The sequence below is a fragment of the Sphingomonas sp. 77B genome (genome assembly GCF_056497825.1).
Genome location: NZ_JBWMBY010000001.1, coordinates 2157766 through 2213788 on the forward strand (window position 1 = coordinate 2157766; position 56023 = coordinate 2213788).

Here is a 56023-nt window from a genome sequence, read left to right on the forward strand (position 1 = left end):
CATCCTCTTGCACCATCCCGCCGTCGTCGTGATGCGCCCGCCCTATAATGGCGAGCGGCCCGAGGCGCATGCCCGCGTCCTGGCGGAGATGGCGCAGGGCTATCGGCTGGCCGCACAACTGCCGATGGGCAACGAGACGATCCGCGTCTATAAATCCACGCGATGAAACGCCTTCTCGCCTCCATCCATGACGTGTCCCCCCGTTTCGAGGGGGCGGTCGATGCGCTGTTTGACCGGCTGTCGGGTCATCTCGGCGGGCCGCGCCTGGCCATGCTGGTCATTCCCGATCACTGGAACAGCGCCCCCATCGCGCCGGGCACGCCCTTTGCCACGCGCCTGCGGGGCTGGGCGGATATGGGGATCGAGATGTTCGTCCATGGCTGGTCGCATAAGGACGACATGGTCCACACCGATCAGAAGACCGCGCTGAAGGCCAAGCACATGACCGCGGGCGAAGGCGAGTTCGTCGGCTTGGACCGCGCCGAAGCCTTGCGCCGAATGCAGCGCGGCACCGCCTTGATCGAGGATATCATCGGCCGCCGCGCGACCGGCTTCATCGCGCCCGCCTGGCTCTATTCGGACGAGGCGCGCCTGGCGCTGGGCGATGCGGGCTTCGGGCTGGCCGAGGATCATTTCCGCGTGTGGACGCCCATGGACGGCAAGATCATCGCACGCGGTCCCGTCGTCACCTGGGCCAGCCGGTCGCGCGGTCGCCAGCTCAGTTCGCTCGCCGCCGCCGCCGTACTGCGCCACGGCCTGCGCCCGACCCCGGTCGCCCGAGTCGCGGTGCATCCGGGCGACAATAGCGTGCCCGCTCTGCTCGACAGCATCGACAAGACCTATGCGCGACTGGCGAAGACGCACACGCCGTCGCGCTACGCGGATTTGCTCGCCGCCTGAATCAGCGCGCGGCGAGGGTATGGAGGTAGCGTTGCCGTGCCTCCGACCCACGCGGATAGCGGGCCAGCGTCTTCACCTCGCTGCGCGAGAGCCGGAAGCGGGAATAACCCTTGTCCGCCAGGCAGCGCTCGACATCGCCGAGCTGGATCGCATGAAGTCGGCGCTTTTGTCGGTCGGGCTGGGTCCGCAGGATCGAATTGATCCAATCGCTGGCACCGCCGCCGCTGTTCAGGTTGTTGTCGGCCGCCGTGAAGCCCGTGATGAACCGCTTTGCGGGTTCGTCCTGTGACACGTCACGGAAATAGCCGATCTTGGCGCATTCGACCGAATCGGCGCGATACTGGTCGAAGGCGATGCCGGGCTTGCCCCAGCTTTCGATCGGGGGACGGTCGGCCGCCTCGGCGGCGACCGAAGATGCCAGCATGATGCCCATCACGACTGCGAAGCCACGACTCATCAACCGTCTCCCATGACATTTTTGTCATGATGACAGACCCTCGGGGGCTGGGAAAGCTCCGTTCCGACTTAGGCGACGGCCTGCAACTGCGCGCCCTCGTCGAGCAATTGCTGATAGCGTGCGATCAGCGCCTCGGCATGGTCGCGGTCGCTGAACACCTTGCCCGCCGCCACGCGCGCGGCGTTGCGCAGGACGCGCTGGTCGCGTGCCAGCAGCCGCTCGATCGCCTCGGCACAGGCCGCCCCGTCGCGGGCGCGGAAGGTTTCGGCGAACAGCGGGTTCGCGACTTCGGCACAGCCGCCATAATCGGGCACCACCAGCGGCAGGCCGGAGGCCAACGCCTCGGACGCCACCAGCCCGAACGTCTCGGTCTCGCAGCCATGGACCAGCGCGTCGCAGCTCGCCATGATCCGCGCCAGGCGCGGGCGGTCATAGACCGGGCGGAACAGGCGGATATGCGGGCTCCCTGCGATCCGCTTCTCCAGCGTCCGGCTGGCGACGCCGCCGCCGATCAGGATCAGGCCGACCGGCCGGGTCGAGGCCACGCGCTCGACCGCGTCGATGACCATCGGCCAGCGCTTTTCGGGATGATGCCGCCCCAGCCCCAGCAGCAGATGCGCGTCCTCCGGCAGCGCACACTGCGCCAGCAGCGCGGCGCGCAGCCGTTCGTCGCGGTGGTCGGGCGAGAAGAAATGCCGCTCGATGCCCAGCGGAATCCCCTCGTCCACCCGCACGCCGCGCTTGCCCAGACGCTTCACCAGCGCCGGGCCGTTGGACAGCACCAGGTCGTAATGGTCGAGGAAGCGGTTCATGTAGCGGCTGTACCAGCTGAACCAGTCCTCCACCCGCTCCTGCGCGACGATGCCGTCCAGCCAGCGAACCGGATAGGTGCCGACATTGTCGTTATGCATGAAGAAGACCTTCTTCGCGCGCCCCTGCCAGCTGGCGACGAACCAGGCCGGCTTGGCGGGCGAAGACACCTCGACGATGTCGGGGTCCAGCTCGTCGAGCAGCTGGCAGACCGGCGCGGAGTCCCAGAACATGCCGTAATTGGTGTCCAGTATCAGGCGCGGCGCCTTCACATAGATGATCTTGCCGCCGCCGGGACGCTCCTCGACCCGGTCCTCGGTGCCGGGGGCGAGCACGATCAGCTCATGGCCCATCTCGGCCAGAATCGACATCTTGCGGTCGATATAGGTCCGCACGCCCCCGCCGGTGGGGGAGTAGAATTCGTTGACGTCGACGATGCGCATCGCCCGTTCCTTACTCCACCGGGCCGAAACCACCCAGCCCCCGCAGATATTGGGCACGGATGGTCGTCGTCGCCACCCCGTTGGGCACGTCGATCAGCGCGGAGGCGAGCGGCGGCTTGCGGCGACCCAGCTTGGTATTGGCCGGGAAGCCCGCGCCGTCGCTCCAGAAGTTGAACTTGTTCTTGCCGTCGCGGTCATGGGTGAAGAGCAGCGCATAGCGGCCGGGATGCGGCACGCGGATGCACATCTCGACCCGCGCGCCCGTTGCGGGGGTCGGCACCTGGACGCGGCGGAACGTCTTGCCCGCGCGCACCAGCACGCCGTCGTCCTGAAGGAAATCCTCCTCGTTCGCTGGATAGAGTTCCAGCTTGAGGTTGCCCTTTCGGTCCTTCAGCCCTTCGATCCGCGCCAGGATGGCAGGACCGCCGCCGCCGGTGCAGGCCGCCGCATCGCTGCCCAGCACCTGCGCGCCCGCCGCCTGCGGCACCGTCGCCAGTGCGACCATCGCCGCCGTCATCATCGTCATCACGCGAGTCATGCGCGTACCTTCCGAACCAGTGCCGTCAGACCGAACCCTGCGATCAGCACGACATGGACCAACAGGGTCAGCGCCGCGGTGAAGGCGATCAGCTCGCTCAGTTCCTGATCCTGCCCGATCAACAGGATCGCGAAATTGGCGAAAAGAAGGTCCTTGTTGGGCACCAGCGGCAGACGCGAAACGAGCAGCCGCGCCGCCGACAGGAACAGCCACATGCCCAGCGACACGCTCGGCATGCCGTAATGCCATGCCAGCGCGACCAGCAGCGAATTGGCGATCAGGCGGACGCAATGGACCATGAAGACCCACCACAGGGTCTTGCGGTCGAGCGAGAAGACCCGCCGCGAAAAGATCAGGAAGGGCAGCGAGGTCGCCATGACGATCGCGATCGATCCCCAGACCAGCCGTAACTGCTCCGCCGTCAACAGCTCGCGCCCGACCGGCAGGGCGAGGCAGATCATCAGCAGGGTGATCGCATTGCCCGCGATGGCCGACAGGATGCCGACATCCTTCACCGCGCCGAAGGGGGCGGCGACCATCTTCGCATTGGCCCGCGCCCAGGCGTAGAAATAGGCCTCGCCCGAGTAGCTGAACGCCACTTCGTTCGCGATCCGCTTGCGGATCAGCGCCGCCATGCCGCTGATCGGAATGCCCCACAGCCGCCGGAAGATGATGTAGTCGCCGATCGGCAGCGCCATGTAGAGGCCGAAGAAGACGACGTAGAACAGCGGGTTGGTCGGCACCGAATGGCTGAGACCGACCAGGCCGCGACCCAGCAGCTCATGCCCCAGCCCGACGATCATGGCCGCGGTCAGCAGCCCGCCGATGATGGCCGGCCAACGGTTCTTGACCGTCTTCAACGGCTCCAGCGCGGCCATATCGCGCGCCACCGGGCCATGGTCGCCGCCCGCTCCGGGCAACGGGCCGACAGGCAGGACCTGCTGCGGGGTCATGGGATCATCTCGTTCATTCTGCACGTTATGGAGATTCCTCGGCGGCGTTCGCCGGCGGCGCCCGCTAACCTCAACACTGCTTTCTCGCACCTGAATAAGAATTCATCCTCTGTCGCGCGATTGTGTCCACCTTAGGGCTGAACCTGACATAATTGCGCGACAACCGGCGATTAGCGCTCCCATATCGACACGCCTTTTCTGCCGGAGCCTATGCCCGCCGATCACATCCTGACCTATGCCCTGGCGATGCGCGGCGGTGTCGAGGCGGCGCTGGGGCGCATGTTGCCGGGGTGGCTCGACCGGGGACGGCGGGTCACGCTGATCCTGGGCGACGAGGGCGGGCAGTTCCAAGGCGGCGTGCCCCTGGGCGTTGAGACGGTGACGCTGGGGCATCAGCGCTATGGCGGGCTGTGCAGCGCCTTGCCCGCGATCATCGCCCGGGCGCGGCCTGACATCGTCTTCTGTCCGGGCAATCATTATACCGCCATGGCAGCATGGACATGGGCGCGGCTGGCGGGATCCTGTCCGCCGATCGTGGCCAAGATGTCCAATGCCGTCGATCGCGGCGACCAGGCGCCTTTGATCGCCTGGGGCCAACGGCAATGGCTGGCGGGGCACCGCCTGTTTCTGGATGCGCTGGTCGCGATGACGCCCGCGACCGCGCGCGAGGCGCAAGGCGCGACCGGACTGTCGGTCGCGGTCATCCCCAATCCACCGACGCGGCTCGATCCCGCTACGGTGCCGCGCGCCACGACGCCGGGCCGCCGCATCCTGGGCGTCGGGCGACTGGAGCCGCAGAAGCGCTGGGACCGGCTGATTACCGCGATGACCCATCTGCCCGAGGATATCGGCCTGACCATCCTGGGCGAGGGCAGTCTGCGCCCGGCGCTCACCGCGCAAATCGAGATACTGGGTCTGTCGCACCGGGTCTCCCTGCCCGGCCATAGCGCCGATGCCCCCGCCGCGATGGCGGCGGCGCAGGTGGTGGCGCTTCCCTCCGACTATGAGGGCGTACCCGGCGTATTGCGCGAGGCTCTGGCGGTCGGCACGCCCGTCGTCGCCACGGATTCGAGCCCCGCGGTGCATGAGATCGTGGCCCATCGCGCGCTGGGCACGATCGTGCCGCGCGAGGATCTGGGCGCGCTGGTCGCGGCGCTGCGTCACTGGCTCGATCCCGTGGCGCTGCGGCCCGAGCCGGTGCCGCAACCGGGGCAGGATTCGGCCGACCGCTATCTGGCGCTGTTCGATTCGATCGTCGCGGCCCGCGCGCGTCGCGGGATCGGTGCGACAGGACCACTGGAACCCGCGCTGGTCTGGTAGGACGGGCGGGGCCTACGAGGCCTCCGACTCGGCGCGCACCGCATCGTCGTCCTGCTCCGCCTCACGCTCGGAGCGGCGTTGCAGCGCGGACTTAGCCATCGCGGTCATCGGATCGGCCAGCGCCAGCCCGAGGATGCCGAACAGCGCGCTCGCCATGATCTGGGTCGACAGGGTCAGTGCGGGCGGCAGGTCGACCGTCCGCTTGGCGACCATCGGCACCACGACATAGCCGTCGAAGGTCTGCACGATCAGATAGGTGCCGATCGCCCAGAAGCCCGCATCCTGCCCTGCCGAAAAGCCGACCGCGATCATCAGCGTGCCGGTGATGATCGCACCGATATTGGGGATGAAGGCCAGGATACCGGCGATGATGCCCAGCAGCAGCGCCATCGGCACGCCCCCGATCATCAGCGCGATGCCGGTCAGCACCCCCTCCACCGCCATGCCCAGCAGACGCCCGGCGAGCAGGCGGCGCAACGTGAACATGACGCGGCCCTGCGTGATCGCAAACTCCGCGCGGGCGGCGCGCGGCACGAACCATTGCAGGCCGCGCGCATAACCTTCGGGGTCCATCGCCAGGAACAGGCCGATGATGAGGATCATGAACATCGTCGTGACCGCGCCCACCGCGGTCCCGACCCAGGAGGTCAGCTTGCCGATCGACCCGACCGACTGCTTCAACAGGCCGTTGATGTCCGACGTGCCAGGCATCAGCCCCTGCGACGACAGCCAGCCGGTGACCTTGCCCGCCTGCGTCTCCAGCGTGGAGCGAAGCTGGGTCACCTGCTGCGTCATCTCGACGCCGGTCAGGTAGAAGGTGCTGAGCAGGAAGGCGACCACCGCCAGCACGACGATCAGCAACCGCCAGCCGCGCCCGATCGGCAACACCCGGCCGAGCAGTCGCACCCCGCCGTCGAGCAGCGTGGCGAATACCAGTCCGGCGAAAATCACCAGCAGCGGCTGGACCAGCAGGACCGTGACCGCCATCGCCGCGATCAGCCCCAGCCAGATCGCCGCCCGGGTCAGCTCCCGCCGGACAAAGCCTTCGCGGAATTCGACAGGCGCCGGGCGGTCGGTCAGCGGGGCCGGATCGCTCATTGGCTCTTGCCGTCCGCCACCTTGACGGTGGTCGGATGCAGCGACAGGCCCGCCCGGCCCGAACGCAGCGAGCTCCACCAGGTCAGCGGGTTGAGCGTCGTGTCACCATCCAGGCTGAAGGTCACGAACTCGGCACGGCCGCCGATATTCTCATACGGCACCGGCCCGCCCAGCCCCAGCTCGGCCAGCGAGAAGCGGCTGTCGGCCGAGCGATCGCGGTTGTCGCCCATCAGGAAGACATGGTCGGCCGGAATCCTGATCGGCCCGTAATTGTCACCCGGGCTCCAGCCCAGTTCGACCGTATCGTAGCGGCGGCCATTGGGCAGCGTCTCGGTCACGATCGGCAGGTGGCAGACCCATTGGCCACCGGCGGTGCGGACGCGCGCCTGGTCGCCATAGTCGGTACACGGGCTGTTCGTGTCGATCGGAATGTCGATATAGTGGATCGGCCCGCGCTGCACCGGCTTGCCATTCAGGATCACCACGCCATCGCGCACCTGCAGCGTATCACCCGGCAGGCCGATCACCCGCTTGATATAGTCGTTATGCGTGCCCGGCGGCGTCACGATCACGACATCGCCGCGCTTGGGCAGCGAGCCGAACAACCGGCCATGGATGAAGGGCAACTGATAGCTCCAGCTCGCCTCGGGCTGACGCAGGACCACCGATTTGAAGATCGCGATCGGATTGGGAATGGTCGGCGAGACATAGGACCAGCCATAGGCGAACTTGCTGACGACCAGCCGATCGCCGACGCGCAGGCCCGGCAGCATCGATTCGGACGGGATGTAGAAGGGCTTGGCGATGAAACTGTGGAAGCCCAGCACGATCAGCAACAGCCAGAACAGCCCCTTGACCTCGGACCACCAGTCGGTGCCCTTCTTCTTGGCCGGAGTCTGTGGTGGCGTCTGGGTCGGCGGCGGTGCGCTCACCCTCGGGTCGGCGGGTGAGCCTGGGTTCGTGTCCAACACCGCGTCCTTCATGCGGAAACTTCCGGTCGTGCCTCGATCACGACAAAGGCCTGCGCCCAGGGGTGATCGTCGGTCATGGTCAAGTGAATATGGGCGACGTGGCCCGCCGGGGTCATCGCGTCAAGCCGTTCGCGCGCGCCGCCGGTCAATGACAGGGTCGGCGCACCGCCGGGCAGGTTCACCACACCGATGTCGCGCATGAACACGCCTTGCGCAAAGCCGGTGCCGATCGCCTTGGAAAAGGCTTCCTTGGCGGCGAAGCGCTTGGCGTAGGTGCCCGCGCGGGTGAAGGGACGCCTGGCCGCCTTGGCCTGCTCGATATCGGTGAAACAGCGCGCCTCGAACCGGCCGCCATGCCGATCCAGCGCGGCCTGAATCCGCTCGATATTGCAGAGGTCCGAGCCGAGACCGATAATCACGAAATCCTCCCCGGCACGGGGAGGGGGACCAGCCGCAGGCTGGTGGAGGGGGAGTTCGCCAAAGGACACCCGTGGTGGAGAGCCCCCTCCACCACCGCTGCGCGGCGGTCCCCCTCCCCGTTCCGGGGAGGATTCACCGCGCCAGGTCCATCGCGGCGCGCATCTTGCGCACCACTTCGGGCAGGCCGACAAACACCGCGTCCGCAATCAGGAAATGCCCGATGTTCAGCTCGCGCACCTGCGGGATCGCCGCGATCGGTGCGACATTGTCATAGGTCAGGCCATGCCCGGCATGAACCTCGATCCCGTTCTTCGCCGCCAGCGCCGCGGCGTCCGACAGGCGGCGCAGTTCCACGCTGCGCGCCTCGCCGTCCAACTCGGCATAACGCCCGGTGTGCAACTCCACGACCGGCACCCGCAGGTGCAGCGCCGCCTCGATCTGGCGAGGATCGGGCTCGATGAACAACGAGACGCGGATGCCCGCCTCACCGAGCTTCGCCACCATGGGGGCCAGCCATTCGCGCTGTCCGGCGGCGTCGAGGCCGCCCTCGGTCGTCCGCTCCTCGCGCTTTTCCGGCACGATGCACGCGGCGTGAGGGCGATGCTTCAGCGCGATGGCGAGCATCTCCTCGGTCGCGGCCATCTCCAGGTTGAGCGGCACGGTCAGCTCGGCCGACAGCCGCGCGATATCGTCGTCGGTGATGTGCCGCCGATCCTCGCGCAGATGTGCGGTAATGCCGTCCGCGCCCGCTTGCGCCGCGATCAGCGCCGCCTTGACCGGATCGGGATAGCCCGCGCCGCGCGCATTCCGCACGGTCGCGACATGGTCGATATTGACGCCCAGGCGCAAATGCTCGGTCATGCCGCCGCGCGGCTCCCCGGCTTGATCGCGGGGATCGCCGCCAGTTCGGGCGGCAGATCGTCGGCGGCGTAGCTTGGCACGTCGAGTCGGATCAGCGGGAAGAAAGGCACGCCCAGATCGGCGGTGCCGTTCGAGCGATCGACCAGCGAGGCCGCCGCGATCGTCTCGCCACCCTCGCGCGCGATGGCGGCGATCGCCTCGCGGCTGGACAGGCCGGTCGTGACCACGTCTTCCATCATCAGCACCTTCTGCCCCTTCTCCAGGCGGAAGCCGCGGCGCAGGTGGAAGGTTCCCTCGGGCCGCTCCAGGAACATGCCGGGCACACCCAGCGCACGGGCCATTTCATGGCCGACGATGACGCCGCCCATCGCCGGGGCGACGACGGCGCCGATCTGCGCCTTGATGTCGGCCGGGATCTTCGCCGCCACCGCCTCGCAGAGCCGCGCCGCGCGGGCCGGGTCCATCAGGACGCGCGCGCATTGCAAGTAACGCGGGCTGCGCAGGCCGGAGGAGAGGATGAAATGCCCTTCGAGCAGCGCCTCGGCGGCGCGGAACTCGGCAAGGACGTCTTCATCGGTCATGGGGCAACTCCGGCATCGATCAGATGACCCGGCCTCATAGGATCGCCCCGCCCCCCGCGCAATCTGGCATGTGACGCTCTAGGGTTGAGGGGGCGAAGTCCCGTGCTATAGTCCCCCTAACAAAAACGACATGACGCCCCGCCCGAGGACCGTCGGACGACCGACGGACAGGCGAGGGAGATGGGAGACGAGAGCGGGATGAGCGAGGTCAAGCGCGTGTCCGGACCCCGGAGGATGAGGATGCCCAAACGCATGAAGGCGATCGCGATCGCCGCCGGGATGGGATGCGCCGCGCTGTCGGGTGTCGCCTTCGCGACTCCGGCCGCGCCCCCCGCGACTCCGACCGCCGCGCCCGCGCCGCAGGCCGCCGCCGAGGGGGCGGGCGTCTCCAACACCGCCCCGACTAGCGACGCGGCCCCCGCGACCGCCGCGCCGACCAGCCCGCTACTGGCGCAGGACGGCGCGCCCGCGACGACGATCGACCCCAATGTCGGCCTGCCGATCGACGGCCGCATCGGGCTCCAGCCGCAGGTGACGAAAAACGGCGAGTTCGCGCATTGGATGCACAATGACGTGCTGGTGCCGGTCATCACCGTGATCTGCGTGCTCGTCCTGCTGCTGCTCGCCTGGGTCGTGTTCCGCTATCGCCGCGCCGCCAATCCGGTGCCGTCCAAGACCAGCCACAACACGCTGGTCGAGGTGCTGTGGACGCTGGGGCCCGTCGTGGTCCTCGTCCTGATCGCCATCCCCTCGATCGGGCTGCTCCAGGCGCAGTTCAAACCTGCCCCCGCCGGGGCCGTCACGCTGAAGGCGATCGGCAACCAATGGTATTGGACCTATCAATATCCGGATCATGGCGGGATCGAGATCACCGCCAACATGCTGAAGGAAAAGGATCAGGTCGCGCCGGGTGAGCGGGCGCGCACCGATGCGGACGGGCCGCGCCTGCTGGCGGTGGACAATCGCATCGTCCTGCCCGTCGGCGTGCCGATCCGCCTCATCACCACGTCGAACGACGTCATCCACAGCTGGGCGATCCCGGCCTTCTGGATGAAGCTGGACGCCGTGCCCGGCCGATTGAACGAGACGAGCTTCACCATCGAGAAGCCGGGCCTGTATTTCGGCCAGTGTTCGGAATTGTGCGGTGCGCGCCATGCCTTCATGCCGATCGCGGTGCAGGCGGTGCCCCCGGCACAGTTCGCCGCCTGGGTCGCGGCCAAGGGCGGCAAGATGCCGGGTTCGGCGGCGCCGTCCGCCGCGGTCATCCCGCAGCCGGGCGCGGTCGGCTCCGCCGTCATGCGCGAGGAGGCCAAGGACGCCCGGACGATCGTTGGCCCCGACAACAGCAACGAGCCCGCCCTGCGCCCGGTCACGGACGCGGATGCGAGCCTCCTCACGACGCAGGGCGCGACCGGCAATCCGGCCGGCGCTGGCAATGCGGGACAATAAGCCATGACCGACACCGCACTTCACCCCGGATCGGCATTCGTCGGTCATGAGGATCACCACCACGCGCACCATGACGCCGATCACAAGCCCGGCTTCTTCGCGCGCTGGTTCCTGTCGACCAACCACAAGGACATCGGCACCCTCTATCTGATCTTCGCGATCGTCGCGGGGATCATCGGCGGCGCGATCTCGGGCCTGATGCGTGCCGAGCTGCGCGAGCCAGGCATCCAGTATCTGGGCATCTGGGCGGGCATGCTGCACGGCGGCGCGCAGAGCCTCGACCAGTCGCTGCACCTGTGGAACGTGCTCATCACCGCGCACGGCCTCATCATGGTGTTCTTCATGGTGATGCCCGCGATGATCGGCGGGTTTGGCAACTGGTTCGTGCCGATCATGATCGGCGCGCCCGACATGGCGTTCCCGCGCATGAACAACGTGTCCTTCTGGCTGCTGATCCCGGCCTTCACGCTGCTGCTCGCCTCGCCCTTTTTCGGGTCGGGCGCGGGTGTCGGCTGGACGGCATACGCACCGCTGTCGACCTTCGGCGAGCCGGGGCCATCGGTGGATATGGCGATCCTGTCACTCCACCTGGCGGGCGCCTCGTCGATCCTGGGCGCGATCAACTTCATCACCACCATCTTCAACATGCGCGCGCCGGGCATGACCCTGCACAAGATGCCGCTGTTCGTCTGGTCGGTGCTGGTCACCGCCTTCCTGCTGCTGCTGTCGCTGCCGGTTCTGGCCGCCGCCATCACCATGCTGCTGACCGATCGTAACTTCGGCACGACCTTCTTCGACCCCGCCGGGGGCGGCGACCCGATCCTGTACCAGCATCTGTTCTGGTTCTTCGGTCACCCCGAAGTGTACATCATGATCCTGCCGGGCTTCGGCATCGTCAGCCAGATCATCGCGACGTTCAGCCGCAAGCCCGTCTTCGGCTATCTGGGCATGGCATACGCCATGGTCGCGATCGGCGTGGTCGGCTTCGTCGTGTGGGCGCACCACATGTTCGCCACCGGCCTGAGCGTGAACACCAAGATGTATTTCACCGCCGCGACGATGATTATCGCGGTCCCCACCGGCATCAAGATCTTCTCGTGGATCGCGACGATGTGGGGCGGCTCGCTGACCTTCAAGACGCCGATGGTCTGGGCGATCGGCTTCATCTTCATGTTCACCGTCGGCGGTGTGACCGGCGTCGTGCTCGCGAACGGCGGCATCGACGATTACATGCACGACACCTATTATGTCGTCGCGCACTTCCACTATGTCCTGTCGCTGGGTGCGGTGTTCGCGCTGTTCGCAGGCTTCTATTACTGGTTCCCGAAGATGTCGGGGAAGATGTACAACGAGTTCCTCGGCCAACTGCATTTCTGGGTGTTCTTCGTGGGCGTGAACCTGTTGTTCTTCCCGATGCACTTCCTGGGCCTGCAGGGCATGCCGCGTCGTTACCCGGACTATCCGGACGCGTTCGCGCTGTGGAACAAGGTCGCGACGCATGGCTATGAGATCATGGCCGCTGGCATGGCGATCTTCTTCATCAACCTGATCTGGTCGCTGATCGCGGGCAAACCGGCGGGGAACAACCCGTGGGGCGAAGGCGCGACGACGCTGGAATGGACGCTGTCCAGCCCGCCGCCCTATCACCAGTTCGAGACGCTGCCGCGTATCGACTGAGCTGCCCATCCCACCATTTGACGAAGGCCTCGAAATGGCGATTTCGGGGCCTTTTTCATTGCGCCAGCGTTACGATAGGACCACTTCGGCCAAATTGTTGTCTGGTCACGACGAACCGAGGGAACCTTTCATGTTTCGTTAGCCACGTTGGTTACATGCTGCCCCCATCGTCCGACAGGTGGCGGTTAGCGGGTGGAACATCCAATGATGGGGCGGGACATTCTGGCGGAGCCGGTGGCGGCGGCCGCCGAACACGAAGCGGGTGCGCCCGCCGTCACGACACGATCGGCCGGTTCGGCCCTGGGGACCGGCGGTGCGGTCCTTCCCCTGCTGGCCCTGGCCGCCTGCGGCGACGGCGGAGGCGGCGGCACGGCGAGCGCGGGCGGCAGCACCTCCGCGACACCGGCAGGCACGACCGCGCCGGTGGTCGTCGTCAACGCCGCCCCCACCCCCACCGAGGCCAGCCGTTTCCTGGCGCAGGCTACCATGGGCGCGACCCGCAGCACGATCGATGCGGTCGTCTCGCGCGGCTATGACGGCTGGCTGACCGACCAGTTCGCGATGCCGCGCGCGACCAGCCATTACGACTGGCTCTATGCCAATGGCTATGCGGGGGAGAGCAACCGCTTCGACATGAAGGGGCTGGATCCGACGCTGTGGCGACAGCTCATCGTCGAGCCGGACCAGTTGCGGCAGCGCGTCGGCATGGCGCTGCTCGACATCTTCGTCGTGGGCGTGGACGGCCTGATCTATTCGTGGCGCTCGTTCACGATGGCCTCCTATCTCGACATCCTGCTGGACAATGCCTTCGGCAATTATCGCCAGCTGATGGGCACGGTGACGACCAGCTTCGCGATGAGCACCTTCCTCACCTATTTCCAGAATCGCAAGGCCAACCCGACGACGGGCACCCAGCCCGACGAAAATTACGCCCGCGAATTGATGCAGTTGTTCACCATCGGCCTGTACCAGCTGAACATGGACGGCTCGCTGAAGATGAGCGGGGGGCAGCCGATCGAAACCTATAGCCAGGCCGACGTCTCCGGGCTGGCGCGCGTGTTTACCGGCCTGGTCCAACCCAATTTCCCCGATGCCCCACCGCGCTATCTCAATCCGATGGTCATCAACGCCGGGATGAACGAGACGGGCCCGTCCAGCTTTCTCGGCACGACCGTCAGCGGTGGCGGCATGGCGGCGATCGATGCCGCGCTCGATACGATTTTTGCGCATCCCAACGTGCCGCCCTTCGTGTCGAAGCAGCTGATCCAGCGGCTGGTGACCAGCAACCCCTCCCCCGCCTATATCAACCGCGTCGCCAGCAAGTTCGCGGACAATGGCCAGGGCGTGCGTGGCGACCTGAAGGCCGTGATCCGTGCGATCCTGCTCGACAGCGAGGCGCGGACGCTGCCAGCCAGCGGTGCGGTCGGCAAGCTGCGCGAGCCGGTGATCCGCTTCACCAACTGGGCGCGTGCCTTCGGTGCGACCTCGCCCTCCAATGCCTGGGCGATCGGCGACACCAACGCCGCGACCCGGCTCAGCCAGACCAAGGGACGCAGCCCGTCGGTCTTCAACTTCTACCGCCCCGGCTACACGCCCGCGGGCACCAGCCTGGCGGGCAGCGGGCTGGTCGCGCCGGAGTTCCAGATCACCAACGAACAGACGGTGATCGGCTATGTGAACTTCATGTACGGCGTCATCGCCAACGGCATCGGCGACGTGAAGGCCGACTATACCGCGATCCTGGCGCTAGCCGCCGACTCCAAGGCGCTGGTCGACGAGATCAACCTGGTGCTGGCCGCCGGGCAATTGTCGAGCGCGACGCAAGCCGCGATCCGCAATGCGGTCGACAGCGTGTCGGCAACCGCGAGCGACGGTCCAATCAACCGGGTCGGCATCGCCATCCTGCTGACCATGGCCTCCCCCGATTATCTGAACCTGCGGTGATGAGCATGATGCAAGACCAGTCACGTCGCGCCTTCCTGAAGCGCACCGCCCTGCTCGGCATGGCCGGGACCGCCACCCCCTTCGTCTCCAGCCTGGCCGCGATCGGCGAGGCGGCGGCGGCCACCGCGTCCGATTACAAGGCGCTGGTCTGCGTGTTCCTGTATGGCGGCAACGACTATGCCAACACGCTGATCCCCTATGACGAGACCAGCTTTGCGGCCTATCGCACCGCGCGGCCCAATATCGCCTATCAGCGGGATGCGCTAGCGGGTAGCGTCCTGAATCCGGCGGTCGCCCTGCCGGGCGGTCGCACCTATGCCTTGTCGCCCGCCATGCCCGAGCTGCGCCAGCTGTTCGCGGCGGGCAAGATGGCGGTGGCGCTGAACGTCGGCACGCTGGTCGAGCCGACCACCAAGATCCAGTTCACCAACCGCACCGTCAAGCTGCCCCCCAAGCTGTTCAGCCATAACGACCAGCAGAGCTTCTTCCAGGCCTCCAACCCCGAGGGCGCGACCAGCGGCTGGGGCGGGCGGATCGGCGACGTGTTCCAGAACGGCAACGGCACGGCGGCGCTGACCTGCATCAACACCAGCGGCAACGCCATTTACCTGAGTGGGCGCACCGCGATCCAATATGCGGTCGGCACCGGCGGCCCGGTGGCCCTGCTCAACAACAGCAAGACGCTCTACGGTTCGTCCTCGGCGCTCGATGCGCTGCGCAGCGTGATGACCACCGAGTCGAGCTATGCGATGGCGACCGAACATGCCCGCATCAGCAAGCGCGCCTTCAACGTCCAGGCGCAGCTCAGCAGTGCACTGGCCGGAGCGCCGAGCGGCAATTTCCCGCTCTTTCCCTCGGGCAATACGCTGGCCGACCAATTGAAGATGGTCGCGCGGATGATCTCGGTCAGCCAAACGCTGGGGTTGAAGCGCCAGGTCTTCTTCGTGTCGATGGGCGGGTTCGACCTGCACGACAATCTGGTCGCGCAGCATCCCGGCCTGTTGTCCAAGGTGTCGGCGGCGATGAAGGCCTTTTACGACACCACCGCCGCCATGGGCGTCGCCAATCAGGTGACGAGCTTCACCGCCTCCGACTTCGGGCGGACCCTACAATCCAATGACGGCGGCGCGGATCATGGCTGGGGCAGCATGCACTTCGTCGTCGGCGGCGCGGTGCGGGGCCAGCGGCTTTACGGCAAGGCGCCGATCGTCGGCAGCAACACCAGCGACGATGTCGGCAGCGGCCGCCTGATCCCCACCATGTCGGTCGACCAATATGCCGCGACGCTGGCCAGCTGGTTCAGCATCGACTCGGGCGGCCTGCGTACCGTGCTGCCCAATATCGGCAACTATGACGCTTCGACCTGGAACCAGGGCTTCATGGGATAAGCCCAGGCACTTTGTGACAATATAACATATTAATTTCGATCAACTGTTCGATCAGCGCCGATCGGAAAACTTAACCCGCCGCTTCTCTGGTAGCGAACCATGCGCCCCCCAATATGGGCGGCCGCGTCCGTTCGTTCGCGTTATAGATTTCCAGAGGAGCTTCCATGCCCACTCCCGCCAAGGGCTATGCCGCCCAGTCGGCCGAAACGCCGCTCGCCCCCTTCTCTTTCGAACGTCGCGACCCGCAGGGCGACGATGTCGCGATCGACATCCTCTATTGCGGCGTCTGCCATTCCGACCTGCACACCGCGCGCGGCGAGTGGGCGGGCACGCAGTATCCGTGCGTGCCGGGCCATGAGATCGTCGGCCGCGTGACCGCCGTCGGCGGTGACGTGACGAAGTACAAGGTCGGCGATCTGGTCGGCGTCGGCTGCATGGTCGACAGTTGCGGCCACTGCCCGTCCTGCCATGACGGCGAAGAGCAATATTGCGAGACGACCGGCTTCGTCGGCACCTATAACGGCCCCGACCCCGTGTTGGGCGGCCACACCTTCGGCGGCTATTCCGACCATATCGTGGTCAAGGAAAGCTTCGTCCTGAAGATCAACCATGACGAGGCTGATCTGGCCGCCGTCGCGCCGCTGCTGTGTGCGGGCATCACCACCTATTCCCCCTTGCGCCACTGGAAGGTCGGGCCGGGCCAGAAGGTCGGCATCGTCGGCCTGGGCGGCCTGGGCCACATGGGCGTGAAGATCGCCGCCGCGATGGGCGCCGAGGTTTATGTCTTCTCGACCTCGCCGAACAAGGCCGAGGATGCCAAGCGGCTGGGTGCCAGGGACCTGATCGTGTCGAAGGACGCCGATCAGATGGCCGAACATGCCAACAGCTTCGACTTCATCCTGAACACGGTGGCCGCGCCGCATAACCTGGACGCGTTCCTGATGCTGTTGAAGCGCGACGGCACGATGACGCTGGTCGGCGTACCCGATTCGCCGCATCCGTCGCCCTCGGTCGGCAACCTCGTCTTCCGCCGCCGCTCGCTGGCGGGCTCGCTGATCGGCGGCATCGCCGAGACGCAGGAGATGCTGGACTTCTGTCACCAGCATGGCCTGACCGCCGACATCGAGATGATCGCGATGGACGAGGTCAACACCGCCTATGACCGGATGCAGAAGAGCGATGTGAAGTATCGCTTCGTCATCGACATGGCGACGTTGAAGCAGGACTGAGGCTGCTGAGTTCCACGCCCCTCCCGTAAACGGGAGGGGATGGGGGAGGGAACGCCACGAGCGACGGTCTCGGTGAGACTCCTAGCCCTCCCCCCGCCCCCTCCCGCCTGCGGGAGGGGGTGCGTTTTTTGGCGGGCGAGGTATCCTCCCAAGACAACCCCTTCGATTGCCCCCCTCCTCGCCAAGCCCTATATGCAGGATCTTCATGTCCAGCATTCCCTCCTCCGTCTTCGTTCCTGCCGATTGGCGCGACTTCCTGGCACTCACCAAGCCGCGGGTGATGACGCTGGTGGTGTTTACCGGCCTGTGCGGGATGCTGGCCGCCCCCGTGGGCGTCGATCCGGTGATCGGCTTCACCGCCATCCTGTGCATCGCGCTGGGTGCGGGCGCGGCGGGGGCGCTCAATCAATGGTATGAGGCCGATCTCGACGCGCTGATGAAGCGCACCGCCAAGCGGCCGCTGCCAGCAGGCCGCATGACCCGCGAATCGGCGCTGCATTTCGGCGTGGGGCTGGCCTGTTTCTCGGTCCTGCTGATGGGGCTGGCGGTCAATTATATCGCCGCCGGAATCCTGACCGTCTCGATCCTCTTCTACGTGCTGGTCTACACCGTCTGGCTGAAGCGTCGGACGCCGCAGAACATCGTCATCGGCGGCGCGGCAGGCGCCTTTCCGCCGCTGATCGGCTGGGCGGCAGCGACGGGTGAGATCGCGCTGCTCCCCTTCCTATTGTTCAGCCTGGTCTTCCTGTGGACGCCGCCGCACTTCTGGGCGCTCGCGCTGTTCGTGAAGACCGATTACGCCAATGCGGGCGTGCCGATGCTGCCCGTCGTCGCGGGCGAACGGGTGACGCGTGCGCAGATCGGGCTCTACACCATTCCGATGGCGATCGCCGCCGTCGCGCCCTGGCCACTCGGGCTGACGGGTTCGATCTATGGCGTGATCGCCAGCGCGGGCACGGCGCTGTTCGCCGCCTATGCCGCGATCGTCGCGTTTCGGCATACCCAGCCCGAAGACACGATGAAGCCCGAGAAGCGGCTGTTCAAATATTCGATTCTCTATCTTTTCCTTCTCTTTGGCGCGCTGGTGGTGGATCGTTGGGCATGACGCCTGACGATTCGAATCGGATTCGCGCCAAGCAGCGCGCCCGCGCCACCGCCATGGCATTGCTGCTCGGCTTTTTGGTGGTGCTGATCTTCTTCATCACCCTGTCGAAAATCCGGGCGGGCATGCACTGATGCGGATGACGCGCCAGGGTAGGACGGTCGCCCTCGCGCTGTTCGGCGTGGTGTTCATGACCGGCCTCGCCTTTGCCAGCGTGCCGCTCTACCGCATGTTCTGCCAGGTGACGGGCTATCAGGGCACGACCCAGCGCGGCAGTCAGGCGCCGGGCAGCGTCCACCGCCAGATCACGGTCAATTTCGACGCCAATGTCTCCTCGCGCCTCGCCTGGACCTTCAAGCCCGAGAACCCGCACGAAACCGTCGATATCGGCGCGCGCGACATGGTGTTCTTCACCGCCACCAACAACGCGAAAGTGCCGGTGACGGGCACCGCGACCTTCAACGTCACTCCCGACCAGGCGGGGCGCTATTTCACCAAGATCCAGTGTTTCTGCTTCACCCAGCAGACGCTGCAGCCCGGCGAAACCGCGCGGATGCCGGTGATCTTCTTCATCGACCCCAAGATCCTGAACGACCCCGACGCCAAGGACATCGAGACGATCACCCTGTCCTACACATTTTACCCGGTGGATTCGGCGAAGAAAGCGGGTTAGCCTGCCACCAAAATAGCAAAATCATAGGGACGGGATCATGGCTGGCGCGAAGAACCACGACTATCACATCCTGCCGCCGAGCCCCTGGCCGCTGGCCAGTTCGATGTCGGCGCTGCTGATGGCCTCGGGCGCGATCATGTGGATGCACAGCGTCCAGGGCGGTGGCTGGGCGTTCCTGGCGGGTCTGGCGGCGGTGCTGTTCTGCATGGGCAGCTGGTGGGCGGACGTGGTGCGCGAGGCGCATCATGGCGACCACACCCCCGTCGTTCAGCTCCATTTCCGATACGGCATGATCCTGTTCATCGCATCGGAAGTGATGTTCTTCGTCGGCTGGTTCTGGGCCTTTTTCGACTTTTCGCTGTTCCCGACCGCGATGAGCATCGTCGACGGCCAGGTCGAGCGCGCCGCCGAGGGCGCGACCGCGATCGTCACGCAATGGCCGCCCAAGGGGCTGGAGGTCATCGACGCCTTCAAGCTGCCGCTGCTCAACACACTGATCCTGCTGACCAGCGGCACCACCGTCACCTGGGCGCACCACGCGCTGATCCACAACCAGCGCGGCGGCGAGAAAAAGGGGCTTTGGGGTGCACTGGGCGTGGGCGACCGCGACGGCGTGCTCAAGGGCCTGTGGCTGACCGTGATCCTGGGCCTGATCTTCAGCGCGATCCAGGCCTATGAATATGTGCACGCGCCCTTCCCCTTTAAGGGCATCAACTATGGCGCGGCCTTCTTCATGGCGACCGGCTTTCACGGTTTTCATGTCATCGTCGGCACCATCTTCCTGATCGTCTGCCTGATCCGCGCCTATCGCGGCGACTTCACCCCGCGCCAGCATTTCGGGTTCGAGGCGGCGGCCTGGTACTGGCATTTCGTCGACGTGGTGTGGCTGTTCCTGTTCGTCACCATCTATGTCTGGGGTGGCTGGGGCGCGCCGGTCCATAGTGGCTGAGTCTACCCCGCCCACCATCGCGCAGGCGGCATTTCAGGGGCTGTGTCCGCGTTGCGGCCAGCCCCATTTGTTTGCCGGGCCGCTGTTTTCGCCCCAGGTGGTGACCTTCGCCGAGCGTTGCGCAGCCTGCGAGCTGGACTTCACCCAATTCAATGTCGGGGACGGCCCTGCCGCCTTCCTGACCCTGATCCTGGGCACGATCATCACCATCGCGGCGATCGCGGTCGAGCTGACGCTGCATCCGCCGCTCTGGCTGCAAATGGCGATCTGGTTGCCGCTGACCGCGATCGGCGTGGTGTATTCCCTGCGCATCGCCAAGGGCGCGCTGATGGCGGCCGAATATCGCAACGAGGCGCGCGAGGGCGCGGTCGTGCCGCGCGAGGATGACGGCGACGCATGAGGCGGGTACCGATCCTCCCCACGCTGATCGTCGGGCTGGCGGTCGCGGCGATGATCGCGCTGGGGCTCTGGCAGCTGCTCGACCGGCTGCCGCAGAAGGAAGCCTATCTGGCGCAGCTCGCCGCCAATCCGGCGCGCCCCGTCATCGCTTTTCCGCTGTACCCCGACGACAGCATGCTGTTCCGCCGCATGGTCGCCGATTGCCGCCCGCCCGTCGCCATCCGCCGCGCGGGCGCCGGGGCGGCGGGATTCCGCCTGATCGCCACCTGTCCGGTGCCGCGAGGGGCGATGCAGGTGCAATTGGGCACCACGCACGATCCGCGCGCGGTCAGCCATTGGCCGGGCGGTCGGGTGACCGGCTATGTTTCCCATGCGCCCGACGGTCGTTCGCTGCTCCAGTCGGCCTTCGACCATCGGCCGCAGCAGATGCTGCTGGTCGCCGACACCCCCGCGCCCGGCCTCGACGCGAATCCCCGCCCCGGGATCAGCGGGATACCCAACAACCATCTGGCCTACGCCATCCAATGGTTCCTGTTCGCCGCCATCGCCGCAATTATCTATGTTTTGGCGGTCATTCGGCGCAATCGAATGGTTGTGGTGACGGACGCACGCCGTTAAGCCGCAGCGCATCATGCGCTATCTCAGTACCCGTGGCTCCGCCCCCGTCCTCGATTTCCGGGGCGCGACCCTGGCCGGTCTCGCCAGCGATGGCGGGCTTTACGTGCCCGAAGCCTGGCCGACCCTGACCTTCGAGGAGATCGAGGGTCTGGCGGGCCTGTCCTATGCGCAGACGGCCGCGAAGATCATGACGCCGTTCGTCGGCGACAGCCTGAGCGCGGACGAACTCCAGGCACTGTGCGACACCGCCTATGGCCGTTTTTCGCACGCCGCCGTCACGCCGCTGGTCCAACTCGACCATGACCAGTGGCTGCTGGAGCTGTTCCACGGCCCCACGCTGGCGTTCAAGGACGTCGCGCTCCAGATGCTGGGCCTTTTGTTCGAGCGGTTCCTGCGCGGCACCGATACGAGGCTGACCATCGTCGGCGCGACCAGCGGCGACACCGGCTCGGCGGCGATCGATGCGGTGGCGGGGCGCGCCAATATCGACATCTTCATGCTCCACCCGGCGGGCCGCGTGACCGAAATCCAGCGCCGCCAGATGACGACGGTGCTCGCCCCCAACGTCCACAACATCGCGATCGAGGGGAATTTCGACGACGCCCAAGCGCTGGTGAAGGCGATGTTCAACGACCGCGCCTTTGCCGATCGCCACACCCTGTCGGCGGTCAATTCGATCAACTGGGCGCGATTGATGGCGCAGGTCGTCTATTATTTCTACGCCGCCGTCCGGCTCGGCGCGCCGGGCAAGCGTATCGCCTTCTCGGTGCCGACGGGCAATTTCGGCGACGTGTTCGCGGGCTATGTCGCGGCGCGTATGGGTCTGCCCATCGAGCGGCTGATCGTCGCGACCAACGTCAACGACATCCTCCATCGCGCTCTATCCTCGGGCGACTATTCCAAGGGTCAGGTGCAGGCGACCGCCACGCCGTCGATGGACATCCAGGTCAGCTCGAACTTCGAACGCCTGCTGTTCGATGCCAATGGCCGCGACGGCGTGGGCCTGGCGGCGCAGATGAAGGGGTTCGAGGGTTCGGGCGCGATGCGGCTGACCAATGCGCAAAGCCAGGCCATCGCGCCGCTCTTCACCAGCGCGCGCGTCGACGCCGATGACATGAGCCGCGCGATGCGCTGGGCGGCGGACGAGGCGGGACAGATCCTCGACCCGCATACCGGCATCGCCCTGTCCGCCGCACGCAAGAGCGGGCTGGACGTGCCGGTGGTGACGCTGGCCACCGCACACCCGGCCAAGTTCACCGACGCGGTCGAACGCGCAACCGGCAGCCGCCCCGCGCTGCCGCGCCGTGTCGGCGACCTGTTCGAGCGCGAGGAACGCTATACCACCCTACCCGCCACCTTCGACGCGGTGACGGCCTTTATCGATGGGCATGGTTTGCGCTAACGCGGCCCCATGAAACTCGAAACGATGATCGGCGAGCCCTGGGCGGATTACGGGCTGGTCGACTCCGGCCATGGTCGCAAGCTGGAACGCTATGGCCGGTTCCGCTTCATCCGCCCCGAACCGCAGGCGATGTGGGCCCCCGCCACCTCCGACTGGCGCGCGGCGGCCGAGTTCGTGCCCGGCTCGGACGAGGATGGCGGCGGCCGCTGGAATTTCAACGAGCCGGTGCCGCGCGACGGCTGGCCGCTGAAATGGAACGAGGTGCGCTTCACCGCGCAGAACACGCCGTTCCGCCATCTCGGCTTCTTCCCCGACATGGCCCCCGTCTGGAGCTGGATGCGCGAACAGGTCGACGGGCTGGCCGAGCCGGAGTGCATGAACCTGTTCGGCTATACCGGCGTCGGCACGCTCGCGATGGCGAGCGCGGGCGCCAAAATGGTCCATGTCGACGCCTCAAAAAAGTCGGTCGAGGCGGCGCGCGGCAATGCGATGCTGTCGGGCCTGGGCGATGCGCCGGTGCGCTGGATCATCGACGATGCCGCCAAGTTCGTCGCGCGCGAGGTGCGGCGCGGGCGGCGCTATGACGGCATATTGCTCGACCCGCCCAAGTACGGTCGCGGGCCGGAGGGTGAGGTCTGGCGGCTGGAGGAAGACCTGCCCGGCCTGATCGCCAATTGCCGCCAGCTGCTCGACGCCGACTCGCGCTTCCTGTTCCTGACGGTGTACGCGGTGCGCATGTCGGCGATGGCGATCGGCGAAATGATGCGCCAGGTCATGGCCGACCTGCCCGGCAAGGTGGAGTGCGGCGAACTGGGCGTGCGCGAAGAAGCACGGGGATTGACGCTGCCCACCGCCATCTGGGCGCGGTGGAGCCAGTAAGCAAAAACCTCCGTTCAGCCTGAGCGAAGTCGAAGGCCACGCCAGATCATAGCGGCGGGGCGTGTGCTTCGACTTCGCTCAGCATGAACGTAGCGGGGGTCGCGGGGCGGAAATGTCGATCAACGCCACCTCATAGTTCGCCACGGCTCCCCCCGTCTCGAACCGCCTGGCGATACGCCGCATCGCGCCCGGCGGGATCGGCCGATGGCCTTTCCGCGGTGTCCCCGCCCCGATCGCCCGAAGGGCGCGCATGAAGTCCGCCGCCGAGGCGTGCCGCTGTTCGAACGCCCGCGTCTCGACCGGCCAGCCCAGCGCCTCGACCGGCGGATAGAGCGGGCTCCCCGCCGCGAACCCTTCCGCCCGGTGTGCGTCATGCCACGCCGCGAAGGTCCCTTGGGTCAGCGTCGTCACCAATAGTCGCCCCCCCGGCGCGAGCAGCCCTGCCAGCCGCCGCAGGCCCGCCGCCAGATCGCCGAACCACTGCACCGCCAGGCTGCTGACGATCAGGTCGAACGCAGCCTCGCCCGGCAGGTCGGGACGCTCGCCATCCATCACCCGCCCGCGCACACCCGGATGCGCCGCCATCCCGCGCGCGAGCATGGCTGGCGCAATATCGGTCATCAGCCAGTCGGGTTGCGCCAGCCGAGGCAGGGTGGCGCCGGTCAGGAAACCCGTGCCGCAGCCCACCTCCAGCACGCGCGGGGCGGGCGGAGCGACCGCGACGATTCGATCGGCCAGCCAGTCGGCCACCTGCCGCTGGACCACCGCATGCACGTCATACGCCGCCGCGGCATCGAAGGCCCGCGCGATCCGCGCCGCGTCGGCCATCAGTCGCGCACCGACCGGATCGCCGCCGCCGCGAGTCCCGGCGCGCCTGCGACCAGCATCAACGAGACCGCCGCCAACAGCTTCAGCGCACCCATGTCGCCGCTTCCCGCCCCGAAGATCAGCAGCGGCAGGGCCAGCGGCAACAACAGCAACCCGGCAAGTCCCCCCGCCCCGCGCAAACCGGCGGTCAGTGCCCCCGTTGCCACCGCCAGCGCCGCCAGCCCCGGCGTGCCGAGCAGCAACCCCGCCTCGACCCGCACCAGCGCCGCCGCGTCCAGTCCGAACAGCCCGGCCGCAACTAGTGCCGCCAGCATCAGCGGCGGCGCGAAGGCGATCCAGTGCGCCACGATGCGCAGCGCCATGACCAGCGGCAGCGACAGGCCGTGGACGCGAATCTGGTCGAACCATCCCGATTCAACATCGGGCGCGACCAGCCGCTCGACCGGCAGCAGCGCGGCGAGCAATGCCGCCACCCAGATCGCCCCCGCGCCGACGCGCATCAGCACCGCGCGGTCGGGCCCGATGGCAAAGGGAAACAGCACCACCGCCAGCAGGAAAAAACCGCAGACCAGCCCCGCCCCGCCCCCGGCATAGCCGCGCCGCACGTCGCGCGCGATCAGGTTCAGCGCTGCGCTCACGCGGCCACGAAGCTATCGAGCGCCAGTGGCCGCGTATCGGCCAGCGCCAATGGCTGATGCGTGGTCAACAGAACCGCCCCGCCCGCCGCACGGTGGCGCGCGATGATCCGCTCCAGCATCGCGACGCCTTCGGTATCAAGCCCATTGCCCGGCTCGTCGAGCAGCCAGAGCGGCGCCTGCGACGCCAGCACGCGCGCCAGCCCCGCGCGGCGGCGCTGCCCGGTCGACAGCAGCCGTACCGGCACCTCAGCGAGCGTTGCCAGCCCCACCATCTCCAGCGCCGCCGCCACCCGCGCCGCCGCAACCGCCTGCCCGTCCAGTCGCGCCCAGAAGGACAGCGCCTCGCCCAGCCGCCGTTCGGCATCGAGCGCGAGGTCCTCGATCAGCAGGGCGATACGCCCCGACCGGGTGACGCAGCCCTCGAACGGAGCGATCAACCCGGCGGCCAGGCGCAACAGGCTCGACTTGCCGATGCCGTTGGGGCCGGTGACGATGACCGCCTCCCCCGCCGCCAGCGACAGCGACAATCGGGCAAAGAGCAGCCGCCCGCCGCGCACGCAGGCGACGTCGGACAGGTCCAGGATCACGCGACCGCGTCTTCCAGCGCGTGCATATCCGCGTCGGACAGGCCGAAATGATGGCCGATCTCATGGATCGTCACATGGACGACGAGATCGTCGAGCCGCACCCCCGTGTCGATCCATTCGTCCAGGATCGCCCGGCGATAGAGATGGATGCGGTCGGGCAAGCTGCCGGAATCCATCGAGCTTTTCTCGCCCACCGGCCGCCCGTGATACAGCCCGGTCAGGTCGAGCGGATGCTCGATCCCCAATGCCGCCAGCGTTTCGTCGTCGGCATAGTCCTCGACGATCAAGACGACATCACCCAGATGAACGCGGAATTCCTCCGGCAGGCGCGCGATCGCATCCCGCGCGATCGCCTCGATCACCTCGGGACCGGGTGCTTCACCAATCGCGTCTTGCCCGCTCATGGCCGCCGTCTTACCGCTGTGCCGGTCAAAAGAACAAGAGAAGCCAAGGGGACGATCATGGTGGAGCGGCTGAGCGAGCTGGACCGGGACGAGGCGCTGGACGGCCTGCCCGACTGGGACTGGGACGAGGGGCGCGATGCGATCAGCCGCCGTTTCGTTTTCGCCGACTTCAACGAGGCGTTCAGCTTCATGACCCGCGTCGCCCTGCTGGCGGAAAAGGCGGACCATCATCCCGAATGGTCCAATGTCTGGAACCGGGTCGACATCGTGCTGACCACCCATGACGCGGGCGGCCTGTCGCCACGCGACATCGACCTGGCCGAGGCGATCGACGCGCTTATAGACTAAAATCCTCCCCATCTTTGATGGGGAGGGGGACCGCGCTCGCAGGGCTTGGTGGAGGGGCATGGCCGCGACCGTCCGGCATCGCCCCTCCACCACCGCTTCGCGGCGGTCCCCCTCCCCAAGCACAGCTTGGGGAGGATTGGGGTTAGCCGACCGTCTGTTCGATCGCGCCGAAGATCGGATGGTGGCGGTCATCCTCCATCCAGATGCGAACGGTATCGCCCTTCTTCAGGAACGGCGTGACCGCCTGGCCGCCACGGATCGTCTCGATCATGCGCAGTTCCGCCAGGCAGCTATAGCCCACACCACCCTCGGCGACCGGCTTGCCCGGGCCGCCATCCGCATCGCGGTTGGACACGGTGCCAGACCCGATGATCGTCCCTGCCCCCAGCGCGCGGGTCTTGGCGGCATGCGCGACCAGCGTCCCGAAATCGAAGGTCATATCCTGCCCCGCATCCGCCCGACCGAAGGGCTGGCCGTTCAGGTCGACCTTCAGCACCCGGTGCAGCTTGCCGTCCCGCCACCAGTCGCCCAGCGACTCCGGCGTCACGAAGACGGGGGAGAAGGCCGAGGCGGGCTTGGACTGGAAAAAGCCGAAGCCCTTGGCCAGTTCGCCGGGGATCAGCCCGCGCAGCGACACATCGTTGGTCAGCCCCACCAGCCGGATCGCCGCCAGCGCCTCCTCACGGCTCGCGCCCATCGGCACATCGCCGGTGACGACGACGACCTCGCCCTCGAGATCGCAGCCCCAGCTTTCATCGGCCAGTGGAATGGCGTCGCGCGGCCCCAGGAACCCGTCCGAGCCGCCCTGATACATCAGCGGGTCATGCCAGAAGCTCTCGGGCAGTTCCGCCCCGCGCGCCTGACGGACCAGCGCGACGTGATTCACATAGGCCGAGCCGTCCGCCCATTGATAGGCGCGCGGCAGCGGCGAGGCGGCGTCATGTTCGTGGAAGCGCGCGCGCGGGATCGCCTCGTGATCCAGGTCGGTCGCCAGATTGGCGAGCGCGGGCCCATGCGTTTCCCAATCGTCGAGCGCGGCCTGCAGCGTCGGCACGATATGCCCCGCATCCGCATACCAGGCGAGGTCGCTCGACACGACGACCAGCTTGCCGTCGCGACCATGTTTGAGACTGGCGAGTTTCATGCAGGACTCCTCTTCGCTAACTGGTATCGGATGTAACCATCCGCCCGCGCTTGTCACGCATTGCAGGCGTGATCCTGCCCGAAACTTGACTTTTGGCAATGGCCAGCGCACATGCCCGCCCGTCGAGGCGTCCACTCGCAGCGTGAACGGACCATCTGGTCCCGGCTCCGCCCCGACCCTGTCTTCAGGCTTCCCTTGTCACGCGGGGTGTCATCAACCCCGGCCCGCGCTTGCGGCCTGTCGTGACTCGCGCGCCATGATTGAAAGTAATTCCATGTCCTTTTCCGAACTCGGCCTTGCCGAGCCGCTCGTCCGTGCGCTCGAAGCCAAGGGCTATTCCGAACCCACGCCGATCCAGCGCGATTCGATCCCGACGCTGCTGGAAGGCCGCGACCTGCTGGGCATCGCGCAGACCGGCACCGGCAAGACGGCGGCCTTCGTCCTCCCCTCGATCCAGCGTCTGGTCGAGGCGAACAAGCGCGTCCTGCCGACCCATTGCCGTATGCTCGTCCTTGCTCCCACGCGCGAACTGGCCAGCCAGATCGCCGAAAATGCCAAGGGCTATGCCAAATTCTCCAAGCTGGCGGTCGCGACCGTCTTCGGCGGCACCAGCCTGAACAAGAACCGGCAGGACCTGTCGCGCGGCGTCGACATTCTGGTCGCCACGCCGGGCCGCTTGATCGACCTGGTCGAGCAGGGTTTCCTGAACCTGTCGATGATCGAGATCCTGGTGCTGGACGAAGCCGACCAGATGCTCGACCTGGGCTTCATCCACGCGCTGCGCCGCATCGTGAAGATGATCCCGCGCAAGCGCCAGACGCTGTTCTTCTCGGCCACCATGCCCGCCGCGATCCGCGACCTGGCCGACAAGTTCCTCGACAATCCCGAAACCGTCACCGTGACCCCGGTCGCGACCACCGCCGAGCGCGTCGACCAGTCGGTGACCTTCGTCACGCAGCAGGAAAAGCAGGCGCTGCTGACCATCCTGCTCGCCGATCCCGCGATCGAGCTGGCGCTGGTCTTCACCCGCACCAAGCATGGCGCCGACCGCGTCGTGAAGCTGCTGGCGGGCAACGGCATCGCCGCCAACGCCATCCATGGCAACAAGAGCCAGGGCCAGCGCGAGCGCGCACTGGGCGAGTTCCGTTCGGGCCAGACCCGCGTGCTGGTGGCGACCGATATCGCCGCGCGCGGCATCGACATTCCGGGCGTCAGCCACGTCTTCAACTTCGAGCTGCCCAACGTCGCCGAGCAGTACGTCCACCGCATCGGCCGCACCGCGCGCGCCGGTCGCTCGGGTATGGCGATCGCCTTCTGCGCCGAGGATGAGCGGCCCTATCTGAAGGATATCGAGAAGCTGACGCGGCAGAAGATCACCGTCGTGCCGCTCCCCGCCGACTTCGTGAAGCGCGCCGAGACGATCAAGTCGCAACGGGTGAAGGCGATCGGTGCCGATCCCGCGCCGCGCGTCGACCGTCCGCGCGATCCGGCGCGTCCGCGCGCCACGCATCACCCCCGTGCGACGGACTCGCGGGCCCCGCAGGGTCGCCAGCCGCGCCGTCGTGGCGGCGGTGGCGGTGCGCCCGGTGGTGGCGGCGGCGGTCGTGGTCGCGGCGGCCAGGGCCGCCCCGGCGGCGGTGCCGGTCGCGGCGCGCAGGGCTGAGCCCCTTCTTAAGCCCCTCCCGCAGGCGGGAGGGGTTTGGGGAGGGCAAGAAGTCTCACAGAGACTTGCGCCTGCGGCCTGCCCTCCCCCATCCCCTCCCGTTTACGGGAGGGGCGTGCCAAGCCGCAGACGCTGGCACCATAAGCCCCTCTTCTGCGTTGAGCGCATAACGATTCCCGCGCATCAGGAGAGGTTGCCATGGATATTGCCCACACCCCCGCCGCCGAACGCATCGCGCGCGTGCTGTGCGGACAGCGGCTGAGCGCCAATGCGGGCGGCGATTCCGAGTCGGCCGCCAAGCTGGTCGACGCCCATTGGCGCGACCACATGTCCGATGCGCTGGCGGTGCTGCGGACCCTGCGCGAACCCGATCAGGCGATGGCCGATGCGGGCGACCCTGCGATCTGGGAAAAGATGGTGCGCGTCGCGGTCGAGGCCGCCAAGCCGCCAAAGGTCACGCTGTAAACCACGCCGGGGCCCGCCCCCTACACCGTCACCTGCTCGCCCAATTCCAGCACCTTGCCCGGCGGGATCCGCAGAAATTCGGTCGGGTCGCTGGCATTGCGCTGCAGGAACATGAACAGCCGGTCCTGCCACAGCGGCATGCCCTTTTCCGCTTCGGGTTTCAGGGTGTTGCGGCCGATGAAATAGCTGGTCTTCATCGGGTCCAGCCCGGTGGGCTTGCTGTCGAGGCCCAGATCGCGGGGCAGGTCGCGCGGCACGTCGGGCGACTCCATGAAGCCATAGGTCAGCGTGACGGTCGCGAAATTATCGTCCAGCCGCTCGACATGCGCACGCCGCTCCTGCGCCACATAGGGCCGGTCGGCGGTGCGGATCGTCATCACCAGATTCTGCGCGTGCAAAATCTTGTTGTGCTTCAGATTGTGGAGCAGCGCGCCCGGGGCCGAGGCGGGATTGGCGGTCAGGAACACCGCCGTCCCCGGCACCCGCTCGGGCGGGCGCTTGGCGAGCGCGGCGGCCAGATCGGCGAGCGGAATCGCCTGCCGCTTCTCGAAGGCCGACACGATCCCGCGCCCGCGTACCCAGGTATAGATGACGAGGCCGACGCCCGCGCCGACCAGCAGCGGCACCCAGCCTCCCTCAATCACGCGCAGGATATTGGCGCCGAAGAACACGAGGTCGAGCGACAGGAATGGCAGGATCGCCGCCAGCGCCAGCGGGCGCGACCAGCCCCAGCGGTGACGCACCACCAGATAGGCCAGGCACGTCGTCACCACCATCGTCCCCGTCACCGCGATGCCATAGGCGGCGGCCATCGCCGAGGACGTCTTGAACTGGATGACCAGCACCAGCACGCCGAACAGCAACAGCCAGTTGATCGCGGGCAGATAGATCTGCCCCTGGAAATCGGCCGAGGTCTGGCGCACCCGCAGCCGCGGCAGGAAGCCGAGCTGGATCGCCTGCTGGGTCAGCGAAAAGGCGCCGGTGATGACCGCCTGCGCCGCGATGACGGTGGCGAGGCCCGCCAGCACGATCAGCGCGGGGCGAAGCGGCTCGGGCGCCATCAGGAAGAACCAGTCCTGATTGGTGAAGGGCTGGCCGCTCGCCGTCGCCTGCTCGAGCGTGGACAGCGCAAAGGCGCCCTGCCCCAGATAGTTGAGTGCCAGCGCGGGCAGCACCAGCGAGAACCAGCCGATGCGGATCGGCAGCCGCCCGAAATGGCCCATATCGGCGGTCAGCGCCTCCGCGCCCGTGACGGTCAGGAACACCGCGCCCAGCACGAACAGCCCGACGACGCCGTGGCTGGCGAGGAAGCCGACGCCGTAACCCGGCCAGACGACCCGCGCGATCGAGGGTTCGTCGGCGATATGCCAGATGCCCAGCCCGCCGATGACCAGGAACCACAGGATACAGATGGGGCCGAACAGCTTCGACACCTGCGCCGTGCCGCGCGACTGGATGCAGAACAGCCCGACCAGGATGACGATCGTGCACATCCGGATGACGCTTTCGTCGAAGAACGACGCGGCCGAGGGAATGGTCCGCAATCCCTCCATCGCCGACAGCACCGACAGCGCCGGCGTGATGATCGCATCGCCGTAAAAGAGCGATGCCCCCGCCGCGCCCAGCACCAGCGCGATGCGCGAGCGCGCACCCGCCGCCCGCCGGGCGAGCGCGGCCAGCGCCAGCACGCCGCCTTCGCCCTGATTGTCGGCGCGCATCAGGAAGACGACATATTTGATCGTCACGACCAGGATCAGCGACCACAGCGCCAGGCTGAGCACGCCCAGGATCTCACTGGGGTCGATGCCATCGCCCGCCGATTGCGACAGGGCTTCGCGAAAGGCGTAGAGCGGGCTGGTCCCGATATCGCCGAACACCACGCCGATCGCGCCGATGGTCAGTGCGACGAGCGCCGGGTGACGGTGCACGCCTGCGTCCGCCGTCTCGGTCGATGAAGCCGAAAGGCCGGTCATCTCGCCCCTCATGTCGGTTGCCGTCCCCGTCATGCCCGCCGGAACCCCCTGTACCAAAAGGACGGCGCGCTTTACGCTTCTGCGCGCTCGACGCAAGGGCTTTCGGCGGCCGTCTGCAAACGCTTGATATTGCCCGGCGTCAAGCGCATGGACCGGAAATGGTTCCCTTTTCGTTCGGCGGTCATGCATTCCAGGCGCTGGCCGATGGTGCACTATACTGGCCCGCACGGGGGGCCTTGCTGGTCGCCGACCTCCATCTGGAGAAGGCCAGCTGGTTCGCGGGCGGCGGACAGATGCTGCCGCCCTATGACTCGCTGGCGACACTGACCGAACTGACCGCGATCGTGGCGCGGACGGGCGCGCGGGAGGTCTGGTGCCTGGGCGACAGCTTCCATGACGCGGATGGCTGCGACCGCCTGCTGCCGGACGCACGCGCGATGCTGCTGGCGCTGACCGGCGCGACCGACTGGACCTGGATCACCGGCAACCACGATCCCGTGTTGCGCGACCGCTGCGGCGGTGCGGTAACGGAGGAGGCCCTGGTCGACGGCCTGATCCTGCGCCACGAAGCCGATCCGGCCGAGACTCGCCCCGAACTGTCGGGGCATTTCCACCCCAAGCTGCGGCTGCGGGTGCGTGGCAAGCTGGTCGCGCGGCGGTGCTTCGTGGGCACGGCGAACAAGCTGATCCTGCCCGCCTTCGGGGCGCTGACCGGCGGGCTGGACGTGGACCATCCCGCGCTGCGCCAGGCGGTCGGCCGCCCCGCCGAGGCGCTGGTCCCGGTTCGCGACCGGATGCTGCGTTTCCCTGTCGCGGCGTAGCGATCCTCCCCGGTACGGGGAGGTGGCAGGGCGAAGCCCTGACGGAAGGGGGGGTTCCACACAAGACGCCCCTTGCGGCCCGCCCCCTCCACCAGCCTGCGGCTGGTCCCCCTCCCCGTGCCGGGGAGGATTTCACCGCCCCTCCGGCGGTTCGCGCTCCAAGACCCAATCCTGGCTGACGATGATGATCGAACGCACCGGCCGCCCGTCGGCGTCGCGGGACGGGTCGTAGCGATAGCGTTTCTCGATCAGGCTGCACGTCGTCTCGTCCAGCGCGCGGTTGCCGCTGCTCCGGGTCACGACACAGCCGCTGACCCGCCCGTCGACATTGACGAAATAGCGCACCGTCACGCTGCCGCTCACCCCCGCCTCGGCGGCTTCGCGGGGATAGTCGGAGTCCTTGATGCGGCCCTTGATCCGGCGCGGCGGCGTGTCGTCGCCATAACCGTCGCCGTCCCCCGATCCGCCGCTGCCCGTACCGTTGCCGATCCCGCCCGCCCCCGTGCCGGGGCCGGGCTTGTCCGACGCGCCCTGGCTCGCCTGTGAGCCCGTGCCCGCGACCGGCGCGGCGATCACCGGCGAGACGGGGGGCAGCACGACGACCGGCGGCGGCGCAACCACTTGCGTCGCCTGCGACCGGAGATTGGGCGGTGCGGCCGCGCCGCGCGGGCGCTGGGTCTGGACCCGCTTGGGCTGGATACGCGGCGGCGGGGGCGGCGCGGGTGGGCGGACGTCGAAACTGTCCAGCGCCTCGGCCGGAACCGGCAAGGTCGGCGCGAACCCCAGTCCGACGATCAGGGCATAGCCCATGCCCCCCACGATCAGCGCCGTGGGAATGCCTGCGCGCAGACGGTCGCGCCAATCGGGCCGGGCCAGCGTCATGATGGACAGGTGGGAAGCCCCGCCACGCCCCGCAAGCCGCTTATCCTCTGTCCCCCGCCCGCCGTCCGTGCCACAGGATCGTCATGCAACCCCGATCCGCGCCAGAAGGAGCCCGCGCATGACCCAATCCGATATCCTGATCGTGGGGTCGGGCGCGGCCGGGCTGACCGCGGCGCTGAACCTGGCCGACCGCTTCAAGGTCACGGTGCTGGCCAAGGGCAAGATGAACGAGGGCTCGACCGCCTGGGCGCAAGGGGGCATCGCCGCCGTCCTCGAACCCGGCGACACCTTCGAGAGCCATATCGAGGATACGATGGTGGCGGGCGCCGGCCTGAACGACCGCGCCACCGTCGAGTTCGTCGTCGAGAACGCCCCCGCCGCGATCGAGCGTCTCCAGAAGCTCGGCGTGCCCTTCGCGACCGAGGGCAATATGCTGCACCTCACGCGCGAGGGCGGGCATTCGCACCGCCGCATCGTGCATGTGGCGGACGCGACCGGCTGGGCGGTGCTCGACGCACTGCTGAAGGCGGCGGACGCGCATCCCAACATCACCATGGTCCCCGATCAGGTCGCGATCGACCTGGCGACCAGCCGCCACGAGATGCGCTATTCGGGGGCGGGGAATGTCTGGGGCATCTATGCGGTTGACCGGCGGACGGGCCGCGTCGTCCTCCACACCGCCCGCGCGACGATCCTGGCCACGGGGGGGGCGGGCCGGACCTATCAATTCTCCACCGCGCCCAAGGGGGCGACCGGCGACGGCATCGCCATGGCCTGGCGCGCGGGCGCGCGGGTGTCGAACATGGAGTTCATGCAGTTCCACCCGACCTGCCTCTACAACACCCAGGTCAAGAATTTCCTGATTACCGAGGCGGTTCGCGGTGAAGGCGGCCACCTGAAGATCCCCGAGACCGGCCACCGTTTCATGCCCGATCTCGACCCCCGCGCCGAACTCGCGCCGCGCGACATCGTGGCGCGCGCGATCGACCATGAGATCAAGCGGCTGGGCCTGGATTATGTCCATCTCGACATCAGCCACCAGCCGCCCGCCTTCATCCGCGAGCATTTCCCCAACATCCACGAAAAGCTGCTGAGCCTCGGCATCGACATGACGGTGCAGCCGATCCCGGTGGTGCCCGCCCAGCATTATACCTGCGGCGGCGTGATCGTGGACCGCGACGGGCGCACCGACCTGCCCGGCCTCTATGCGGCGGGCGAGGTGACGCAATCGGGGCTGCACGGCGCGAACCGCCTGGCTTCCAACTCGCTGCTCGAATGCTTCGTCTATGGCGAGGCCTGCGCCAACCATATCGCGCAGCATTGGGACGAGCTGCCCCCGCCGCCCGCCATCCGCGCCTGGGACGAAAGCCGCGTCACCGATTCGGACGAAGAGGTGGTCATCAAGCAGAACTGGACCGAAATCCGCCGCTTCATGTGGAATTATGTCGGCATCGTCCGCACCACCAAGCGGCTGGAACGCGCGCAGCACCGCATCCGCATGCTGACCGACGAGGTGAACGACTATTACGGCCATTTCCGCGTCACGCCCGACCTGATCGAGCTGCGCAACCTGCTCCAGACCGCCGAGCTGATCGTCAACTGCGCCCTCCACCGCAAGGAAAGCCGGGGGCTGCACTATACGCTCGATTACCCCAAGACGCTGGACAAGGCGGTGGACACGATCCTGATTCCGTAACCTTCAACTCATCCCCTGGAAGGATTCCTCTGCGAAACTTCCTCTCCACCATCCCGGCGAAGGCCGGGATCCAGTTTCGGGGTGACTGTAAGTTACTCTTATGGTTGCCCAACTGGACCCCGACCTCCGCCGGGGTGGTACATGGTTCCAGGCGACGTGCCGACTTTCGCAGAGGTATCCTGGAAGGGGAGGAGTAAGTAGGTTTCGCGTCTTGTCGCGCGCGTGCGGCCTTTCGTCGCAACCCTTTGCCACGGGGATTTCCCCCACTGGGTCAGCCCGTAAGGATGCCGATGTGTAGCGGGGTACAGCGGTGACGAAGCGAGTATCGAACGGCGGGCTGCGTTTATGGCCTGCCGGGTTTCTCCTCCTGGGGCTGGCAGGTTGCGGAGCCGATTCACGCCCCGGCGCGACCTCTCATGCCCCCAGTGTCGCCGATCCGCAGATTTCGGTGTCGATGCCGCTCCCGCCCCCCCGGCCCAGCCGGGCGCCCGCCGCACCGGCCGAGCTGGTTTCGACGATCAATCGCCTTTCCGCCGGGTTTGCGGGCAAGAAGGGCATTGCCGTGCGCGCGGTCGATGACGGCTGGACCGTCGAGGTCGGTGGCCGCCAGCGCCTGCCGCAGCAATCCGTGTCCAAGCTGTGGGTCGCGATCACCTTGCTCGACCTTCGCGACCGGGGCCGGGCGCGGTTGGACGAGCCGATCGTCGTGCGGCGCGAGGATCTGACCCTGTTTCACCAGCCGATCGCGATGCTGGTCAAGGGCGACGGATACCACACCACGGTCGGCGAGCTGCTGAACCGCGCGCTGACGATGAGCGACAATACCGCCAACGACCGGCTGCTGACCTATGTCGGCGGGCCACAGGCCGTGCGCGCGATGATCGCGAACAAGCGGCTGGGCGATATCCGCTTCGGTCCCGGTGAGCGATTGCTCCAGGCAAAGACCGCCGGACTGACCTGGCAACCGGCCTTCGCGATGGCGGGCGCGTTCCAGGCGGCGCGCAACCGGCTCGATCCGGCGGCGCGGACAGCGGCGCTCAATGCCTATGTCAACGATCCGCCCGATGGCGCGGCGCCCATCGCCATCGCCGATGCACTGGCCCGGCTGGCGCGTGGCGAGCTGTTGTCGGAAACCTCGACCCGCATCCTGATCGATACGATGGAGGCCTCGCGCACCGGCCATGCCCGCCTGCGCGCCGCCGTGCCCAGCGGCTGGACGATCGCGCACAAGACCGGCACCGGCCAGGATCTGGGCCGCCGCAATGCGGGCTTCAACGATGTCGGCCTGCTGACCGCCCCCGACGGCCGCCGCTTCGCCATCGCGGTGATGATCGGCGACACGACCGAGGATATCCGCAAGCGGCAACAGCTGATCCAGAATGTCGCGGCGGCGGTGGCCAATGCGGCGGGACCGCCGCGTGGGCCGGTGGCGGTGGCGAACTGATCGAGGTTTCTGGTCTAACGGTTTTCTACCTCCAGTTGCGGACATTGGCAAAAGCGGGCAGCGTTCTGCAATGGGTAGAACGGAACGTAGACAGTTGGGGCAGGTGGCGTGAGGTTCGCGGGCCTACTGATACTGCTCGCCTTCGGCTGCTGCCTGTTTTTGGGCGCTCGCTCGGGTCGAATGACCGTCAAGTGGTTCCCGGATGCGGAACGAGAAACCAATCCGGTATATTTCTGGTCTGTCGTGGCGCTTTACATGCTGTTCGTGGTGTTCGGCATTTGGATCCTAATGACACAAGATTGAACGTCGACTTTCCACCTCATTCTCTTCGCTAGACCAGCCCATCAGGCTGAGCGTGACCCATCCGCCACACGCCCCAAAAACCCTTAACATCAGGGGCTGTTTCCCCTCCCCCGCATCCGCTAAACCGCGCGCCTATGCCCCATCTCTATCTCGTCGACGGCTCCGGCTATATCTTTCGCGCCTATCACCGCCTGCCGCCGCTGACGAACAAGCATGGCGAGCCGGTAGGGGCGGTCTATGGCTATACGACCATGTTGTGGAAGCTGGTGGACGAGATCAACGCCGCCGACGGGCCGACCCACATGGCGGTGGTCCTCGACAAGTCGTCCAAGACCTTCCGCAACGAGATGTACGACCAGTATAAGGCGCACCGGCCCCCGCCCCCGCCCGATCTGGTGCCGCAATTCCCGATGATCCGCGACGCCACCCGCGCCTTCTCGCTGCCCTGCATCGAGGAAGAAGGGCTGGAGGCGGACGACCTGATCGCCTGCTATGCCCGCGCCGCGATGGCCGAGGGGTGGCAGGTCACGATCGTGTCGGGCGACAAGGACCTGATGCAGCTGGTCGAGGATGGCAGCCTCGACATGCTCGACACGATGAACAACCGGCGTCTGGGCGAGGCCTATGTCATCGAGAAGTTCGGCGTCGGGCCGAAGCAGCTGGGCGATGTGCTGGCGCTGATGGGCGACAGCGTCGACAACGTGCCGGGCGTGCCGGGCGTCGGCCCCAAAACCGCCTCCAAGCTGATCGTCGAGCATGGCGACCTGGAATCCGTCCTCGCCGCCGCGCCCGAGATGAAGAAGGGCAAGCTGCGCGACAATCTGATCGAACATGCCGAGAATGCCCGGCTGTCGAAGCGGCTGGTCACGCTGGAGTGCAACGCGCCCCTGCTCCAGCCGCTGGAGTCGCTGGCGCTGCACCCGACCATCCCGGATGGACCGTTGCGCGCCTTTCTGGAGCATCACGGTTTCCGCTCGCTGATCGCCAAGATGGGTCAGATCACCGACGACGCTGCGCCCGTCCCTGCCGCCGGAGAGCCCGCGCCCGCCGCGCCGATGGACGATGACGAGCCGTGCAATCTCGACGGCTATGTCACGGTGCAGGACCTGGCGACGCTCGACCAGTGGGTCGCAGACGCCCGTCATCAGGGCTTCGTCGCGATCGATACCGAGACCAGCTCGACCGACGCGACCCAGGCCGAACTGGTCGGGGTCAGCCTGTGCCTGGCGCCCAACAAGGCCTGCTACATCCCGTTGGGGCATGGCGGCACCGATCTGCTCTCGGAAGTGCCGGTGCAGATTCCGGTCGCGGCGGCCTTGGAACGGGTCAAGGCACTGTGCGAGGACCCGTCGGTCCTGAAGATCGGCCAGAACCTGAAATTCGACATGATCGTGCTGGGCGAACGCGGCATTGCCGTCGCGCCGCATGACGACACGATCGTCCTGAGCTTCGACCTCGATGCCGGCTTACACGGCCATGGCATGGACGAGCTGGCCGCGACGCATCTGTCGCACACCTGCCTAGCCTTCAAGGAGGTGGTCGGCACCGGCAAGAAGCAGCTTGGCTTCCACGAGGTCGATCTCAAGACCGCCACCCGCTACGCCGCCGAGGATGCCGACGTCACGCTGCGGCTATGGAAGCGGTTTAAGGCGCGGCTGCCCATGGAGCAGGCGACGCGCGTGTACGAGATGGTCGACCGCCCGCTCGTACCCGTCATCGCGGGCATGGAGCGGCGCGGGATCAAGGTCGATCGCGAGCGGCTGTCGCAGCTGTCGACCGAATTCGCCGGACAGATCGCCGCACTGGAGGGCGAAATCCACGCGCTGGCGGGCACCCCCTTCACCATCGGCAGCCCCAAGCAGCTGGGCGAGATCCTGTTCGACCGCCTCGGCCTGAAGGGCGGGCGCAAGGGCAAGTCGGGTGTTTACTCCACCGACGTGACCGAACTCGAACGCCTGGCCCGCGACGGCGGTGAGGCGGCGGAGATCGTGCGCAAGATCCTGGAATGGCGCCAGCTCTCCAAGCTGAAGAGCACCTATACCGACGCGCTCCAGGCGCAGATCAATCCGAAGACCGGCCGCGTCCATACCAGCTACAGCCTGACCGGCGCGCAGACCGGCCGCCTGTCCTCGACCGAGCCGAACCTTCAGAACATCCCGATCCGCACCGAGGTCGGTCGACAGCTGCGCGAGGCGTTCATCGCCGAGGACGGCCATGTCCTGATCGCCGCCGACTATTCGCAGATCGAGTTGCGCCTCGCCGCGCACATGGCGGACGTGCCCGCACTGCGTGACGCGTTCGCGAACGGCGACGACATCCACAGCCTGACCGCGATGGAGCTGTTCGGTGAGGTCAATCGCGACACGCGCGGGCGGGCCAAGACGATCAACTTCGCCATCCTCTACGGCATTTCGCGCTGGGGCCTCGCCGGCCGTCTCGACGTGTCGGCGGACGAGGCGCAAGCCATGATCGATCGCTATTTCGAGCGTTTCCCCGGCATCAACCGCTACATCGCGGAAACCCTGTCGAGCGTGCGCGAGAAAGGCTTCACCGAGACCTTGTTCGGCCGCAAGACGCATTTCCCGCGCATCGCCTCGCGCAACCAGGGCGAGCGCCAGGGCGCTGAGCGCGCCGCGATCAACGCGCCGATCCAGGGGACCAGCGCCGACATCATCAAGCGTGCCATGGTCCGCATGGAACCCGCGCTCGCCGCCGCGGGCCTCGGCCATGTGCGGATGCTGCTGCAGGTACACGACGAACTGGTGTTCGAGGCGCCCGAGGCCGATGCCGAGGCGGCGGGCAAGATCATCCGCGAAGTGATGGCGGGCGCGGCCGAACCGGCGGTGTCGCTGTCGGTGCCGCTGGGCGTCGAGATCGGGGTCGGCAAGAACTGGGGCGCGGCGCATTGATCCACACCCGCCGATACGCCAATCCTCCCCAAGCTCGGCTTGGGGAGGGGGACCATGGCGATAGCCATGGTGGAGGGGCATGCGCGTTCTTCGCAACCGGTGACACCCCTCCGTCAGGCCTCCGGCCTGCCACCTCCCCTTGCAGGGGAGGAATGGATGACGGTCGCTCGCCTCTGGGGCATAGCCCCCACTGATGCCCCAATCCCAGGACATCGATGCGCTCGCCAAGGGCGGGCGGACCAATATCGCGGGCTTCGTCCTGCGACTGGCGGCGCGCATCCCCTTCCTGTTCATCGCAGGGCGCATCTATGGCCCCGATCTGGTCGGGCGCTTCGCCATCGCGGTCGTCGTCGTCGAACTGGCGGCGCTGATCGCGACATTGGGTATGAAACGCGGGTTGGCGCAGGCACTGTCCTCGACCGACCGGCCGCATGTCCATATCGTCTGGGATGCGATGGCGCTGGCCTTCCTCGCCTCGGTCGCGGCGAGTGCGGTGCTGTGGAGTTTTCCCGAGCTTCTCTATCCCAACAGCGCGATCACCGGACTGGACCGATGGCTGCCCTGCATCATCGTCGCCATCGCCTGGTCGGACGTCAGCCTCGCCGCGCTGGCCTATCGCCACAACGTCAAGGCGACCGTCACCGCGCGGGCGGTGATCGAGCCGTGGACAATCTCGATCGCGGCCTGGGTCTTTTCCTTCCTCACGATCCGTGACGGCCTCGTCCTGTCCTATGTCGCATCGATGACGGCGGCGCTGATCGCCAGCCTGGTGCCGTTCCTGCGCAGCTATGGCCTGCCGCATGGCTGGAGCCCGCGCCTTGCCCGCGTCTTCGCGCTCGCCCGTGCCAATGCGCCGCTGGCGGGGGCGGATGCGCTGGAATGGGGCACGCGCAACGTCGACCGCTTCATCCTGGGCGTCATGTTCGAGCCGCGCGTGGTCGGCATCTATTACATGGCGCAGCAGGTCGCCTCGCTGCCGCAGAAGCTGAAGACCAGCTTCGACCCGATCCTGGGCCCCGTCATCACCCAGAGCCTGGCCAATGGCGACATGGGCGCGATCGCGCGGCAGGTGCGACAGGTCGCCTTCTGGATCATGGCGGCACAGGGGTGCCTGGCGCTGATGGGCTCGATTCCGGGCGAAGGCGTGATGGGCGTGGTCGGCCCGCAATTCGTCTCGGGCACCGCCGCGCTCGCCTTCCTGCTGTTCGCCGAGGTGCTGGCCTCGACCGGCGCGGTGTGCGAATCGGCGCTGGTCTATACCGCTCGGCACCGCAACCTGATGATCTCGATCGCGATGCTGGGCGTGCAGATCGCGCTCAGCTTCGCGCTCATCATCGGTATGCGGAAACTTGGCTGGCCCGAGACCTGGGCGGCGGCAGGGCCCGCCGTGGCGCTGGCGATGAGCGTGACCATGACCTCTGTCATCAAGGCGCGGGTGCTGTCGGGAATATTGAAGGCGCCGGTATCGCCCTTTCGCTGGCCTTTGGTCTGGGCCGCGGGCGCGGCGGTCGTGGTCGGGGGCGCGTTCACCTTGCTGCCCAAGAAGCTGGAATGGGCCGAACTGCTGTTCGGCGAGCCCGCGATCGCGGCGACCTATCTGCTGGTGCTGTGGCGCTGGGCCTTCGGGCCAGCCGATCGCGCGCTGTTCGGGAAGGCGCCGAACGTGGAGGAAGCCACGCTGCCCAATGCGGGCGGGATTACGCGGTAAATCCCAATCTTCGTTCGGCCTGAGCGAAGTCGAAGGCCACGGGATGACGCTTCGACTTCGCTCAGCGTGAACGGTTGGGGATTTGGTCGGGCAAAAGAAGGGCCCCTTCCCCCTATTCGGAAGTAGCCCTTCTTTGCGATCAATGCCGGAAGTGGCGCATGCCGGTGAACACCATCGCCAGGCCCGCCTCGTCGGCCGCCGCGATGACCTCGTCGTCGCGGATCGAGCCGCCTGGCTGGATCACCGCCGTCGCGCCTGCCTCGACCGCGGCGAGCAGGCCGTCGGCGAAGGGGAAGAAGGCGTCCGAGGCGACCGCCGACCCGATGGTGCGCGGTTCGGCCCAGCCCGCCTTGTCAGCGGCGTCCTTGGCCTTCCACGCGGCGATGCGCGCCGATTCCAGTCGGTTCATCTGGCCCGCGCCGACACCGGCGGTCGAGCCGCCCTTGGCATAGACGATCGCATTCGACTTGACGTGCTTGGCGACCGTCCAGGCGAAGCGGCAATCGGCCAGTTCCTGCTCGGTCGGGGCGCGCTTGGTCACGACCTTCAGCATGTCGTCGGTCAGGCGGCCATTGTCGCGGCTCTGGACCAGCAGGCCGCCCGCGATCGACTTCATCATCAGGCCGGGACGCGCCGGGTTGGGCAGCTCGCCCGACAGCAGCAGGCGCAGGTTCTTCTTCTTGGCGAAGATGGCCCGCGCCTCGGCGCTCGCGTCAGGCGCCACCACCACTTCGGTAAAGATGCCCGAAATCGCTTCCGCCGTCTCGGCGTCGAGCGGACGGTTGCAGGCGATGATGCCGCCGAACGCCGACACCGTGTCGCAGGCGAAGGCCGCCTGATAGGCCTCGAGCAGCGTCTCGCCGCTCGCCACGCCGCAGGGGTTGGCGTGCTTGACGATCACCACGGTCGGCGGGCCGTCGAGGAACTCCGACACCAGCTCCAGTGCAGCGTCCGCGTCGTTAAGGTTGTTGTAGCTCAGCGCCTTGCCCTGCAGCTGCTCGGCCTGGGCGATGCCCTGACCGCCTTTTTGCGGCAGATAGAGCGCGGCGACCTGATGCGGGTTCTCGCCGTAACGCAGCGTTTCGGGATGCTTGGTGAAGGCGAGCGGCAGGGTCGCCGGAAACGCCTCGCCCTGGTCGGCAAAGGCAAACCACTGGGCGATCGCCGAATCGTAGGCGGCGGTGGCGGCGAAGGCCTTGGCGGCGAGGCGCTGACGCGTTTTCAGCGGCGAGGCGCCGTCATTCGCCGCCAGATCGGCGAGGAAGGCATCATAGTCGGCCGGATCGGTCAGGATCGAGACATAGCCATGGTTCTTGGCCGCAGACCGCACCATCGACGGGCCGCCGATATCGATATTCTCGATGACCTCGGGCCGCTCCGCGCCCTTCGCGACGGTCTGCTGAAAGGGGTAGAGGTTGACGACGACGAGGTCGATCGCGCCGATGCCATGCTCGGTCATCGCGGCGGCGTGCGCGGGGTCGTCGCGCACCGCGAGCAGGCCGCCATGGACCATCGGATGCAGCGTCTTGACCCGGCCGTCCATCATCTCGGGAAAGTTGGTGACCTCCGAAATGTCGCGCACCGGCAGCCCTGCATCGCGGATCGCCTTGGCGGTGCCGCCGGTCGAGACGAGGTCGACCCCGCGCTCGGCCAGCGCACGGGCCAGGTCGATGACGCCGGTCTTGTCGGACACCGACAGCAGCGCGCGGCGAACCGGCACCAGATCGACGGAGGGAGCGGTGGGGAGCGAAACGGCCATCGGGCAGCGGGTCCTGATACTGGGAGGAGTTTGCGGACCCGATAGACTCCGATTCGCCGAAGCGCAAAATGTGATTCGGAAACAGGCCGCCCGGCATACTGGACGTCGTGCCGTTGTTGGCATAGCGGATACCGGGTCGCCCCCGAACATGCCCTTTGCCCTGGAGTGTGCCGAGCCATGGCGTCCGACAAAACGCTGAACGCGCAAAATCTGGTCGCACTGGGTGCCGATCGGCTGGCTGAATTGCTGCTCGAACTGGCGACCGGAAACGCCCCTGCCAAGCGCCGCCTGCGGCTGGAACTGGCCAGCCGTCATGGGGGAGATGCCGTCGCGACCGAGATTCGCAAAAGGCTGGCGACGATCGGGAAAGCACGGTCTTTCGTCGAGTGGAACAAGGTCCGCGATCTTGCCCGGGATATCGATACGCAGCGCGAGGCGATCGTCCGGCATGTCGCGCCGGGCCAGCCGACCGAGGCGTTCGAGCTGCTTTGGCGGCTGTTGACGCTCGCCCCTTCCCTGTATCTGCGGTGCGACGACAGCAACGGGCAAGTCGGGGCCGTCATCGATGCAGCGCGGGACGACCTGGCAGCGATCGCGCCGAGGGCCAAAATCGACCCATCGGCGCTGGTGGAGCAGGTTTTTACGGCCGTCGAGACCAACGACCATGGTCAGTTCGACGGCATCATCAGCCTGATGGCCGAACCGCTGGGGGCGGAAGGTCTCGCCCAGTTGAAAGCCCGGTTCGAGGACAGCGCCGCCCATCCCCCCACGCCGCCCCCGACGGCGGCCAGGAAGCTGATCGGGATCGGTTCGGACGGCCCTGTCTATGAGGACGAATGGCAGGCCCGATCCCGGGCTATCCGCATCCGTTCGGCCCTGACCGACATCGCCGACGCGCTGGGTGACGCGGACGGCTATGCCGCGCGTTTCACCGCCGACGAACGAACCAACCCCGCCACCGCCGCCGACATCGCCGAACGGCTGCTCCATAGCGGGCGCCCCGACGATGCCATGGCCGCGCTTCAGATGGCCGAAGCCAAGGCTCGCCATGGCCACCACTGGCCCGACTGGTTCCGCGTGCGGATCGTGGTGCTCGATGCCTTGGGACGCTCGGAAGATGCGCAGGCGGAGCGCTGGGGGAGGTTCCAAGCAGAACTGAGCATCGGCGATCTTCGCGCCTATCTGAAACGCCTGCCCGATTTCGACGATGTGGAAGCGGAAAGGCGGGCCATGGCCTTCATCCGCAACCATGCCGATTTTCACGGAGCATTGCGGTTTCTGCTGGACTGGCCCGATCACCGACAGGCCGCCGAACTGGTCCTCTCACGACCGACGGATCTGGACGGCGATCAATATTGGGTGCTGACCCCCGCTGCCGATGCGCTGGCGACGCGGGCGCCGCTGGCCGCGACACTGGTCCTGCGCGCGATGATCGACGTGACGCTCGATCGCGCGAAGGCCCGGCGCTATGGCCATGCCGCCCGGCATCTTCAGACGTGCGCCTCTCTCGCCAAACGGATCGAGGATTATGGCAGCCACCCCGACCATGAGAGCTACGCCGCCGCGCTGAAGGCCCGCCATGGACGGAAGACCGCCTTCTGGAACGTCTGACGGGCTCTACAGCGCCCGCTTGAACGCCCAGCTGACATGCGCGCCGCCCGCGGGGGTTTCGCCGGTCACGACCAGCTGCTGCGTCGCCACCGGCCGTCCTGTGCCGTCGATCCACAGCGACTCCTCGATCGCCAGCGTGCCGCCGCGACAGCGGAACTGCCACAGTGCGCCGTCGTCGAGGCGCAGGATCGCTTGGCCGCTCTCGGCCGTCACCATCGCCTCGACCCCGTCGCCGAGGTGGAAGCGCAGGGCAAAGACGGTGCTGCCCGCCTGCCGCTTGCGCCCCTCGGGCAGCAGCGCATCCTCGCCGCGCAGCTCGCGCCCGTCGCCGGTCAGCAGCAGCTGGCGGCGATGGGTGAAGCCATAGCGGCGGACATAGCCGTCATGACTCGCCTCGATCCGGCTGGCGGCGTCCGATTCCTGGCGGCTCAGCTCCACCGCGGCGACCCCGCGCCCCAACGTGCCGTCGGCATGGATGGCGGTCGAGTTGCTGTCGCCCAGCGTCAGCGTCGAATGCGCCGCCGTGGTGCGCAGGCCGTGCGCGAGGCTGGCGGGCACCTGCGCCACGGTCGCGCGCGCGCCGCCGCAATTGACGACGATCCGCTGCGCGCCGTCCGAAAATTCGAAGGCGAGCGTCGAGGCGCAGCCGCCCTCGATCGCGCGGGCGATCGGCGGGGGTGCTGCATCCATGACCAGCACCGCCTGCGCCGCCGCCAGCCGCTGATAACCCCAGTCGCCCGCCTGGCGCAGCGGCCGGGTGCGCACGCCCGATGCCTCGATCACGGCGGCGATCCGCTCCGGCGTTTCGGGGCCGGAGCCCTGCCAGCTCGACAGCGCGCGGTCGCCGTGCATGACGCCGAGCAATGCAGAGATCATCCGCTGCAACCGCCCCTGGAACGGGTCGGGAAAGGCCAGCCCGCGCGCGTCATAGACTTCGCGCATCATGGTCAGCAGCATGACGGCATCGAGCTGCACCGCCGGGCTGCGCGCGATGATACCGCCATCGGCGAATAGCCCGGTGTCGAGTGCACGCGCCAGCCCCGCCTCGCCGAACGCCTGGCGCGGCTCGCCGCCCGCCAGCAGCAGGCCGGCCGCGATCACCCCGCACCACGCCGCGATCCGCGCGACGCCAGCAGGCGCCTTGTCCGCGCCGCGATCCAGATGCCGGGCCCCGCGCGCCATGGTGTTGAGCACGCGCGAGCGATAGACGAGATCGTTGGACGACAGGATCAGCGGCGCATGCGCGGTCCAGAACAGGATGCGCCGCCCCCACAGGTCGGGCCGCCACGCGGTCGCCTCGACCGTCTCGGCAAAGGCGTCGAGCCAGCGGCCCATCAGATATTCGGCGATCGGCGCACCCTGCGCGCGCGTCGCCACCGTCGACAGGTCGCGCAGCCAGGCAAAGCTGTGCAGATGATCGGCAACGCCGGTCGACCAGTCGGGCCGGGCAAAGTCGATCGATTCGACCCCGCGCTCCTCGCCTCGCCAGTCGAGCACCCCGCCGAGCAGCGCATGACCGCGCTCGATATCGCCCAATATGGGGTCCTCGGGCACCGCCATCAGCTTGAGCGGATGCCGCCCCTTCAGCCGCAGCGAATGGAGCGGCGTGCGCCAGGTCAGCCGGTGGAGATGCTCGCTCAGGCGATCGGCGAGCGACAGGCCGCCGGTCTGGACGCGGACGAGGCGTTTGCCCTCTTCGATGCTGTCGGCGGCGATACGAGCCTCTTCGGCCCCCATGCGATCGCGCATTTCGGTCAAATGCCCGCTCAGCCGCGCAGCGCGGCGATATTGGCGGCGTAATGCTCAGGGCCACCCCGGAACGCGGCGGTGCCCGCGACCAGCGCATCGGCCCCCGCCTCGATACAGCGCTTCGCCCAGGCCGGATCGACGCCGCCATCGACCTCCAGGTCGATAGCCCGGCCCGAATGCTCGATCATCTTGCGGATCGCGGAAATCTTCTTGAGCTGGCTCTCGATGAAGCTCTGCCCGCCGAAGCCGGGGTTGACGCTCATCACCAGGACCAGGTCGACCATGTCGATCAGATAGTCGAGCATCTTGGCGGGCGTGGCGGGGTTCAGGACGACACCTGCCCGCTTGCCCAGCCCCTTGATATGCTGGATCGTACGATGGATGTGCGGCCCCGCCTCCGGGTGGACGGTGATCGTGTCCGCGCCCGCCTCGGCAAAGGCGTCGAGATAGGCGTCGATCGGCGAGATCATCAGATGCACGTCGAACGGCTTGGTCGTGTGCGGGCGCAGTGCCTTCACCACCGCCGGGCCGATGGTGATGTTGGGCACGAAATGCCCGTCCATCACATCGATATGAATCCAGTCGGCGCCCGCAGCGTCGATGGCCCGGACTTCTTCGCCCAGCTTGGCGAAATCGGCGGAAAGGATGGAGGGAGCGATACGCACAGGAAGCATGGTTTTCACCTGTACCTGCATATCGCGCCCAAGTCAGCCTTTGCGTTGCAACATCGCGATGAAGAATCCGTCAAGACGCCCCTCTTTTGCGAGCATCGTCGGCAGGGTGCGGATCGTGCCCTTGTCGGTGATGCCCGGCCAGTCGCCGGTGATCGGAACCAGCGCATAATCGGGCCGCGCCTCCAGGAAGGCCGCGATCTGCGCCTCGCCCTCCTCGGGCTCCAGCGAGCAGGTGGCATAGACCATGGTCCCGCCCGGCTTCAGCCAGTCGGCGGCGCGGGTCAGGATCACACGCTGAAGCTCCGCCATCTCGGCGATGATCGCGGGGCGGACCCGGTAGAGGACGTCGGGATGGCGGCGGAAGATGCCGCTGGCGCTGCACGGCGCATCGACCAGAATCGCGTCGGCCTGCTCGCTCGGGGCCCATTCGCGCAGGTCGGCCGTGACGACCTCCGCCGACTGATGGGTGCGCTCCAGATTTTCGCTCAGACGGGCGAGGCGCGACTCGGACTGGTCGATCGCGGTGACGGTCCAGCCGGCGGCGGCGAGTTGCAGCGTCTTGCCTCCCGGCGCGGCGCACAGGTCGAGCACATGGCCCCGGCCCGGCCCCAGCAGACGCGCGGGGATCGAGGCGGCGAGGTCCTGCACCCACCAGGCCCCCTCGTCAAAGCCTTGCAACTCCATGACCGAATGGCCCGAGGGCAGGCGGACATGACCGGGCAGCAGGCTGACCCCGCCCAACGTCTCCGCCCACTGCGCAGTCGCGGTGGGATCGGCCAGCGTCAGGTCGAGCGGCGGCGGCGCGGCGATGGCATGGGCAGCGGCCTCGACCATCTCCTCGCCCCAATTCTCTTCCCAGCGCGCCTCAGTGGCGTCGGGCAGTGCGGGGATTTCGGGGAGCAGCACGCCGCTCTTGGTGATGGTGCTGAAGACGCCGTGGACCAGCTTGCGCGGGCCGCCATCGACCAGCGGCAAGACGGTCGAGATCGCGGCATGCGGCGGCGTGCCCAGCGCCAGCACCTGGACGAGCGCGATGCGCAGGGCGAAGCGCGCCTTGGCATCGTCAGGCAGCCGCTGCTTGGTCGCCGAGTCGATCAGCGCGTCGAGATCGGGCAGGCGGCGCAGGGTCTCGGCCGCGATGGCGTGCGCCAGCCCCCGGTCGGGCCCGCCCGGCAGCGCGCGGGTGGCCGAGGCGAGCGCGGCTTCCAGCGGCTCACCCCGGCGCAGCACCGCGTCGAGCAGGCGGATGGCGGCGCGGCGCGCGGCGGTGCCCAGCGGCTCGGTCGGGCGCTGCTGCCGCCCGCGCCGGTCCTCGCCCTTGGGGCCACCGCGACGATCGGGACGGCCACGGGTCGGCGATTGGGGAGGACGTGTCACTTGGCAAAACTCCTGTCAGCCCCGACATGGGCTGCAATATATTTGTCCCCTTAGTCGAAAGGACCGCCCATGGGCCAGCGCCCCGACCATGTGAAGCCGCCCGCATACCTTTCGCAAAACCCGCCGGTGCCGGAGCCCGAGGCCAAGCCGGAGCCGCAGGACGACCCGTTGGGGAAGAATCCGGTGCGGTACGGGGATTGGGAATTGAAGGGAATCGCGGTCGATTTTTGACCGTTTCTTTAAGCCCCTCCCGCAGGCGGGAGGGGTTTGGGGAGGGTAAGGAGCCTCGCAGAGTGGATCGCTTGCGGCTTGCCCTCCCCCATCCCCTCCCGCTTGCGGGAGGGGAGCGGCTAGATGCGAGGGTTCACTATACAAACCCCCGTTCAGCCTGAGCGAAGACGAAGGCCACGCCCCGACTCCACTCCCCGCATCACCGCCGCACCAACGTCCCCGCACCCTGCTTGGTGAAGATCTCCAGCAACATCCCGTGCGGCACGCGCCCGTCGAGGATCACCGCCGCATCCACACCCGCCTCGACCGCCGAGACGCAGGTTTCCAGCTTCGGGATCATCCCCCCCGAAATCGTGCCGTCGCTCCGCAATTCCGCGATCCGCGCCGGGTTCAGGTCGGTCATCAGCTCGCCCTGCTTGTCCAGCACGCCCGCGACATCGGTCAGCAGGAAGAAGCGCGACGCGCCCAGCCGCGCGGCGATCGCGCCCGCCATGGTGTCGGCGTTGATGTTGTAGGTGTTGCCGTCCAGCCCGATCGCGACCGGCGCGATGACCGGGATGATGCCGTCGGCGCACAGGCTTTCGATCAGGCGCGGGTCGACCGCGACCGGCTCGCCGACGAAACCCAGGTCGACATGGCGCTCGATCCCCTTGAGCGGATCGGCCTCACGCCCCTGAATCTTCTCGGCGATGACGAGGCCCGCATCCTTGCCCGAGATGCCGACCGCGCGGCCCCCGGCGGCGGAGATCCAGCTGACGATTTCCTTGTTGATCGAACCCGCCAGCACCATTTCAGCGATCTGGGCGGTTTCGCGGTCGGTGACGCGCAGGCCGTTGACGAACTGCGACTCGACGCCCAGCCGTTTGAGCATCGCGCCGATCTGCGGCCCGCCGCCATGCACGACGACCGGGTTGATGCCGACCGCCTTCAAGAGGACCATATCCTCGGCGAAATCGCGCTGGCGCTCGGGGTCGCCCATGGCGTGGCCGCCATATTTCACCACGAAGGTCTTGCCCGCATAACGCTGGAGATACGGGAGCGCCTCGGTCAGCGTCTCGGCCTTGGCGAGCAGGGCGGCGTCGGGATCGTGGTTGGTCATGGCGCGCCCTTTATCGCGGGTCGGGAATGGGGAAAACCGGCAATATCGCGAACGGGTCCTTCTCAGGCGCGATCCAGCCGACGCCCGACCGCGACGAACAGATAGATCAGCGGCGGGACCAGAATGGCGGACAACGCCACCTTGGCGATCATCTGGCCCACGATCAGCTGGCCGATGGGGAAGGCCCCATAAAAGGCGATGGTGACGAACAGCAGCGTGTCGACCACCTGGCTGAGCATGCTGGCGATCGCCGCGCGCAGCCAGAGGAGCTTGCTGCCCTCCCGCCCTTTCAGCGCGGCGAAGATGGTGACGTTCAGCGTCTGCGACACGCCGTAAGCCACGATCCCGCCCAGCCAGATCCGCCAGGTCGACCCCAGGATCAGCTGGATCGCGTCGCGATTGGCCGGGACCATTTCGGGGGACGGCGGCAGGATCCATACCACCCAGGACAGCGCCAGCGACACCAGCAGCGGCACGAAGCCGACCCGAACGAGACGCCCCGCGGTCGATGGTCCGTGAAGCTCGGCCACCGCGCTCGACGTCACGACCAGCAGCAGAAAGGCGAAGATCCCCGCCTCGACCGCGATCGGCCCCAGCGAGACCTGTTTGTTGCCCAGCACGCCCGCGATACACACCATGCCGCCGTAAAAGATCGACAGCGCGAACAGCGAAGGCGAGATCAGGCGGGGGCGGGCGGAAATGTCGGGCTGGTCCATCGGTGACTGCTAGCGCGAAATTGGTCCGGGGCAAAGGACTTGCGATCCTCCCCGGCACGGGGAGGGGGACCGCCGCGAAGCGGTGGTGGAGGGGGTTCCCCACAAAGGGTGTCATCCGTGACACGCCCCCTCCACCAGCTTCGCTGGTCCCCCTCCCCGTGCCGGGGAGGAACACTTGCACCGCGCGCCCCGACACGCTCTATTCCTGCCGAAACAAGAATAAGGGGGATCACATGCGGTTGGCAAAATGGCTTGGCGGAGTGGCGGCGGCACTGGCGATTCCCGGCGCACTGATGCCAGGCCTCGCGGCGGCGCAGGACCGCGCGGACCAGAAGGCGTTTTTCGACCTCTACAAGCAGCTGGTCGAAACCAACACCAGCCTGTCGGTGGGCAGCTGCACCCAGGCGTCGGCGCAGATCGCCGACCGGCTGAAGGCAGCGGGCTATACCGATGCCGACATCACCCTGTTCTCGGTGCCCGAGCATCCCAAGGACGGCGGCATCGTCGCGGTCCTGCCCGGCACCGACAAGCGGCTGAAGCCGATGCTGCTGCTCGGCCATCTCGACGTGGTCGAGGCCAAGCGTGAGGATTGGACCCGCGATCCGTTCAAGCTGATCGAGGAGGACGGCTTCCTTTATGGACGCGGCACCGTCGACGACAAGGCGATGAGCGCGGTCTGGGCCGATACGCTGATCCGCCTGAAAAAGACGCCCCCCAAGCGCACCATCAAGATGGCGCTGACCTGTGGCGAGGAAACGACCTTCGCCTTCAACGGCGCGGAATGGCTGGCCCAGAACAAACCCGACCTGATCGCCGCCGAATTCGTCCTGAACGAAGGCGGCGGCGGGCGGCTCGACGCGGACGGCAAGCGTGAGTTGCTTGCGGTGCAGGTCGGTGAGAAGGCGGCGCAGAACTATACCTTCCTCGCCACCAATCCGGGCGGCCACAGCTCGCAACCGACGCCCGAGAACGCCATCTACGAACTCGCCGATGCGGTGAAGGCGGTGCAGGGTTATGAATTCCCCATCCACCTGACCGACACCACCCGCGCCTTCATGACCGCCACCGCGCAAAAGGTCGGCGGCCGGCTGGGCGGCGCGATCACTCGGCTGCTCGCCGATCCGAACGACAAGGCGGCCGATGCGATCGTCAGCCAGGACAAGGCGCTGCACTCGACGCTGCGCACCACCTGCGTCGCCACGCTGCTGCAGGCGGGCCATGCCGAAAACGCCCTGCCCCAGCGCGCGACCGCCAATATCAACTGCCGCATCTTCCCCGGCGAGACGGTCGAGGGGACGCTGGCGAAACTCAAGGAACTGGCGGGTCCGAAGATCACCGTCACCGCCAACCAGCCGGTTCGCCCGACCGCCATCCCGCCCAAGCTCGATCCGAAGATCATCGGCCCGATGAAGACCCTGGCGGCCAAGCACTTCCCCGGTTTGCCTTTGGTCCCGATGATGTCGACCGGGGCGACCGACGGCATCTTCTTCCAGACGATCGGCATCCCCGTCTACGGCGCGCCGGGGATCTTCATCGAAAAGGACATGTCCGGCATCCACGGCCTGAACGAGCGTATCCGGGTCAAGTCGCTCTATGACGGCCGGGATTATCTGTACGATCTGGTCAAGGCCTATGCCTATTGAGGTAAGCGTGTCGCCGCCCGTACCGGCGGGCGGCGACGTTCCGTTTACGCGGGCTGTTGCACCGGCGGCAGGCGCAGGCGCATCGGCTGGGACAGCCAGCCGACCACCATGCGCCGCATCGGCTGCCAGAAGGCGGACAGGGTCAGCAGCGCCGAGCCGATGACGAAGGCGGTGAACGCCGCGCCCAGTTCGACCGCGCCCGCGCTGCGGAACAGCGAATAGAGTGCATAGAGCACATAGACGAGGCTGGAGACGAGCAGCGCCCGCCGGTCCACCGCCAGCGCAATCCCGGCGAACAGCAGGTAGAGCGCGAGGACGATCACCGCGACGCCCGCGCCGATCTCGTTGTTGAACACGCCCAGCATCTGGAAGATCGGATGCGCGATCATCGGGGCGGCGGCGAGATGCAGCCAGAAGGCGACGTCCGCGCGCCGCGTCTCGCGCTTCGGATCGGACATGTCCCAGCGCATCGCCAGCGCGAAGACGCCGACCCCGCAGACCAGCAGGATCGGCCATACGCCATATTTGATGTCCGGGAAGGCCGCCGTCAGCAGGCCGACCACGACCGCGACCAGCGCCGCCGCGCCCGCCGCGACGGTGATCGGCACCATGAACCGGCGCCAGTGCAGCCACGCCGCCCCGGCCGATGCCAGTCCGACGACGGACGCCGCCAAAGACCCCTCGGTATCGCTGATATGCGGCCAGAGCGTATCGACCAGTCCGATCAGGCCGCCTGCCACGCCGCCGACAAAGGCGAGCAGCAGCAGGATGCTGGGCAGCGCCATGCGCCGCTTGCCCGTGAAGTAGAAGGCCAGCATCCACGCCGCGCCCGCGACGAACGCGCCGCCCAAAGCATGGCTGATGCTGAAGCCGATCTGCCCCAGCGCCGCAAGCAACAGGGCGATGGCGATCGATACGAAGATGTCGTTGAACCCGGTGAGCAGTCGGAAATGCTCTTCGTCGACGGCCGGTGCGGCATGGACCGTCGCGACATGCCGTCGCAGCGCCGCCGCCGCATCGGGCGAAATCGCCCCCGCCGCCACCGCGCCGTCGATGTCGCTTTCGCTGTACATGGACTCGTCTCCCCGTTCGAGAAAGGGGGAGGATGTCGGATGTGTATTATTGTGTCAATACACGGACGCGAAAGTCGGCTTTTGGCTTGGGCGGGAGTCGCTGCCTTTCCCAGAAAGCGATGCAGACCGTGCGGAAACTCACGGTCTGAAGTCTTTGGCGGAAGAATGTCCTCCCACGCGAGCGCTGTCATCGACAGCTAAGCCATTTCCGTGAAACCTAACCCGATGGCTCTTTCTCGAAACAGCCTGCCAGAGATGGGAAGCGGGCAGGAGGATGCCGAACGAAGCCCCGTCTTTCGAACCTGTGAATGACGCACGGAAACGGGCGTCCATATCTGCCAATTCGCTGAACGCGTTCGCCACGATCCGTTCAGATAAAACCGCGCAATATCCTGGGCATACGGGAGATTATGGTTCTGAGGCTATTGCCATGAAGATGCTCAAGACCGGATTGCTGGTGGCCCTTGCCGGTGGGGCCATGCTGACCGCCACGGCCGCCAGTGCGCAGGATTGGCGCTATGACGCGTATCGCGCGCATCAGGCCGCGCGCGGGGCCGAGGTCCATGCCTGGCAGGCGGGGCGCGACCAGCGGGCGGCGGATACGGCCGCCTATTATGGCGATTATCGCGCGGCCGATGCCTATGCCCATGCCGCCGCCGTCCGTCGCCACGAAGCGCGACGTGATGCACGTTTCGCGCGGGCCGAGCGCCATGCCGCGCGCTGGGATTACTGGCGGGGCTATTGAGCCTGACCCAAACACGAAAAGGGCCGGTGCGAGCGGATCGCACCGGCCCTTTTTCATGGGTTCGACGAACGGCCGATCAGCCGTCGTAGTCGGCACCCAGATTCTGGTTGCGCGGGGGAGCGGCGGCGGTCAGGCGCAGCGCCTCGGCCGAGGCCTGCAGGCTGCCGACATCGTCCGCCTCGTCCTCGTCGTCGATCTGGACGCGCTGCAGGCTGTTGACCACGGCTTCTTCCAGATGGGTCGGACGAACCGTTTCGTCGGCGATCTCGCGCAGGGCGACGACCGGATTTTTATCGCGATCGCGATCGACGGTCAGATCCGCCCCGCCCGAAATCTGACGGGCCCGCTGCGCCGCGAACAGCACCAGATCGAAACGGTTGGGAATCTTGTCGACGCAATCTTCGACGGTGACGCGCGCCATGCGTGTGTCCTTCGCAAATAATGCTGGGATGAAAGCGTGCCGCCTAACAGCAAAGGGCGGTGAAGTCAAAAGCCTTGCAGCTTGCAACGCCCCTGTCATCTCGATCGTTACGTTTTCGACCGCATGTCATGCCTCAAAGGAGCCCGCCGCATTTCCACCCCCCATCCGCCAGAGCAACCCGGTTTTCAGGTCGACGGCAACCGGCTGACCCTGCTCGACACGGGGCCGCGGCGGCTGGATTCGGTGCTGGCGCTGATCGACGGCGCGCGGACCTCGCTGCGCATCCTGTATTATATCTATGCCGATGACGCGACGGGGCGGCAGGTGCGTGACGCAATGATCGCCGCCGCACGCCGGGGCGTGACCGTGTCGGTGATCGTCGACGGCTTCGGCGCGGGCGCGGATGAGGCGTTCTTCCGGCCGCTGGTCGAGGCGGGCGCGCGGCTGTCCCGGTTCGAGCCGCGCTTCGGCCGCCGCTATCTGCTGCGCAACCACCAGAAGCTGGCACTGGCGGATGCCGAAGGCCCCTCCCCCTCGATCATCATCGGCGGCTTCAATATCGAGGATGATTATTTCGGCACCCCCGCCGACCAGAGCTGGCGCGATCTGGGCCTGCTGGTCGAGGGACCGGCGGCGACGCGGATGGCGGGCTATTTCGACGCGCTGTTCGCCTGGACGGAAAATCCCAAGGGGCGGCTGCGCGACCTGAACAAGGCGCTGGCGCATTGGAGCGAGTCGAGCGGTCGGCTCCGCTGGCTGATCGGCGGGCCGACCCGGCGGTTGTCGCCCTGGGCGCGGACGGTGCGCGACGATATGCGGCGCGGGCGGCGGATCGACGTGATCGCGGCCTATTTCACCCCCAGCCCCACCATGCTGCGTCGGCTCGATCGGGCCGGACGGCGCGAGGCCGAGGTGCGGATCGTCACGGCGGGCAAGTCGGACAACGAGGCGACGATCGCCGCAGCGCGCTTCACCTATGCGGGCCTGCTGCGCAAGGGCGTGCAGATCTTCGAATATCAGCTGACCAAGCTGCACACGAAATTATACGTCATCGACGATGCCGTGCATGTCGGCTCGGCCAATTTCGACATGCGCAGCCTGTTCGTGAATCTGGAGCTGATGCTGCGGATCGAGGACGCCGACTTCGCCGCGCATGTCCGCGGCTATATCAACGGAGAGGTCGCTCGGTCGGAAGCGATCACGCCGGACTGGTACAAGCGCCATACCGGCTGGTTCCAGCGGCTGCGCCAGTTCGCCGCCTATCTGCTGATCGCGGTGATCGACCCCTCGGTGTCGCGGGGGCTGAATTTCGGGATCGAATCGCCGGATGGCGACTAAATCCTCCCCGCCCTGTGGGGAGGGGGACCATGCAAAGCATGGTGGAGGGGGATTGCCGCCAGGGACGTCCTGTGCCGAAGCCCCCCTCCGTCAGGCCTGGCGGCCTGCCACCTCCCCGTGCCGGGGAGGATGAAATTCAGTCCTTCCAGGCCCAGTAGAGCTGGGCCGGGGGCACGTTCCACCATTCCATGTCGTGGTCGATGTTGGACCAGTGCGGGACCAGGAAGTCCTTCACTTTGGGGCTGAACTGATAGACCAGGAACGCGCCGCCGGGGCGCAGCACGTCATGCGTGCCGCGCGCGATCGCGGGGCCGACGCCGGGGGGCAGGGTCGAGAAAGGGAGGCCCGACAGGACATAGTCGGCATGGTCGAAACCATGGTCGCGCACGATCTTTTCCACGTCCGCAGCCGAACCGTTCACTGCCTTGAAGCGGGAATCGACGATCGTGTGGCGCAGATAGTCGCAGAAATCGGCGTTGGTATCGATCGCGATCAGCGTGGCATCGGGCGCCATGCGCTCCAGCACCGGGCGGCAGAAGGTACCGACGCCGGGGCCATATTCCACGAACAGCTTGGTGTTGGCCCAGTCTACCGGCGCCAGCATCTTGCGAATCAGCTTGCCCGACGAGGGAATGATCGAGCCCACCATCACCGGATGCTTCAGGAACTGCTGAAAGAACATCTGGCCGGGCGACGGATAACCCGTGGCGTCG

At 67.2% G+C, this 56023-nt stretch carries 54 protein-coding genes (2 of these 54 running past the window's edge); 29 read left to right on the forward strand and 25 right to left on the reverse strand.

What is annotated here, in order from left to right:
• Both AC1GI4_RS10150 and AC1GI4_RS10155 read left to right on the forward strand, forming a co-directional pair.
• Positions 1 to 166, forward strand: the final stretch of a protein-coding gene (locus AC1GI4_RS10150) for an ArnT family glycosyltransferase (protein WP_479629415.1). The gene continues 1274 nt to the left of window position 1, outside the view; 166 of the gene's 1440 nt are visible here — the last part of the coding sequence; its start codon lies beyond the left edge, outside the window; its stop codon occupies positions 164 to 166.
• Positions 163 to 900 carry a DUF2334 domain-containing protein gene (locus tag AC1GI4_RS10155; RefSeq protein ID WP_479629416.1) on the forward strand — a complete coding sequence of 246 codons (738 nt, stop codon included), beginning with the start codon at positions 163 to 165 and terminating at the stop codon, positions 898 to 900. Before AC1GI4_RS10150 ends, AC1GI4_RS10155 begins: the two co-directional genes overlap by 4 nt.
• 1 nt (position 901) lies before the next feature.
• Here the strand turns inward: AC1GI4_RS10155 and AC1GI4_RS10160 are convergent, their stop codons facing one another.
• From AC1GI4_RS10160 to AC1GI4_RS10175, 4 genes are all read right to left on the reverse strand, one after another.
• Positions 902 to 1357 (reverse strand): hypothetical protein, encoded by a 456-nt coding sequence (locus AC1GI4_RS10160; RefSeq protein WP_294270753.1) that lies wholly within the window; start codon positions 1355 to 1357, stop codon positions 902 to 904.
• A 68-nt stretch (positions 1358 to 1425) separates the two neighbouring features.
• The gene (locus tag AC1GI4_RS10165; protein ID WP_294270750.1) at positions 1426 to 2610 is read right to left on the reverse strand and encodes a glycosyltransferase; all 1185 of its coding nucleotides are present in this window, start codon (positions 2608 to 2610) and stop codon (positions 1426 to 1428) included.
• 10 nt (positions 2611 to 2620) lie between these two features.
• On the reverse strand, positions 2621 to 3148 hold the full coding sequence (locus AC1GI4_RS10170; protein WP_294270748.1) for a DUF2141 domain-containing protein: 528 nt from the start codon (positions 3146 to 3148) through the stop codon (positions 2621 to 2623).
• Positions 3145 to 4101, reverse strand: coding sequence for a hypothetical protein (locus AC1GI4_RS10175; protein WP_294270745.1), 957 nt, complete (start codon positions 4099 to 4101; stop codon positions 3145 to 3147). Before AC1GI4_RS10175 ends, AC1GI4_RS10170 begins: the two co-directional genes overlap by 4 nt.
• Positions 4102 to 4311: 210 nt before the next feature.
• On the opposite strand from AC1GI4_RS10175, the gene AC1GI4_RS10180 reads away from it, so the two are divergent.
• Positions 4312 to 5421 (forward strand): glycosyltransferase, encoded by a 1110-nt coding sequence (locus AC1GI4_RS10180; RefSeq protein WP_479629417.1) that lies wholly within the window; start codon positions 4312 to 4314, stop codon positions 5419 to 5421.
• Between the two features lie 12 nt (positions 5422 to 5433).
• Here AC1GI4_RS10180 and AC1GI4_RS10185 read toward each other — a convergent pair whose 3' ends face one another.
• From AC1GI4_RS10185 to pyrE, 5 genes are all read right to left on the reverse strand, one after another.
• Positions 5434 to 6519, reverse strand: a complete 1086-nt coding sequence (locus tag AC1GI4_RS10185; RefSeq protein WP_479629418.1) for an AI-2E family transporter — start codon at positions 6517 to 6519, stop codon at positions 5434 to 5436.
• On the reverse strand, positions 6516 to 7502 hold the full coding sequence (lepB, locus tag AC1GI4_RS10190) for a signal peptidase I (RefSeq protein ID WP_479629419.1): 987 nt from the start codon (positions 7500 to 7502) through the stop codon (positions 6516 to 6518). Before lepB ends, AC1GI4_RS10185 begins: the two co-directional genes overlap by 4 nt.
• Positions 7499 to 7909, reverse strand: a complete 411-nt coding sequence (gene acpS / locus AC1GI4_RS10195; protein WP_294270735.1) for a holo-ACP synthase — start codon at positions 7907 to 7909, stop codon at positions 7499 to 7501. The genes lepB and acpS overlap by 4 nt, the downstream gene beginning before the upstream one ends.
• Positions 7910 to 8042: 133 nt before the next feature.
• Entirely contained in the window at positions 8043 to 8771 is a 729-nt protein-coding gene (locus AC1GI4_RS10200) for a pyridoxine 5'-phosphate synthase (RefSeq protein WP_479629420.1), read from the reverse strand.
• Positions 8768 to 9352, reverse strand: coding sequence for an orotate phosphoribosyltransferase (gene pyrE, locus AC1GI4_RS10205; protein WP_294270727.1), 585 nt, complete (start codon positions 9350 to 9352; stop codon positions 8768 to 8770). Before pyrE ends, AC1GI4_RS10200 begins: the two co-directional genes overlap by 4 nt.
• A 240-nt stretch (positions 9353 to 9592) precedes the next feature.
• On the opposite strand from pyrE, the gene coxB reads away from it, so the two are divergent.
• From coxB to AC1GI4_RS10270, 13 genes are all read left to right on the forward strand, one after another.
• Complete coding sequence (gene coxB, locus AC1GI4_RS10210) at positions 9593 to 10801, forward strand: cytochrome c oxidase subunit II (RefSeq protein WP_479629421.1); 1209 nt, start codon at positions 9593 to 9595, stop codon at positions 10799 to 10801.
• A gap of 3 nt (positions 10802 to 10804) precedes the next feature.
• Positions 10805 to 12478, forward strand: a complete 1674-nt coding sequence (gene ctaD / locus AC1GI4_RS10215) for a cytochrome c oxidase subunit I (RefSeq protein ID WP_479629422.1) — start codon at positions 10805 to 10807, stop codon at positions 12476 to 12478.
• Positions 12479 to 12682: 204 nt separating this feature from the next.
• Entirely contained in the window at positions 12683 to 14422 is a 1740-nt protein-coding gene (locus tag AC1GI4_RS10220) for a DUF1800 domain-containing protein (protein WP_479629423.1), read from the forward strand.
• Positions 14422 to 15810 (forward strand): DUF1501 domain-containing protein, encoded by a 1389-nt coding sequence (locus tag AC1GI4_RS10225; RefSeq protein WP_479629424.1) that lies wholly within the window; start codon positions 14422 to 14424, stop codon positions 15808 to 15810. Before AC1GI4_RS10220 ends, AC1GI4_RS10225 begins: the two co-directional genes overlap by 1 nt.
• Positions 15811 to 15974: 164 nt before the next feature.
• Positions 15975 to 17039 carry an NAD(P)-dependent alcohol dehydrogenase gene (locus tag AC1GI4_RS10230; RefSeq protein WP_294270713.1) on the forward strand — a complete coding sequence of 355 codons (1065 nt, stop codon included), beginning with the start codon at positions 15975 to 15977 and terminating at the stop codon, positions 17037 to 17039.
• A 205-nt stretch (positions 17040 to 17244) separates the two neighbouring features.
• Positions 17245 to 18144: a heme o synthase gene (locus AC1GI4_RS10235; RefSeq protein WP_479629425.1), complete on the forward strand. Its 900-nt coding sequence runs from the start codon at positions 17245 to 17247 to the stop codon at positions 18142 to 18144.
• Complete coding sequence (locus AC1GI4_RS10240; RefSeq protein ID WP_275044973.1) at positions 18141 to 18275, forward strand: hypothetical protein; 135 nt, start codon at positions 18141 to 18143, stop codon at positions 18273 to 18275. Before AC1GI4_RS10235 ends, AC1GI4_RS10240 begins: the two co-directional genes overlap by 4 nt.
• Positions 18275 to 18814 carry a cytochrome c oxidase assembly protein gene (locus AC1GI4_RS10245; protein ID WP_394664629.1) on the forward strand — a complete coding sequence of 180 codons (540 nt, stop codon included), beginning with the start codon at positions 18275 to 18277 and terminating at the stop codon, positions 18812 to 18814. Before AC1GI4_RS10240 ends, AC1GI4_RS10245 begins: the two co-directional genes overlap by 1 nt.
• 37 nt (positions 18815 to 18851) lie before the next feature.
• Positions 18852 to 19763 (forward strand): cytochrome c oxidase subunit 3, encoded by a 912-nt coding sequence (locus tag AC1GI4_RS10250; protein WP_479629426.1) that lies wholly within the window; start codon positions 18852 to 18854, stop codon positions 19761 to 19763.
• A complete protein-coding gene (locus AC1GI4_RS10255) occupies positions 19753 to 20163 on the forward strand; it encodes a DUF983 domain-containing protein (protein ID WP_479630390.1) in 411 nt (136 codons plus the stop codon). The genes AC1GI4_RS10250 and AC1GI4_RS10255 overlap by 11 nt, the downstream gene beginning before the upstream one ends.
• Positions 20160 to 20780 (forward strand): SURF1 family cytochrome oxidase biogenesis protein, encoded by a 621-nt coding sequence (locus AC1GI4_RS10260; RefSeq protein ID WP_479629427.1) that lies wholly within the window; start codon positions 20160 to 20162, stop codon positions 20778 to 20780. Before AC1GI4_RS10255 ends, AC1GI4_RS10260 begins: the two co-directional genes overlap by 4 nt.
• A gap of 13 nt (positions 20781 to 20793) precedes the next feature.
• On the forward strand, positions 20794 to 22182 hold the full coding sequence (gene thrC / locus AC1GI4_RS10265) for a threonine synthase (RefSeq protein WP_479629428.1): 1389 nt from the start codon (positions 20794 to 20796) through the stop codon (positions 22180 to 22182).
• A 9-nt stretch (positions 22183 to 22191) separates the two neighbouring features.
• Positions 22192 to 23061, forward strand: a complete 870-nt coding sequence (locus tag AC1GI4_RS10270) for a class I SAM-dependent methyltransferase (RefSeq protein ID WP_433909439.1) — start codon at positions 22192 to 22194, stop codon at positions 23059 to 23061.
• A gap of 78 nt (positions 23062 to 23139) precedes the next feature.
• Here the strand turns inward: AC1GI4_RS10270 and AC1GI4_RS10275 are convergent, their stop codons facing one another.
• From AC1GI4_RS10275 to AC1GI4_RS10290, 4 genes are read right to left on the reverse strand one after another with little or no spacing between them, the layout of a single operon-like run.
• On the reverse strand, positions 23140 to 23889 hold the full coding sequence (locus AC1GI4_RS10275; protein ID WP_479629429.1) for a methyltransferase: 750 nt from the start codon (positions 23887 to 23889) through the stop codon (positions 23140 to 23142).
• Positions 23889 to 24527: a heme exporter protein CcmB gene (locus tag AC1GI4_RS10280; RefSeq protein WP_479629430.1), complete on the reverse strand. Its 639-nt coding sequence runs from the start codon at positions 24525 to 24527 to the stop codon at positions 23889 to 23891. The genes AC1GI4_RS10275 and AC1GI4_RS10280 overlap by 1 nt, the downstream gene beginning before the upstream one ends.
• Positions 24524 to 25114 (reverse strand): heme ABC exporter ATP-binding protein CcmA, encoded by a 591-nt coding sequence (gene ccmA, locus AC1GI4_RS10285; protein WP_479629431.1) that lies wholly within the window; start codon positions 25112 to 25114, stop codon positions 24524 to 24526. The genes AC1GI4_RS10280 and ccmA overlap by 4 nt, the downstream gene beginning before the upstream one ends.
• Positions 25111 to 25518: a metallopeptidase family protein gene (locus AC1GI4_RS10290; RefSeq protein ID WP_479629432.1), complete on the reverse strand. Its 408-nt coding sequence runs from the start codon at positions 25516 to 25518 to the stop codon at positions 25111 to 25113. Before AC1GI4_RS10290 ends, ccmA begins: the two co-directional genes overlap by 4 nt.
• Positions 25519 to 25575: 57 nt before the next feature.
• On the opposite strand from AC1GI4_RS10290, the gene AC1GI4_RS10295 reads away from it, so the two are divergent.
• Positions 25576 to 25866 carry a 4a-hydroxytetrahydrobiopterin dehydratase gene (locus AC1GI4_RS10295; RefSeq protein WP_479629433.1) on the forward strand — a complete coding sequence of 97 codons (291 nt, stop codon included), beginning with the start codon at positions 25576 to 25578 and terminating at the stop codon, positions 25864 to 25866.
• A gap of 142 nt (positions 25867 to 26008) precedes the next feature.
• Here the strand turns inward: AC1GI4_RS10295 and AC1GI4_RS10300 are convergent, their stop codons facing one another.
• Positions 26009 to 27010, reverse strand: coding sequence for a fumarylacetoacetate hydrolase family protein (locus tag AC1GI4_RS10300; RefSeq protein WP_479629434.1), 1002 nt, complete (start codon positions 27008 to 27010; stop codon positions 26009 to 26011).
• A gap of 274 nt (positions 27011 to 27284) precedes the next feature.
• Between AC1GI4_RS10300 and AC1GI4_RS10305 the strand changes: the two genes are divergently transcribed.
• Entirely contained in the window at positions 27285 to 28673 is a 1389-nt protein-coding gene (locus AC1GI4_RS10305; protein ID WP_294273983.1) for a DEAD/DEAH box helicase, read from the forward strand.
• A 198-nt stretch (positions 28674 to 28871) separates the two neighbouring features.
• Positions 28872 to 29138, forward strand: coding sequence for a hypothetical protein (locus AC1GI4_RS10310; RefSeq protein ID WP_294273985.1), 267 nt, complete (start codon positions 28872 to 28874; stop codon positions 29136 to 29138).
• Between the two features lie 20 nt (positions 29139 to 29158).
• On the opposite strand, the gene AC1GI4_RS10315 is transcribed toward AC1GI4_RS10310, so the two are convergent.
• Complete coding sequence (locus tag AC1GI4_RS10315) at positions 29159 to 31111, reverse strand: potassium transporter Kup (protein WP_294274021.1); 1953 nt, start codon at positions 31109 to 31111, stop codon at positions 29159 to 29161.
• Positions 31112 to 31269: 158 nt separating this feature from the next.
• On the opposite strand from AC1GI4_RS10315, the gene pdeM reads away from it, so the two are divergent.
• Complete coding sequence (pdeM, locus tag AC1GI4_RS10320; RefSeq protein WP_479629435.1) at positions 31270 to 31932, forward strand: ligase-associated DNA damage response endonuclease PdeM; 663 nt, start codon at positions 31270 to 31272, stop codon at positions 31930 to 31932.
• Between the two features lie 132 nt (positions 31933 to 32064).
• On the opposite strand, the gene AC1GI4_RS10325 is transcribed toward pdeM, so the two are convergent.
• Positions 32065 to 32814 carry an energy transducer TonB gene (locus AC1GI4_RS10325; protein WP_479629436.1) on the reverse strand — a complete coding sequence of 250 codons (750 nt, stop codon included), beginning with the start codon at positions 32812 to 32814 and terminating at the stop codon, positions 32065 to 32067.
• 118 nt (positions 32815 to 32932) lie between these two features.
• On the opposite strand from AC1GI4_RS10325, the gene nadB reads away from it, so the two are divergent.
• The 4 genes from nadB to AC1GI4_RS10345 all read left to right on the forward strand — a co-directional run bounded on the left by nadB (position 32933) and on the right by AC1GI4_RS10345 (position 40874).
• Positions 32933 to 34510, forward strand: coding sequence for an L-aspartate oxidase (gene nadB / locus AC1GI4_RS10330; protein WP_479629437.1), 1578 nt, complete (start codon positions 32933 to 32935; stop codon positions 34508 to 34510).
• Positions 34511 to 34964: 454 nt separating this feature from the next.
• Positions 34965 to 35954, forward strand: a complete 990-nt coding sequence (gene bla, locus AC1GI4_RS10335) for a class A beta-lactamase (RefSeq protein ID WP_479629438.1) — start codon at positions 34965 to 34967, stop codon at positions 35952 to 35954.
• Between the two features lie 437 nt (positions 35955 to 36391).
• Positions 36392 to 39166, forward strand: coding sequence for a DNA polymerase I (gene polA, locus AC1GI4_RS10340; RefSeq protein ID WP_479629439.1), 2775 nt, complete (start codon positions 36392 to 36394; stop codon positions 39164 to 39166).
• Positions 39167 to 39359: 193 nt separating this feature from the next.
• Entirely contained in the window at positions 39360 to 40874 is a 1515-nt protein-coding gene (locus tag AC1GI4_RS10345; RefSeq protein ID WP_294274001.1) for a lipopolysaccharide biosynthesis protein, read from the forward strand.
• Between the two features lie 139 nt (positions 40875 to 41013).
• Here AC1GI4_RS10345 and purH read toward each other — a convergent pair whose 3' ends face one another.
• The gene (gene purH, locus AC1GI4_RS10350) at positions 41014 to 42633 is read right to left on the reverse strand and encodes a bifunctional phosphoribosylaminoimidazolecarboxamide formyltransferase/IMP cyclohydrolase (protein WP_479629440.1); all 1620 of its coding nucleotides are present in this window, start codon (positions 42631 to 42633) and stop codon (positions 41014 to 41016) included.
• Positions 42634 to 42810: 177 nt separating this feature from the next.
• Here purH and AC1GI4_RS10355 point away from each other — a divergent pair, with 177 nt between their 5' ends.
• Positions 42811 to 44244 carry a DUF6880 family protein gene (locus tag AC1GI4_RS10355; RefSeq protein WP_479629441.1) on the forward strand — a complete coding sequence of 478 codons (1434 nt, stop codon included), beginning with the start codon at positions 42811 to 42813 and terminating at the stop codon, positions 44242 to 44244.
• A gap of 6 nt (positions 44245 to 44250) precedes the next feature.
• Here AC1GI4_RS10355 and AC1GI4_RS10360 read toward each other — a convergent pair whose 3' ends face one another.
• The 3 genes from AC1GI4_RS10360 to AC1GI4_RS10370 are packed head-to-tail and all read right to left on the reverse strand — an operon-like array spanning position 44251 to position 48044.
• Positions 44251 to 45993, reverse strand: a complete 1743-nt coding sequence (locus tag AC1GI4_RS10360) for a heparinase II/III family protein (protein WP_479629442.1) — start codon at positions 45991 to 45993, stop codon at positions 44251 to 44253.
• 17 nt (positions 45994 to 46010) lie between these two features.
• Positions 46011 to 46667, reverse strand: a complete 657-nt coding sequence (rpe, locus tag AC1GI4_RS10365; protein WP_056438692.1) for a ribulose-phosphate 3-epimerase — start codon at positions 46665 to 46667, stop codon at positions 46011 to 46013.
• Between the two features lie 33 nt (positions 46668 to 46700).
• The gene (locus AC1GI4_RS10370) at positions 46701 to 48044 is read right to left on the reverse strand and encodes an RsmB/NOP family class I SAM-dependent RNA methyltransferase (RefSeq protein ID WP_479629443.1); all 1344 of its coding nucleotides are present in this window, start codon (positions 48042 to 48044) and stop codon (positions 46701 to 46703) included.
• A 69-nt stretch (positions 48045 to 48113) separates the two neighbouring features.
• Between AC1GI4_RS10370 and AC1GI4_RS10375 the strand changes: the two genes are divergently transcribed.
• Positions 48114 to 48275 (forward strand): DUF1674 domain-containing protein, encoded by a 162-nt coding sequence (locus tag AC1GI4_RS10375; protein WP_294274013.1) that lies wholly within the window; start codon positions 48114 to 48116, stop codon positions 48273 to 48275.
• Between the two features lie 199 nt (positions 48276 to 48474).
• Here the strand turns inward: AC1GI4_RS10375 and argB are convergent, their stop codons facing one another.
• On the reverse strand, positions 48475 to 49374 hold the full coding sequence (gene argB / locus AC1GI4_RS10380) for an acetylglutamate kinase (protein WP_479629444.1): 900 nt from the start codon (positions 49372 to 49374) through the stop codon (positions 48475 to 48477).
• 62 nt (positions 49375 to 49436) lie between these two features.
• Positions 49437 to 50090, reverse strand: a complete 654-nt coding sequence (locus AC1GI4_RS10385) for a queuosine precursor transporter (protein WP_294274019.1) — start codon at positions 50088 to 50090, stop codon at positions 49437 to 49439.
• Between the two features lie 233 nt (positions 50091 to 50323).
• Between AC1GI4_RS10385 and AC1GI4_RS10390 the strand changes: the two genes are divergently transcribed.
• The gene (locus AC1GI4_RS10390; protein WP_479629445.1) at positions 50324 to 51733 is read left to right on the forward strand and encodes a M20/M25/M40 family metallo-hydrolase; all 1410 of its coding nucleotides are present in this window, start codon (positions 50324 to 50326) and stop codon (positions 51731 to 51733) included.
• Positions 51734 to 51777: 44 nt separating this feature from the next.
• On the opposite strand, the gene AC1GI4_RS10395 is transcribed toward AC1GI4_RS10390, so the two are convergent.
• Entirely contained in the window at positions 51778 to 52806 is a 1029-nt protein-coding gene (locus AC1GI4_RS10395) for a hypothetical protein (protein WP_433909420.1), read from the reverse strand.
• Between the two features lie 430 nt (positions 52807 to 53236).
• Here AC1GI4_RS10395 and AC1GI4_RS10400 point away from each other — a divergent pair, with 430 nt between their 5' ends.
• The gene (locus AC1GI4_RS10400) at positions 53237 to 53551 is read left to right on the forward strand and encodes a hypothetical protein (protein ID WP_433909419.1); all 315 of its coding nucleotides are present in this window, start codon (positions 53237 to 53239) and stop codon (positions 53549 to 53551) included.
• 76 nt (positions 53552 to 53627) lie between these two features.
• Here AC1GI4_RS10400 and rpoZ read toward each other — a convergent pair whose 3' ends face one another.
• Positions 53628 to 53972 (reverse strand): DNA-directed RNA polymerase subunit omega, encoded by a 345-nt coding sequence (rpoZ, locus tag AC1GI4_RS10405; RefSeq protein WP_479629446.1) that lies wholly within the window; start codon positions 53970 to 53972, stop codon positions 53628 to 53630.
• Between the two features lie 123 nt (positions 53973 to 54095).
• Here rpoZ and AC1GI4_RS10410 point away from each other — a divergent pair, with 123 nt between their 5' ends.
• The gene (locus tag AC1GI4_RS10410; RefSeq protein WP_479629447.1) at positions 54096 to 55310 is read left to right on the forward strand and encodes a phospholipase D-like domain-containing protein; all 1215 of its coding nucleotides are present in this window, start codon (positions 54096 to 54098) and stop codon (positions 55308 to 55310) included.
• Positions 55311 to 55446: 136 nt separating this feature from the next.
• Here AC1GI4_RS10410 and AC1GI4_RS10415 read toward each other — a convergent pair whose 3' ends face one another.
• Positions 55447 to 56023, reverse strand: partial view of a class I SAM-dependent methyltransferase gene (locus AC1GI4_RS10415; protein ID WP_433909417.1) — the 3' portion only. 38 nt of this gene lie beyond the right edge of the window; the window shows 577 of its 615 coding nt (coding positions 39–615); its start codon lies beyond the right edge, outside the window — the gene reads right to left on this strand; the stop codon is at positions 55447 to 55449.

Coding starts and splice junctions, on each gene's coding strand:
- AC1GI4_RS10310 (WP_294273985.1), top strand. CDS start 28,872: ATGGATATTGCCCACACCCCCGCCGCCGAACGCATCGCGCGCGTGCTG.
- AC1GI4_RS10345 (WP_294274001.1), top strand. CDS start 39,360: ATGCCCCAATCCCAGGACATCGATGCGCTCGCCAAGGGCGGGCGGACC.
- ctaD (WP_479629422.1), top strand. CDS start 10,805: ATGACCGACACCGCACTTCACCCCGGATCGGCATTCGTCGGTCATGAG.
- AC1GI4_RS10410 (WP_479629447.1), top strand. CDS start 54,096: ATGTCATGCCTCAAAGGAGCCCGCCGCATTTCCACCCCCCATCCGCCA.
- AC1GI4_RS10240 (WP_275044973.1), top strand. CDS start 18,141: ATGACGCCTGACGATTCGAATCGGATTCGCGCCAAGCAGCGCGCCCGC.
- AC1GI4_RS10230 (WP_294270713.1), top strand. CDS start 15,975: ATGCCCACTCCCGCCAAGGGCTATGCCGCCCAGTCGGCCGAAACGCCG.
- AC1GI4_RS10400 (WP_433909419.1), top strand. CDS start 53,237: ATGAAGATGCTCAAGACCGGATTGCTGGTGGCCCTTGCCGGTGGGGCC.
- AC1GI4_RS10385 (WP_294274019.1), bottom strand. CDS start 50,090: ATGGACCAGCCCGACATTTCCGCCCGCCCCCGCCTGATCTCGCCTTCG.
- AC1GI4_RS10160 (WP_294270753.1), bottom strand. CDS start 1,357: ATGAGTCGTGGCTTCGCAGTCGTGATGGGCATCATGCTGGCATCTTCG.
- AC1GI4_RS10235 (WP_479629425.1), top strand. CDS start 17,245: ATGTCCAGCATTCCCTCCTCCGTCTTCGTTCCTGCCGATTGGCGCGAC.
- AC1GI4_RS10270 (WP_433909439.1), top strand. CDS start 22,192: ATGAAACTCGAAACGATGATCGGCGAGCCCTGGGCGGATTACGGGCTG.
- AC1GI4_RS10300 (WP_479629434.1), bottom strand. CDS start 27,010: ATGAAACTCGCCAGTCTCAAACATGGTCGCGACGGCAAGCTGGTCGTC.
- rpe (WP_056438692.1), bottom strand. CDS start 46,667: ATGCTTCCTGTGCGTATCGCTCCCTCCATCCTTTCCGCCGATTTCGCC.
- AC1GI4_RS10225 (WP_479629424.1), top strand. CDS start 14,422: ATGAGCATGATGCAAGACCAGTCACGTCGCGCCTTCCTGAAGCGCACC.
- coxB (WP_479629421.1), top strand. CDS start 9,593: ATGCCCAAACGCATGAAGGCGATCGCGATCGCCGCCGGGATGGGATGC.
- AC1GI4_RS10175 (WP_294270745.1), bottom strand. CDS start 4,101: ATGACCCCGCAGCAGGTCCTGCCTGTCGGCCCGTTGCCCGGAGCGGGC.
- pyrE (WP_294270727.1), bottom strand. CDS start 9,352: ATGACCGATGAAGACGTCCTTGCCGAGTTCCGCGCCGCCGAGGCGCTG.
- AC1GI4_RS10355 (WP_479629441.1), top strand. CDS start 42,811: ATGGCGTCCGACAAAACGCTGAACGCGCAAAATCTGGTCGCACTGGGT.
- AC1GI4_RS10360 (WP_479629442.1), bottom strand. CDS start 45,993: ATGCGCGATCGCATGGGGGCCGAAGAGGCTCGTATCGCCGCCGACAGC.
- AC1GI4_RS10165 (WP_294270750.1), bottom strand. CDS start 2,610: ATGCGCATCGTCGACGTCAACGAATTCTACTCCCCCACCGGCGGGGGC.
- rpoZ (WP_479629446.1), bottom strand. CDS start 53,972: ATGGCGCGCGTCACCGTCGAAGATTGCGTCGACAAGATTCCCAACCGT.
- bla (WP_479629438.1), top strand. CDS start 34,965: ATGCCGCTCCCGCCCCCCCGGCCCAGCCGGGCGCCCGCCGCACCGGCC.
- AC1GI4_RS10260 (WP_479629427.1), top strand. CDS start 20,160: ATGAGGCGGGTACCGATCCTCCCCACGCTGATCGTCGGGCTGGCGGTC.
- AC1GI4_RS10325 (WP_479629436.1), bottom strand. CDS start 32,814: ATGACGCTGGCCCGGCCCGATTGGCGCGACCGTCTGCGCGCAGGCATT.
- pdeM (WP_479629435.1), top strand. CDS start 31,270: ATGGTTCCCTTTTCGTTCGGCGGTCATGCATTCCAGGCGCTGGCCGAT.
- AC1GI4_RS10375 (WP_294274013.1), top strand. CDS start 48,114: ATGGGCCAGCGCCCCGACCATGTGAAGCCGCCCGCATACCTTTCGCAA.
- AC1GI4_RS10180 (WP_479629417.1), top strand. CDS start 4,312: ATGCCCGCCGATCACATCCTGACCTATGCCCTGGCGATGCGCGGCGGT.
- AC1GI4_RS10305 (WP_294273983.1), top strand. CDS start 27,285: ATGTCCTTTTCCGAACTCGGCCTTGCCGAGCCGCTCGTCCGTGCGCTC.
- AC1GI4_RS10275 (WP_479629429.1), bottom strand. CDS start 23,889: ATGGCCGACGCGGCGCGGATCGCGCGGGCCTTCGATGCCGCGGCGGCG.
- AC1GI4_RS10220 (WP_479629423.1), top strand. CDS start 12,683: ATGATGGGGCGGGACATTCTGGCGGAGCCGGTGGCGGCGGCCGCCGAA.
- AC1GI4_RS10185 (WP_479629418.1), bottom strand. CDS start 6,519: ATGAGCGATCCGGCCCCGCTGACCGACCGCCCGGCGCCTGTCGAATTC.
- nadB (WP_479629437.1), top strand. CDS start 32,933: ATGACCCAATCCGATATCCTGATCGTGGGGTCGGGCGCGGCCGGGCTG.
- thrC (WP_479629428.1), top strand. CDS start 20,794: ATGCGCTATCTCAGTACCCGTGGCTCCGCCCCCGTCCTCGATTTCCGG.
- AC1GI4_RS10295 (WP_479629433.1), top strand. CDS start 25,576: ATGGTGGAGCGGCTGAGCGAGCTGGACCGGGACGAGGCGCTGGACGGC.
- AC1GI4_RS10315 (WP_294274021.1), bottom strand. CDS start 31,111: ATGACCGGCCTTTCGGCTTCATCGACCGAGACGGCGGACGCAGGCGTG.
- AC1GI4_RS10155 (WP_479629416.1), top strand. CDS start 163: ATGAAACGCCTTCTCGCCTCCATCCATGACGTGTCCCCCCGTTTCGAG.
- lepB (WP_479629419.1), bottom strand. CDS start 7,502: ATGAAGGACGCGGTGTTGGACACGAACCCAGGCTCACCCGCCGACCCG.
- purH (WP_479629440.1), bottom strand. CDS start 42,633: ATGGCCGTTTCGCTCCCCACCGCTCCCTCCGTCGATCTGGTGCCGGTT.
- AC1GI4_RS10245 (WP_394664629.1), top strand. CDS start 18,275: ATGCGGATGACGCGCCAGGGTAGGACGGTCGCCCTCGCGCTGTTCGGC.
- AC1GI4_RS10290 (WP_479629432.1), bottom strand. CDS start 25,518: ATGAGCGGGCAAGACGCGATTGGTGAAGCACCCGGTCCCGAGGTGATC.
- AC1GI4_RS10200 (WP_479629420.1), bottom strand. CDS start 8,771: ATGACCGAGCATTTGCGCCTGGGCGTCAATATCGACCATGTCGCGACC.
- polA (WP_479629439.1), top strand. CDS start 36,392: ATGCCCCATCTCTATCTCGTCGACGGCTCCGGCTATATCTTTCGCGCC.
- AC1GI4_RS10395 (WP_433909420.1), bottom strand. CDS start 52,806: ATGTACAGCGAAAGCGACATCGACGGCGCGGTGGCGGCGGGGGCGATT.
- AC1GI4_RS10390 (WP_479629445.1), top strand. CDS start 50,324: ATGCGGTTGGCAAAATGGCTTGGCGGAGTGGCGGCGGCACTGGCGATT.
- argB (WP_479629444.1), bottom strand. CDS start 49,374: ATGACCAACCACGATCCCGACGCCGCCCTGCTCGCCAAGGCCGAGACG.
- AC1GI4_RS10250 (WP_479629426.1), top strand. CDS start 18,852: ATGGCTGGCGCGAAGAACCACGACTATCACATCCTGCCGCCGAGCCCC.
- AC1GI4_RS10170 (WP_294270748.1), bottom strand. CDS start 3,148: ATGACTCGCGTGATGACGATGATGACGGCGGCGATGGTCGCACTGGCG.